General features: G+C 61.6%; 67 protein-coding genes and 1 tRNA gene (1 of these 68 cut by a window edge). 32 read left to right on the top strand and 36 right to left on the bottom strand.

All coding sequences use genetic code 11. The annotated features are described in order from the left end of the window. The 4 genes from ACGYLY_RS05170 to aspS form a co-directional block, all read left to right on the top strand. Positions 1-91 carry the 3' portion of a competence/damage-inducible protein A gene (locus ACGYLY_RS05170; RefSeq protein ID WP_395282672.1) on the top strand. The gene continues 608 nt to the left of window position 1, outside the view, so the window shows 91 of its 699 coding nt (coding positions 609-699); the start codon falls outside the window, past its left edge; the stop codon is at positions 89-91. A 228-nt stretch (positions 92-319) separates the two neighbouring features. After that, positions 320-1,384 carry an ATP-NAD kinase family protein gene (locus ACGYLY_RS05165; RefSeq protein ID WP_395282673.1) on the top strand — a complete coding sequence of 355 codons (1,065 nt, stop codon included), beginning with the start codon at positions 320-322 and terminating at the stop codon, positions 1,382-1,384. Positions 1,385-1,437: 53 nt separating this feature from the next. Then, the gene (locus ACGYLY_RS05160) at positions 1,438-2,466 is read left to right on the top strand and encodes a PhoU domain-containing protein (RefSeq protein WP_395282674.1); all 1,029 of its coding nucleotides are present in this window, start codon (positions 1,438-1,440) and stop codon (positions 2,464-2,466) included. A gap of 107 nt (positions 2,467-2,573) precedes the next feature. Further along, positions 2,574-3,884, top strand: a complete 1,311-nt coding sequence (aspS, locus tag ACGYLY_RS05155) for an aspartate--tRNA(Asn) ligase (protein WP_395282675.1) — start codon at positions 2,574-2,576, stop codon at positions 3,882-3,884. Between the two features lie 69 nt (positions 3,885-3,953). Here the strand turns inward: aspS and ACGYLY_RS05150 are convergent, their stop codons facing one another. Beyond that, a complete protein-coding gene (locus tag ACGYLY_RS05150) occupies positions 3,954-4,364 on the bottom strand; it encodes a hypothetical protein (protein ID WP_395282677.1) in 411 nt (136 codons plus the stop codon). 143 nt (positions 4,365-4,507) lie between these two features. Next, on the bottom strand, positions 4,508-5,710 hold the full coding sequence (locus tag ACGYLY_RS05145; protein WP_395282678.1) for an LEA type 2 family protein: 1,203 nt from the start codon (positions 5,708-5,710) through the stop codon (positions 4,508-4,510). A gap of 109 nt (positions 5,711-5,819) precedes the next feature. Here ACGYLY_RS05145 and ACGYLY_RS05140 point away from each other — a divergent pair, with 109 nt between their 5' ends. The 4 genes from ACGYLY_RS05140 to ACGYLY_RS05125 all read left to right on the top strand — a co-directional run bounded on the left by ACGYLY_RS05140 (position 5,820) and on the right by ACGYLY_RS05125 (position 7,567). After that, positions 5,820-6,008 (top strand): hypothetical protein, encoded by a 189-nt coding sequence (locus ACGYLY_RS05140; protein WP_231183131.1) that lies wholly within the window; start codon positions 5,820-5,822, stop codon positions 6,006-6,008. 67 nt (positions 6,009-6,075) lie between these two features. After that, positions 6,076-6,300: a hypothetical protein gene (locus ACGYLY_RS05135; RefSeq protein WP_007977383.1), complete on the top strand. Its 225-nt coding sequence runs from the start codon at positions 6,076-6,078 to the stop codon at positions 6,298-6,300. A gap of 38 nt (positions 6,301-6,338) precedes the next feature. Then, positions 6,339-6,770, top strand: a complete 432-nt coding sequence (locus ACGYLY_RS05130) for an SRPBCC family protein (RefSeq protein ID WP_231183130.1) — start codon at positions 6,339-6,341, stop codon at positions 6,768-6,770. Further along, positions 6,767-7,567: a carbon-nitrogen family hydrolase gene (locus ACGYLY_RS05125; protein ID WP_395282679.1), complete on the top strand. Its 801-nt coding sequence runs from the start codon at positions 6,767-6,769 to the stop codon at positions 7,565-7,567. The genes ACGYLY_RS05130 and ACGYLY_RS05125 overlap by 4 nt, the downstream gene beginning before the upstream one ends. 29 nt (positions 7,568-7,596) lie before the next feature. Here the strand turns inward: ACGYLY_RS05125 and ACGYLY_RS05120 are convergent, their stop codons facing one another. From ACGYLY_RS05120 to ACGYLY_RS05105, 4 genes are all read right to left on the bottom strand, one after another. Further along, on the bottom strand, positions 7,597-8,196 hold the full coding sequence (locus ACGYLY_RS05120) for an archaellin/type IV pilin N-terminal domain-containing protein (protein ID WP_395282681.1): 600 nt from the start codon (positions 8,194-8,196) through the stop codon (positions 7,597-7,599). Positions 8,197-8,402: 206 nt separating this feature from the next. Then, positions 8,403-8,639 carry a UPF0058 family protein gene (locus ACGYLY_RS05115; protein ID WP_231183127.1) on the bottom strand — a complete coding sequence of 79 codons (237 nt, stop codon included), beginning with the start codon at positions 8,637-8,639 and terminating at the stop codon, positions 8,403-8,405. A 217-nt stretch (positions 8,640-8,856) separates the two neighbouring features. Next, the gene (locus ACGYLY_RS05110) at positions 8,857-9,036 is read right to left on the bottom strand and encodes a hypothetical protein (RefSeq protein ID WP_395282682.1); all 180 of its coding nucleotides are present in this window, start codon (positions 9,034-9,036) and stop codon (positions 8,857-8,859) included. A gap of 90 nt (positions 9,037-9,126) precedes the next feature. After that, a complete protein-coding gene (locus tag ACGYLY_RS05105) occupies positions 9,127-9,321 on the bottom strand; it encodes a cold-shock protein (RefSeq protein ID WP_066145339.1) in 195 nt (64 codons plus the stop codon). A gap of 180 nt (positions 9,322-9,501) precedes the next feature. On the opposite strand from ACGYLY_RS05105, the gene ACGYLY_RS05100 reads away from it, so the two are divergent. The 3 genes from ACGYLY_RS05100 (at position 9,502) to ACGYLY_RS05090 (ending at position 12,428) form a co-directional block, all read left to right on the top strand. After that, positions 9,502-10,704 carry a putative manganese transporter gene (locus ACGYLY_RS05100; RefSeq protein WP_395282683.1) on the top strand — a complete coding sequence of 401 codons (1,203 nt, stop codon included), beginning with the start codon at positions 9,502-9,504 and terminating at the stop codon, positions 10,702-10,704. Positions 10,705-10,782: 78 nt separating this feature from the next. Next, complete coding sequence (locus ACGYLY_RS05095; RefSeq protein ID WP_395282684.1) at positions 10,783-12,297, top strand: sodium:proline symporter; 1,515 nt, start codon at positions 10,783-10,785, stop codon at positions 12,295-12,297. Further along, positions 12,294-12,428, top strand: a complete 135-nt coding sequence (locus ACGYLY_RS05090) for a hypothetical protein (protein WP_395282685.1) — start codon at positions 12,294-12,296, stop codon at positions 12,426-12,428. Before ACGYLY_RS05095 ends, ACGYLY_RS05090 begins: the two co-directional genes overlap by 4 nt. Before the next feature lie 27 nt (positions 12,429-12,455). On the opposite strand, the gene ACGYLY_RS05085 is transcribed toward ACGYLY_RS05090, so the two are convergent. The 5 genes from ACGYLY_RS05085 to ACGYLY_RS05065 all read right to left on the bottom strand — a co-directional run bounded on the left by ACGYLY_RS05085 (position 12,456) and on the right by ACGYLY_RS05065 (position 14,760). Continuing rightward, on the bottom strand, positions 12,456-13,184 hold the full coding sequence (locus ACGYLY_RS05085) for a ferritin-like domain-containing protein (protein ID WP_395282686.1): 729 nt from the start codon (positions 13,182-13,184) through the stop codon (positions 12,456-12,458). A gap of 164 nt (positions 13,185-13,348) precedes the next feature. Next, the gene (locus ACGYLY_RS05080; protein ID WP_395282687.1) at positions 13,349-13,630 is read right to left on the bottom strand and encodes an ArsR/SmtB family transcription factor; all 282 of its coding nucleotides are present in this window, start codon (positions 13,628-13,630) and stop codon (positions 13,349-13,351) included. Positions 13,631-13,774: 144 nt separating this feature from the next. Then, complete coding sequence (locus ACGYLY_RS05075; protein WP_395282688.1) at positions 13,775-14,080, bottom strand: hypothetical protein; 306 nt, start codon at positions 14,078-14,080, stop codon at positions 13,775-13,777. Between the two features lie 58 nt (positions 14,081-14,138). Then, positions 14,139-14,414, bottom strand: a complete 276-nt coding sequence (locus ACGYLY_RS05070) for a winged helix-turn-helix domain-containing protein (RefSeq protein ID WP_395284148.1) — start codon at positions 14,412-14,414, stop codon at positions 14,139-14,141. A gap of 61 nt (positions 14,415-14,475) precedes the next feature. Further along, positions 14,476-14,760, bottom strand: a complete 285-nt coding sequence (locus ACGYLY_RS05065; protein WP_231183120.1) for a DUF357 domain-containing protein — start codon at positions 14,758-14,760, stop codon at positions 14,476-14,478. A gap of 113 nt (positions 14,761-14,873) precedes the next feature. Between ACGYLY_RS05065 and trxB the strand changes: the two genes are divergently transcribed. Beyond that, entirely contained in the window at positions 14,874-16,202 is a 1,329-nt protein-coding gene (gene trxB / locus ACGYLY_RS05060) for a thioredoxin-disulfide reductase (RefSeq protein ID WP_395282689.1), read from the top strand. 71 nt (positions 16,203-16,273) lie between these two features. Continuing rightward, positions 16,274-16,603, top strand: a complete 330-nt coding sequence (locus ACGYLY_RS05055) for a hypothetical protein (protein ID WP_395282690.1) — start codon at positions 16,274-16,276, stop codon at positions 16,601-16,603. A 10-nt stretch (positions 16,604-16,613) separates the two neighbouring features. Here ACGYLY_RS05055 and ACGYLY_RS05050 read toward each other — a convergent pair whose 3' ends face one another. Further along, positions 16,614-17,834, bottom strand: coding sequence for an anion permease (locus ACGYLY_RS05050; protein ID WP_395282691.1), 1,221 nt, complete (start codon positions 17,832-17,834; stop codon positions 16,614-16,616). A 243-nt stretch (positions 17,835-18,077) separates the two neighbouring features. Between ACGYLY_RS05050 and ACGYLY_RS05045 the strand changes: the two genes are divergently transcribed. Continuing rightward, positions 18,078-18,377: a hypothetical protein gene (locus tag ACGYLY_RS05045; RefSeq protein WP_395282692.1), complete on the top strand. Its 300-nt coding sequence runs from the start codon at positions 18,078-18,080 to the stop codon at positions 18,375-18,377. A gap of 90 nt (positions 18,378-18,467) precedes the next feature. Here the strand turns inward: ACGYLY_RS05045 and ACGYLY_RS05040 are convergent, their stop codons facing one another. Together ACGYLY_RS05040 and ACGYLY_RS05035 are read right to left on the bottom strand one after the other, a co-directional pair. After that, positions 18,468-19,307: an MBL fold metallo-hydrolase gene (locus tag ACGYLY_RS05040; protein ID WP_395282693.1), complete on the bottom strand. Its 840-nt coding sequence runs from the start codon at positions 19,305-19,307 to the stop codon at positions 18,468-18,470. Positions 19,308-19,540: 233 nt separating this feature from the next. Beyond that, a complete protein-coding gene (locus tag ACGYLY_RS05035) occupies positions 19,541-19,891 on the bottom strand; it encodes a hypothetical protein (protein ID WP_395282694.1) in 351 nt (116 codons plus the stop codon). Between the two features lie 232 nt (positions 19,892-20,123). On the opposite strand from ACGYLY_RS05035, the gene ACGYLY_RS05030 reads away from it, so the two are divergent. Next, positions 20,124-20,912, top strand: a complete 789-nt coding sequence (locus tag ACGYLY_RS05030; protein ID WP_395282695.1) for a helix-turn-helix transcriptional regulator — start codon at positions 20,124-20,126, stop codon at positions 20,910-20,912. Here the strand turns inward: ACGYLY_RS05030 and ACGYLY_RS05025 are convergent. From ACGYLY_RS05025 to ACGYLY_RS05010, 4 genes are all read right to left on the bottom strand, one after another. Continuing rightward, a complete protein-coding gene (locus ACGYLY_RS05025) occupies positions 20,909-21,730 on the bottom strand; it encodes an enoyl-CoA hydratase/isomerase family protein (RefSeq protein ID WP_395282696.1) in 822 nt (273 codons plus the stop codon). The genes ACGYLY_RS05030 and ACGYLY_RS05025 overlap by 4 nt on opposite strands. Continuing rightward, positions 21,727-22,662: a 3-hydroxyacyl-CoA dehydrogenase family protein gene (locus ACGYLY_RS05020; protein ID WP_395282697.1), complete on the bottom strand. Its 936-nt coding sequence runs from the start codon at positions 22,660-22,662 to the stop codon at positions 21,727-21,729. Before ACGYLY_RS05020 ends, ACGYLY_RS05025 begins: the two co-directional genes overlap by 4 nt. A 512-nt stretch (positions 22,663-23,174) precedes the next feature. Next, complete coding sequence (locus ACGYLY_RS05015) at positions 23,175-24,638, bottom strand: zinc ribbon domain-containing protein (RefSeq protein ID WP_395282698.1); 1,464 nt, start codon at positions 24,636-24,638, stop codon at positions 23,175-23,177. Continuing rightward, positions 24,635-25,813 (bottom strand): thiolase domain-containing protein, encoded by a 1,179-nt coding sequence (locus tag ACGYLY_RS05010; protein ID WP_395282699.1) that lies wholly within the window; start codon positions 25,811-25,813, stop codon positions 24,635-24,637. The genes ACGYLY_RS05015 and ACGYLY_RS05010 overlap by 4 nt, the downstream gene beginning before the upstream one ends. Positions 25,814-25,999: 186 nt before the next feature. On the opposite strand from ACGYLY_RS05010, the gene ACGYLY_RS05005 reads away from it, so the two are divergent. Then, entirely contained in the window at positions 26,000-26,356 is a 357-nt protein-coding gene (locus tag ACGYLY_RS05005; RefSeq protein ID WP_395284149.1) for a DUF2209 family protein, read from the top strand. Further along, complete coding sequence (gene hflX / locus ACGYLY_RS05000; RefSeq protein WP_395282700.1) at positions 26,353-27,648, top strand: GTPase HflX; 1,296 nt, start codon at positions 26,353-26,355, stop codon at positions 27,646-27,648. Before ACGYLY_RS05005 ends, hflX begins: the two co-directional genes overlap by 4 nt. Here hflX and ACGYLY_RS04995 read toward each other — a convergent pair. Further along, positions 27,645-27,809 (bottom strand): hypothetical protein, encoded by a 165-nt coding sequence (locus ACGYLY_RS04995; RefSeq protein WP_395282701.1) that lies wholly within the window; start codon positions 27,807-27,809, stop codon positions 27,645-27,647. The genes hflX and ACGYLY_RS04995 overlap by 4 nt on opposite strands. 287 nt (positions 27,810-28,096) lie before the next feature. Here ACGYLY_RS04995 and ACGYLY_RS04990 point away from each other — a divergent pair, with 287 nt between their 5' ends. After that, positions 28,097-28,471 (top strand): helix-turn-helix domain-containing protein, encoded by a 375-nt coding sequence (locus ACGYLY_RS04990; RefSeq protein ID WP_231183105.1) that lies wholly within the window; start codon positions 28,097-28,099, stop codon positions 28,469-28,471. Here ACGYLY_RS04990 and moaC read toward each other — a convergent pair. From moaC to ACGYLY_RS04970, 4 genes are all read right to left on the bottom strand, one after another. After that, complete coding sequence (moaC, locus tag ACGYLY_RS04985; RefSeq protein WP_395284150.1) at positions 28,461-28,946, bottom strand: cyclic pyranopterin monophosphate synthase MoaC; 486 nt, start codon at positions 28,944-28,946, stop codon at positions 28,461-28,463. The two genes, ACGYLY_RS04990 and moaC, sit on opposite strands and share 11 nt — an antisense overlap. A 73-nt stretch (positions 28,947-29,019) precedes the next feature. After that, positions 29,020-30,459 (bottom strand): NAD(P)H-hydrate dehydratase, encoded by a 1,440-nt coding sequence (locus ACGYLY_RS04980; RefSeq protein ID WP_395282702.1) that lies wholly within the window; start codon positions 30,457-30,459, stop codon positions 29,020-29,022. Positions 30,460-30,560: 101 nt separating this feature from the next. Then, a complete protein-coding gene (locus ACGYLY_RS04975; protein ID WP_395282703.1) occupies positions 30,561-30,788 on the bottom strand; it encodes a hypothetical protein in 228 nt (75 codons plus the stop codon). Positions 30,789-30,791: 3 nt separating this feature from the next. Beyond that, the gene (locus ACGYLY_RS04970) at positions 30,792-31,511 is read right to left on the bottom strand and encodes a class I SAM-dependent methyltransferase (protein ID WP_395282704.1); all 720 of its coding nucleotides are present in this window, start codon (positions 31,509-31,511) and stop codon (positions 30,792-30,794) included. Positions 31,512-31,761: 250 nt separating this feature from the next. On the opposite strand from ACGYLY_RS04970, the gene ACGYLY_RS04965 reads away from it, so the two are divergent. Then, on the top strand, positions 31,762-32,403 hold the full coding sequence (locus ACGYLY_RS04965) for a helix-turn-helix domain-containing protein (RefSeq protein ID WP_395282705.1): 642 nt from the start codon (positions 31,762-31,764) through the stop codon (positions 32,401-32,403). 348 nt (positions 32,404-32,751) lie between these two features. Continuing rightward, positions 32,752-33,720, top strand: coding sequence for an oxidoreductase (locus ACGYLY_RS04960; RefSeq protein ID WP_395282706.1), 969 nt, complete (start codon positions 32,752-32,754; stop codon positions 33,718-33,720). Here the strand turns inward: ACGYLY_RS04960 and ACGYLY_RS04955 are convergent, their stop codons facing one another. Continuing rightward, a complete protein-coding gene (locus ACGYLY_RS04955; protein ID WP_395282707.1) occupies positions 33,721-34,398 on the bottom strand; it encodes a helix-turn-helix domain-containing protein in 678 nt (225 codons plus the stop codon). A gap of 334 nt (positions 34,399-34,732) precedes the next feature. Between ACGYLY_RS04955 and ACGYLY_RS04950 the strand changes: the two genes are divergently transcribed. Then, positions 34,733-35,536 (top strand): alpha/beta fold hydrolase, encoded by an 804-nt coding sequence (locus ACGYLY_RS04950; protein WP_395282708.1) that lies wholly within the window; start codon positions 34,733-34,735, stop codon positions 35,534-35,536. 282 nt (positions 35,537-35,818) lie between these two features. Here the strand turns inward: ACGYLY_RS04950 and ACGYLY_RS04945 are convergent, their stop codons facing one another. Further along, entirely contained in the window at positions 35,819-36,076 is a 258-nt protein-coding gene (locus ACGYLY_RS04945) for a type II toxin-antitoxin system RelE/ParE family toxin (RefSeq protein WP_395282709.1), read from the bottom strand. 6 nt (positions 36,077-36,082) lie between these two features. Next, positions 36,083-36,310, bottom strand: coding sequence for a ribbon-helix-helix domain-containing protein (locus ACGYLY_RS04940; protein WP_395282710.1), 228 nt, complete (start codon positions 36,308-36,310; stop codon positions 36,083-36,085). Between the two features lie 262 nt (positions 36,311-36,572). Between ACGYLY_RS04940 and ACGYLY_RS04935 the strand changes: the two genes are divergently transcribed. Together ACGYLY_RS04935 and ACGYLY_RS04930 are read left to right on the top strand one after the other, a co-directional pair. Beyond that, on the top strand, positions 36,573-36,794 hold the full coding sequence (locus ACGYLY_RS04935; RefSeq protein WP_395282711.1) for an antitoxin VapB family protein: 222 nt from the start codon (positions 36,573-36,575) through the stop codon (positions 36,792-36,794). Next, positions 36,791-37,183 carry a type II toxin-antitoxin system VapC family toxin gene (locus tag ACGYLY_RS04930; protein ID WP_395282712.1) on the top strand — a complete coding sequence of 131 codons (393 nt, stop codon included), beginning with the start codon at positions 36,791-36,793 and terminating at the stop codon, positions 37,181-37,183. Before ACGYLY_RS04935 ends, ACGYLY_RS04930 begins: the two co-directional genes overlap by 4 nt. Before the next feature lie 88 nt (positions 37,184-37,271). Here ACGYLY_RS04930 and ACGYLY_RS04925 read toward each other — a convergent pair. Then, positions 37,272-37,346: transfer RNA gene (locus ACGYLY_RS04925), tRNA-Val, on the bottom strand. Between the two features lie 96 nt (positions 37,347-37,442). Here ACGYLY_RS04925 and ACGYLY_RS04920 point away from each other — a divergent pair. Then, positions 37,443-38,744: a hypothetical protein gene (locus tag ACGYLY_RS04920; protein ID WP_395282713.1), complete on the top strand. Its 1,302-nt coding sequence runs from the start codon at positions 37,443-37,445 to the stop codon at positions 38,742-38,744. Here the strand turns inward: ACGYLY_RS04920 and ACGYLY_RS04915 are convergent. Then, on the bottom strand, positions 38,741-38,986 hold the full coding sequence (locus tag ACGYLY_RS04915) for a hypothetical protein (RefSeq protein WP_395282714.1): 246 nt from the start codon (positions 38,984-38,986) through the stop codon (positions 38,741-38,743). The genes ACGYLY_RS04920 and ACGYLY_RS04915 overlap by 4 nt on opposite strands. A 112-nt stretch (positions 38,987-39,098) precedes the next feature. Here ACGYLY_RS04915 and ACGYLY_RS04910 point away from each other — a divergent pair, with 112 nt between their 5' ends. Both ACGYLY_RS04910 and ACGYLY_RS04905 read left to right on the top strand, forming a co-directional pair. Beyond that, entirely contained in the window at positions 39,099-40,052 is a 954-nt protein-coding gene (locus tag ACGYLY_RS04910) for an MBL fold metallo-hydrolase (protein ID WP_395282715.1), read from the top strand. Next, on the top strand, positions 40,049-41,767 hold the full coding sequence (locus ACGYLY_RS04905) for an adenine deaminase C-terminal domain-containing protein (protein WP_395282716.1): 1,719 nt from the start codon (positions 40,049-40,051) through the stop codon (positions 41,765-41,767). Before ACGYLY_RS04910 ends, ACGYLY_RS04905 begins: the two co-directional genes overlap by 4 nt. Before the next feature lie 7 nt (positions 41,768-41,774). Here ACGYLY_RS04905 and ACGYLY_RS04900 read toward each other — a convergent pair whose 3' ends face one another. The 3 genes from ACGYLY_RS04900 to ACGYLY_RS04890 all read right to left on the bottom strand — a co-directional run bounded on the left by ACGYLY_RS04900 (position 41,775) and on the right by ACGYLY_RS04890 (position 43,144). Further along, positions 41,775-41,990: a hypothetical protein gene (locus ACGYLY_RS04900; protein WP_395282717.1), complete on the bottom strand. Its 216-nt coding sequence runs from the start codon at positions 41,988-41,990 to the stop codon at positions 41,775-41,777. A 59-nt stretch (positions 41,991-42,049) separates the two neighbouring features. Beyond that, positions 42,050-42,328: a HalOD1 output domain-containing protein gene (locus tag ACGYLY_RS04895; protein WP_395282718.1), complete on the bottom strand. Its 279-nt coding sequence runs from the start codon at positions 42,326-42,328 to the stop codon at positions 42,050-42,052. Between the two features lie 105 nt (positions 42,329-42,433). After that, complete coding sequence (locus ACGYLY_RS04890; RefSeq protein WP_395282719.1) at positions 42,434-43,144, bottom strand: helix-turn-helix domain-containing protein; 711 nt, start codon at positions 43,142-43,144, stop codon at positions 42,434-42,436. A 239-nt stretch (positions 43,145-43,383) separates the two neighbouring features. Here ACGYLY_RS04890 and ACGYLY_RS04885 point away from each other — a divergent pair, with 239 nt between their 5' ends. Continuing rightward, positions 43,384-43,557 (top strand): hypothetical protein, encoded by a 174-nt coding sequence (locus ACGYLY_RS04885; RefSeq protein ID WP_395282720.1) that lies wholly within the window; start codon positions 43,384-43,386, stop codon positions 43,555-43,557. A gap of 124 nt (positions 43,558-43,681) precedes the next feature. Further along, on the top strand, positions 43,682-44,416 hold the full coding sequence (psmB, locus tag ACGYLY_RS04880; RefSeq protein ID WP_395282721.1) for an archaeal proteasome endopeptidase complex subunit beta: 735 nt from the start codon (positions 43,682-43,684) through the stop codon (positions 44,414-44,416). Here the strand turns inward: psmB and ACGYLY_RS04875 are convergent. The 4 genes from ACGYLY_RS04875 to ACGYLY_RS04860 all read right to left on the bottom strand — a co-directional run bounded on the left by ACGYLY_RS04875 (position 44,413) and on the right by ACGYLY_RS04860 (position 47,378). Further along, positions 44,413-45,915: a hypothetical protein gene (locus tag ACGYLY_RS04875; protein WP_395282722.1), complete on the bottom strand. Its 1,503-nt coding sequence runs from the start codon at positions 45,913-45,915 to the stop codon at positions 44,413-44,415. The genes psmB and ACGYLY_RS04875 overlap by 4 nt on opposite strands. A gap of 88 nt (positions 45,916-46,003) precedes the next feature. Next, positions 46,004-46,963 (bottom strand): alpha/beta hydrolase family protein, encoded by a 960-nt coding sequence (locus ACGYLY_RS04870; RefSeq protein WP_395282723.1) that lies wholly within the window; start codon positions 46,961-46,963, stop codon positions 46,004-46,006. A gap of 104 nt (positions 46,964-47,067) precedes the next feature. Further along, positions 47,068-47,208, bottom strand: coding sequence for a hypothetical protein (locus ACGYLY_RS04865; RefSeq protein ID WP_395282724.1), 141 nt, complete (start codon positions 47,206-47,208; stop codon positions 47,068-47,070). 5 nt (positions 47,209-47,213) lie between these two features. Continuing rightward, positions 47,214-47,378, bottom strand: coding sequence for an HEWD family protein (locus ACGYLY_RS04860; protein WP_395282725.1), 165 nt, complete (start codon positions 47,376-47,378; stop codon positions 47,214-47,216). A gap of 78 nt (positions 47,379-47,456) precedes the next feature. On the opposite strand from ACGYLY_RS04860, the gene ACGYLY_RS04855 reads away from it, so the two are divergent. From ACGYLY_RS04855 to ACGYLY_RS04845, 3 genes are read left to right on the top strand one after another with little or no spacing between them, the layout of a single operon-like run. Beyond that, positions 47,457-48,065 (top strand): YbhB/YbcL family Raf kinase inhibitor-like protein, encoded by a 609-nt coding sequence (locus ACGYLY_RS04855; RefSeq protein ID WP_395282726.1) that lies wholly within the window; start codon positions 47,457-47,459, stop codon positions 48,063-48,065. Positions 48,066-48,125: 60 nt separating this feature from the next. After that, a complete protein-coding gene (locus ACGYLY_RS04850) occupies positions 48,126-48,449 on the top strand; it encodes an EthD family reductase (RefSeq protein WP_395284151.1) in 324 nt (107 codons plus the stop codon). 55 nt (positions 48,450-48,504) lie between these two features. Beyond that, positions 48,505-48,993, top strand: coding sequence for a TspO/MBR family protein (locus ACGYLY_RS04845; RefSeq protein WP_395282727.1), 489 nt, complete (start codon positions 48,505-48,507; stop codon positions 48,991-48,993). Positions 48,994-49,055: 62 nt separating this feature from the next. Here the strand turns inward: ACGYLY_RS04845 and ACGYLY_RS04840 are convergent, their stop codons facing one another. Next, entirely contained in the window at positions 49,056-49,454 is a 399-nt protein-coding gene (locus ACGYLY_RS04840; protein ID WP_395282728.1) for a YlbF family regulator, read from the bottom strand. Between the two features lie 111 nt (positions 49,455-49,565). Here ACGYLY_RS04840 and dph2 point away from each other — a divergent pair, with 111 nt between their 5' ends. Further along, on the top strand, positions 49,566-50,603 hold the full coding sequence (gene dph2, locus ACGYLY_RS04835) for a diphthamide biosynthesis enzyme Dph2 (RefSeq protein WP_395282729.1): 1,038 nt from the start codon (positions 49,566-49,568) through the stop codon (positions 50,601-50,603). The last annotated feature ends 193 nt before the right edge of the window (positions 50,604-50,796 follow it).

Genomic DNA, 50,796 nt, shown 5'->3' with positions numbered 1-50,796 from the left:
CGTCAAAATCGAGGGGACGGACGAGGAAACCGTCCGAGAGGCGGTCGAATGGCTAGGCGAGCGGGTCGAAGCGCCGGACGAGGACGCCTAACGGTAGAAGTAGGCGAGCCACGCCACGGTGAACGCGAGTCCGACGACGAGAACGACGATACCTGCCGCGTTTGCTGGAACGGTTTCGAGTGGGGTCATACCCGGCGGTTGTCTGCGCTCTCTCTTAAGGTTTGAGAACTTCACTCGGTGGACCAGTGTCCGATGAGATAACGTCACCTATCCTGTCGATACCCACACGCCTTTCCTCCGCGCACGCCAAGACCCGGTCATGCGAATCGGCGTGGTCGTCAACCCAATCGCGGGGATGGGCGGGCGAGTCGGCCTGAAGGGTACCGACGGAAAAGTAGCGGAAGCCCGGGACCGCGGGGCGGAGCAACGCGCACCCGAGCGGGCCGTGGACGCCCTGTCGGCCCTGTACGACCGGTCGCCGGACGTCGAACTGTTGACCTACGGCGGTGAGATGGGAGCGGAGGAGGCACGCGCCGCGGGGTTCGACCCAGAAATCGTCGGCGAACCCGGAAAAGGGGACACGAGCGCGGCGGACACCCGCGAGGCCGTTCGCAAACTGGTCGCAGGAGAGGTCGACCTGATTTTGTTCGTCGGCGGGGACGGAACCGCCGTGGACGTGGCAGAGACGATTGCCGAGTCCGAGGAGGACGTCCCGATGCTCGGCGTCCCCGGCGGGGTGAAGATCTACTCCTCTGTGTTCGCGGTGACGCCGAAGGCGGCGGGACGGGTCGCGGCGTCGTTCGACCGCGTGGAGGAGCGCGAGGTGAACGACATCGACGAGGAGGCCTACCGTGCGGGCGAGGTGCGGGCCGAACTGAAGGCCATCGCCCGCGTTCCGGTAGCCGAGTCGCTCCAGTCTGGAAAGCAACTCGGCGGCGGAACCGTCGAAAGCCTCGCGGCCGGCGTCGCGGACGACGTGAAACCGGGCGTCACCTACGTTCTCGGGCCGGGAAGCACCGTCGAAGCCATCAAGTCCGAGTTGGGATTCGACGGGTCGCCGCTCGGGGTGGACGTGTGGCGCGACGGGGAGGTGGTCGCCCGCGACGCGAACGAGGAGGAACTCCTCGCCGCGCTCGGCGACGAAAACGTCATCGTCGTCTCGCCCATCGGCGGACAGGGGTTCGTCTTCGGGCGCGGAAACCACCAGATTTCGCCGGACGTGATTCGTCGTTCGGACGTGGAAATCGTCGCCTCGAAGACGAAACTGGACGGAATCGGCGTGCTTCGAACTGACACCGGGGACGAGGACGTGGACGAGTCCCTCCGCGGATGGCGGAAAGTACGCGTCGGACGGTTCGAACGAAGAATGTTGAAACTATCGTGAGGCATTTAGTGGCATACGGTGAAGTTTAAGGCTTCTGACGCGGATGAAAGGATATGGAAACACGGAAGGTACAACGATTAGGGCCGTCGACGTTGGCGATGACCCTCCCGGCGGAGTGGGCACAACAACACGGGGTGGAGAAGGGTGACGAGGTGTCGCTTCGCATCAGCGGCAAGGGAACGCTCACCGTCCTCCCCGAGTCGGCCCACGACGAGGAGTCGGAGGCGACGATTCACACCGAGCAGTTGGACGCGGATGCGGTCGAACGCGCCATCGTCGCCCAGTACGTTTTGGGACGGCGCGTCATTCATGTCGTGAGCGACGAAACGCTCGAAAGCAGCCACATCAACGCCGTCTACAACGCGGAGACGCAGTTGATGGGTCTCGGCGTCATCGAGGAGACGCCGGAAAGCATCGCCATTCGATGTTCCGTCGACCCCGAGGATTTCGACTTGGACAACCTGCTCGAACGGTTGGAGAACACGGGCAGCACCATGCGCGGCGAGGCCGTGAAGGCGCTCGCCCACGGAAACCCGGACCTCGCACAGCGGGCGCTCAACCGGGAGCGACAGGCAAACAAAATCTTCGTCCTCCTCCTCCGCCTCATCTTCACGGCACACGAAAACCCCGCCATCGCACGCGCCATCGGATTGGACAGCGGTTTCCCGCTCATCGGCTACCGTTCCATCGCGAAGAACCTCGAACTCACGGCGGACAACGCGGAAGACATCGCAGATATCGTCCTCGAAGCGGAAGGACACTCCCTCGAAGTCGATAGCTCGACCATGCGTCGAATCCGTGAGTTCACGGATCAAGTGGACGAGATGACCGCGCTGGCGGTGCAGGCCGGCGTCGAACGCGACTACGACCTGACGCTCGAAGTCAGACACAAGTTCCACGACCTCGGCGACCGGGAGTCGGATATCCTGTCCGACCTGCCCGAGATGTCGAACGACGACCTCCTCGAAGTCCGTGACGTGCTCGTCAGTCTCCAACACACCGCCCAGTACGCGATGCGAAACGCTGAAATCGCCGCGAATCTGGCGCTCAACGAGGAGAGCGAGCACACGACCATCAACTGAGGCCCTCCCCGACTATCCCGATTATTTCTCCCATTTTCGACCCGTAGTCGGAAGAATCAATATCCGCGACAGACTCGGTGGGAACACGATAGAGCGTAGTCGAGATAATGATAGAGCGAACGTATTCTGACGACATCACGGAAGAACAGGACGGCGAGACGGTATCGATTGCGGGACACGTCCACGACATTCGGGACCTCGGTGGACTCTCCTTCGTCATCGTCCGCGACCGGGAAGGACAGACGCAGGTCGTGTTCAAGGAGGGGGACGACGAGGACCTCTTCGAGGCGTCGAACGACCTCGGCAAGGAGGACGTCGTGCGCATTACCGGGTCGGTGAAGGCGAGCGACCAAGCGCCCGGCGGCGTCGAACTCATGCCGTCCGCGCTGGAGGTCATCAGCGAGGCCGACTCCCCGCTTCCGATGGAAGTGGCGAAGGACATCGAATCGGACCTCTCGACGCGACTCGACAACCGGAGCATCGACCTCCGAACGTCCGAAACGTACGCGGTGTTCTCGCTCCGCTCGAAACTCGTCAACGCGATGGAGGAGTGGTTCGACGGCGAGGGATTCCGCAACGTCGATACGCCCCTCCTCTCGCAGGAAGGTGCGGAAGGCGGCGCGGAACTGTTCCCCGTCGTCTACTACGGCGAGGAAGTGTTCCTCTCCCAGAGCCCCCAACTGTACAAGCAGATGCTCATGGCGGCCGGGTTCGACAAAATCTACGAGACGGGTACCGCGTTTCGCGCGGAAGCGTTCGCCACCTCCCGTCACGTCTCCGAAATCTCGATGTTCGACGTCGAGTTGGCGTACATCGACGACCACCACGACGTGATGGACATTCAGGAGGAGTCGCTTCGCCACACGCTCGAACGGGTCAGCGAGAACGCGGCGGACGAACTGGAGACGCTGAGCGTCGAACTCACCGTCCCGACCGACCCGTTCCCGCGCGTCACGTTCGAGGAGGCCCGCGACATCCTCGCCGCCGAGTTCGACCATGTCCCGGAGGACGAAACCGACCTCGACACGAAGGGCGAGAAACTGCTCGGCGAGTACTTCGAGGAGCGGGGCCATCCCGCCTTCTTCGTCGTCGGCTACCCGGACGAGAAGTTCTACTACAAACAGGACGTTCCGGCGGACGACATCGCTTCCCGGAAGTTCGACCTCATCTACAAGGGTCAGGAACTCTCCTCGGGCGGGCAGCGTGAACACGACATCGAGACGATGAGCGAGTACATGGAAGACCAAGGGGCCGACCCGGAGAACTTCCACTTCTATCTGGAAGCGTTCCGGTTCGGCATCCCGCCGCACGGGGGCTACGGTCTCGGCATCGACCGACTCGTCCAGAAGGTCGGCGAACTGGACAACATCAAGGAGGCCATCCTCTTCCCGCGCGACCCCGACCGCGTGACGCCGTAGACGGGACTCGCGTCGTTTCCGTTTCTCGTGCGCTTTTTACACCGTTCGAGACGTACCGCGCCGTCGCCGTCAGTCGGCACCGACCTCCGTTTTGTCCATGGAGACGGCCGTTTCCTCCTCTTTCTCCGCGGTCAGCGGGTTCCGCGAGGAGATTCGGCACGGGAAGTCGGGGTGTTCGCCGAAGTGTCTGACGAGCAGGTGACGACGCGACCCGGTGATTCCGGTCCGACCCACGTCCTCCGCGGTGAACGTCTCCGGGAGGCGAGCGAAAAGGCGGGCCATCGCGTCGAACGTTCGGAACACCTTGGCGTTACCGGCGGAGTCGGCACTCCGTCGGGAAACCTCGTAGCTGCCGTCCTCGCGGAACGTTCCCGCGGTGCGGAAGAACTCGCGGCGCTCGGTCAGCGCGTCGCCGACCGCGTCCTGCAGGTCAGTGGCGGTTTCGCGCGATAGCTCGAAGGTTTCGCCATCGATGTCCACTCGAATCGATTCACCGTCCCGCGTTGCGGTTACGGTATTCTCATCACGGGAGAAGAACTCGACCAGGAGAGTGAGTACTCCGTGTCATACACCCATCTGCTCGCGCTGGAATAAAAACTCTATCGGTGGTGGTGATTTCTACGTCAGTCGAAGCGGTTCCCGATGGCGAGGACGTCGCCGAGTATACCGCCGTCGTCCGTGGTCGTGCCGGTCGCGGTCGAATCGGTCGTCGTCGCGGATTCCGTGTCGGTACTCGTCGCGGCCGCCCCAGTCGTATCGTCGTCCGCCGCAGACGTCCCGGTCTTCCCTGCGGTGGTCGTCATCGGCGTCGACGTTTCGTCGCCGACGGGACCCGCCGACGCGTTTCCGGTCGCTTCGAGCGCTCCTTCGGCCGAGTCGTTCTCGAAGATGTGGGTCTCGATCCGTTTTTCGTAGGTGAGTTGCCGAAGCGGGACGCGAATCGTATCGCCGTTTGGGAGTTCGATGTTCGCGTAAAACGAGATTTTCAGGTCCGTCTTCTGCCCGTTTTCCAGGTGACTGACCCACCAGTCGTCGAGACGGTCGTTCCGGATGATCGTCCGCATCCGGAGCGTCTTCTCCGATTTTCCGGGAATCGTGTACGGTCGGTCGGTCGTTCCGTTGCCGACGGCGATGCCGTTCATCGTCATGTCGTATCCGATTTCGCTCACCGTGTACGCCACCGATTTCGGGTTGTACACTCGCATCCGCATCCGAATCGGCGTCTCCTCGCTCGTTACGGCTCCCCAGTTCGCGCTCGTCTCGTTCACGTAGAGAACGGGGTCGGAAACGAGCGGTACGCTCGCGTTCACGGGACGCGTCTCCGTGGAGTTGAACTCGCCGATGATGTCCGTCTCTATCGGCTGACTGTACGGGACGCGAACCGACCTGCCCACCAGCGAGGAGTGAACCGTCGATTGAAGCCGAAGTGTGGTCTGCTCGCCGTTACGGATGTGTGTTACCCACCACTCGGGTATCTTGTCGTTTCGCATCCGCGTCGAGAACCGAAGCGTCGTGTTGCCCTTGCCGAGGGCGAGGTTCCCCCTGCTCCCGTTCGCCATCGTCACGTCGTTCATCCGGACCGTGTATTCCACCGACGTATTGCCCGCGCTGATGCCGACGGGGTTCGGGTTGTCGACCACGAGCGCGGTTTCGATGCCAGTCATTTGATCTGTTACGCTGGCAAACCCGTTGTCGACACCCGCGACGCTTGGAACGCCCAGAACGCCGTACAGGACGCCTGCACCGACGAGCGCGACGACGAGTACGATGACGAGAAATCCTCGCTTTCCGAGACGTAAGAGTACCTTACTGTTTCCCAGACCCATACGCCGTTCCTAGAGAGCGGGGTCAAAAAGCTCCCGAATCGACGGCGTAACGGTGTGGCCATCGTAGTGAGTAGAATGAACTAAGTCATCGCTCTAGAAAATGGAACGTATGGCAGGAACACAGACGGTGACGACGGATATGGGAATGGGACTTTCCGTGCTGTTCGTCCTCCTCGCATTCGTCGGCGCAGCGGTAATGTTTGTTACACCGGGAACGGAAACGGCCGCGTGGGGCTTTGCAACAGCGATAGTTTCGGGTGTCCTCGCAGTGGCGGCGAGTCACCTCTATCAGAACTGATCCGCAATCGACACTTGTTCGGCGGAGGATAATGGTTAAGGCCGTCAGGCGCGTAGTGGGGCTGAGGATGACAGAGTTCAGCAACGAGGAGCAGCGTATCCTCGAGTTCCTGCGCGAGAGCGTGGCAGGTGGTGAGCGCTACTTCCGCGCAAAGAACATCGCCAAGCACCTCGGACTCTCATCGAAGCAGGTCGGGTCTCGGCTCCCTCGATTGGCGGAAAAGTCCGAAGACGTGGATATCGAGAAGTGGGGTCGCGCCCGTTCGACGACGTGGAAAGTAAGTCCGAGTTAAGTGGCTGGCTTTTTACCGCTACAGCCTAATCTAGTCGTATGACTGTCCGGGTAGAGCGGACCTTCGACCTTCCGGTTCCGCCGGAAGAAGTGTGGGAGTTCATCGCCGACCCAAAACGCCGAGCGGAGGCTATCAGCGTGGTTGCGGACTACGATGCCGAGGCCGGCGGGAGAAAGGCGACGTGGCACATCGAGCTTCCGATTCCGTTCGTGAACAGAACGATTCCGGTCGAGACCGAGGACGTGACCCGCGAGGAACCGCGATACGTGAAGTTCGTCGGTCGCTCCTCGGCGATGCGCGTCACGGGGGAACACAAGATAGAGGAGACGGAAGCCGGGTGCAAACTTCACAACCGGTTCGTCGTCGAGGGAAGCGTACCGGGCATCGAACGCTACTTCAAAAAGCATCTCGACGAGGAGCTGACGAACTTGGAGTCCGCGCTGCGCGAAGAGGTCGGTGTCGTCTCGTGAAACTCGCGCTCGCACAGATCGCCATCGAAGGGGGTGATGTGGCGGAGAACGTTCGTCACGCGACCGAGGCCATCGAATCGGCGGCGGAACGCGGTGCGGACCTCGTCGCACTCCCCGAGATATTCAACGTCGGCTACTTCGCCTTCGAGACGTATCAGCGAAACGCGGAACCGCTCCACGGTCCGACGCTCACGCGCATCTCCGACCTCGCGGACGAACACGATATCGGCGTCCTCGCGGGAAGCATCGTGGAGGATCTCTCCGAGACTACGGACGAGACGCCCGCCGAGGAGGGCCTCGCCAACACCTCCGTCTTTTTCGACCGTGATGGAAACCGAGCGGCCGTGTATCGAAAACATCACTTGTTCGGCTACGAGTCGGCCGAAGCGGAGATGCTCGTCCCCGGCGAATCGCTCGGCATCGCCGAGTTCGAAGACGTGACCGTCGGGATGACGACCTGCTACGACCTTCGATTCCCCGAACTCTATCGTTCCATCGCTGAGGCCGGCGCGACGCTGGTACTCGTCCCGAGCGCGTGGCCGTATCCGCGCGTCGATCACTGGCGGATACTCACACAAGCGCGTGCGATCGAGAACCAGTGTTTCGTCGCGGCGATCAACGGGTCCGGGTCGTACGAGGATGCGACCCTCCTCGGGCGATCGTCGGTGTACGATCCGTGGGGGACGTTGCTCGCTGGAACGGGCGACGAGCCGGAAATCGTGATCCGGGATATCGATCCGGAGCGGGTAACGCGGGTCCGCGAGGAGTTCCCCGCGTGGCACGATAGGCGACGCTAGCCGGGTGAAAAAATGACAAAGGGGTGTGGTTATAGCGCGATTGCGTGACTATCCGACAGCGTTTCGGGAATGCTGTGGTGGTACGTCACCGCGCCGGCGTTCGTGACGATCTTGAGGGTGAACTCCTGGCGTTCCTGGAGGCCGTTGGTCATCTTTCCAGTGTTGAGGACGATTCGGAATCGGTCGGCCTGATTGACGAGGACGGGAAGCGTGTCGTCGTTGTCGCGAATCGCTTCGATGGTGAAATTCTTCTTGTCCGGCGTGCTTCCGTTCACCAAAATCAGTCCGTCGTCCGGTCCGAGCCATTCGATCGTCGCCGTTGAGAGGTTGATGTCGCCCGAACCGGACCCTTTCATCACCGTGAGATTGACGTAATCAACTACGTGTTGATTTATCGAGGAGTTATACGTCACGTTCCCGGTCGTGCTGATCACGTGGACACGATTTGTGACCTGTGCTGTACTCTGCGTTCCTGTTCGCTCGGATTTCGACTGAAGGAAGCCTGCTGTGTTGATGAGGACACCGGCCGCGATAGCCGCGACCAGCACCATCGCGATGAACACGATGAGCGTCCCGATGCCGACTTGACCTCGTTCCGAACGAAAGATATCTATCTTTTTACTAGTCATGTTTGTTGTCTTTCGGTTTTTGTTTGATATTTGTCAGTCCACTACTGGACGAGTACGGTCAGGAAGATATTATAACCCACAGGCTGTTATCATGTTTGATAACCCTACAAAGTTGGGAATTTTTCACTTTTCGTCCGGAACGTCGGAAGGGAAGAAAGCGTCGCCACTAGAAGTTCAATTATCGTCGAGAATCGGCACTTCGTCGCTTAGTCTGCTTGGGGTGCGACCGCTTCGCGTTCGGTCGCACGCATGCCGGACGTGATAGCCTCGGACAGCGCAAAAACAGCCGCTTTGTGGTCTGTTTTTGATTTATGAATGGACGTCGGTCGTACACCGAGAGAGTCGTAATCGTCCAGCGAAATCTGTTTTCCGTCCTGTACTTCGAAATGATTGCCAACTTCCGCAAGCAGGCCGTGAAGGTGGATGAGCTCCTGCTTCTTCATAAGCACACGAACGTAACGGTTGCAGGGTTATATTATTATCTTGAGTCCCGTTAGCACGGCGTATAGTCAGTGATTCGGTGGTTTCCGAACGGTATCGAAGTCATTTTCGATACCGTCCACTCCCCGAACGGCGTACCCTCGACTACGGGGAAAGTGGGAGGCTGAGTAAAAGCGGCTTGTCGGTCGAAATCGGCCTTTGACCGAGTATAATCGCAGCTTACTGGAGCTGTTTGAGCGTCTGGAGGTCGCGCTCGGTCCGGGTGAACTCCGATGTTCGTCGGGTCGCATGACAGTTCGGGCAGTGGAACTGTCGCTGAGGTTCCGGCAACTCGTCAGGGCTTGATTCCCAGTGTTTTCCGCATTCTGGACAGAGCAACCGAACATAGGTTTCCACCATACTCCTATATCGGTCGGATAGGAGAAAAATCTTGTTGGTCCCCCCGTGAATAGAGCATCCGCTATGCGTGGTTCGTCGAGCGAAACCCGTTCAGAGCCGTTCGAGATTCGTCGCTCGTGGTCCTTTGTCCGCCTGTTCGATGTCGAATTCGACTTCCTGTCCCTCCTCTAAGTCCGGGCCGCCGACATCTTCCATGTGGAAGAACACGTCGTCGTCCGCGTCGTCAGTTTCGATGAAACCGTAGCCGCCGGTGTCGTTAAAGAAGGTTACCGTACCTTTCGCCATTGCAGGTAGACAGAACGGGGTGACGGGCATAAAAATTACGGCTATTGCTATCGTGTACCACGCGTTACCGTCCCAACCCCCAACAATTAGCTAGGGCAAAGATATATAGGGTTATAGGCTAAACCTTGTTTTAGAGATGTCTAAAACGTCTGTATTGCCGGTTGTGAAAGCGTAGTAACCATGAACGAGATAATAGAGATACTCCTCGCATCCGTGCGGGACGGCTACGTGCAGGTGAGCGCGTTCGTCGCGGTTACGGTTCTTCTCTTCAGCCTCGTCCAGTACCGGACGAACGGCGCGCTCGTCGAACGGCTCTCCGAAAACGAGCGTCTCCAACCGCTGTTCGGCGCGCTCATGGGACTCACTCCGGGCTGTGGCGGTGCGATCGTGATGATGCCGTTGTACGTCCGCGGCACGGTCAGCTTCGGCACCGTCGTCGCGACGCTCATCGCAACCGCCGGTGATTCGGCGTTCGTCATCCTCGCCCTCGCCCCGAAAGCGGGACTGTACGCCTACGCCGTCGCGTTCGTCACGGCTATCCTATCCGGCTACGCCATCGACCGCTTCGGAATGGGTGTGGGCCGAATCGACCGTGCCGTTGCGTCCTTCGGACGAACCGCGACCGACGGCGGGTTCGCCGCGGACGGCCCAGGAAACCCAGGCGGCAACCCGTCACACGATTACGAGGCCGGGTGTGAAACCGGAACCGCACGAACCTCGTCCGTTTTGACCCCGTTCAGCCACGCGGTCCACGCCGTATGGTGGGTTTCCGCTGCCGCCGCGCTCGTCTTGGGAGTCATGTACCTCCTCGCGAGTGCACCGGACGTCCCGCTCGCGCTGAGTCCCACCTACGCCGGGGCGTTCACCGTCGTCGGCGTGACGGGAACGATACTCTCGTTCTACCTCTACTTCGTCGGGCGACACTACCTCGGCAACGGACACGTCGGACGCGCCCCCGAATCGTTCGCCGACGGCTACGCGACGCTCACGCACGCCGCGATGGAGACCAGTTTCGTCACCGTCTGGGTGCTCGCCGCGTACCTCCTCTACGAGTACGGTATCCTCGTCTTCGGCATCGACGTCGGTGCGCTCGCCACGGCGGCGGGCCTCCTCGCACCGATTGCAGGGGCCGTCGTCGGACTGATTCCCGGTTGTGGCCCACAAATCGTGCTTGCCAGCGTGTACGCCGAAGGTGCGATTCCGTTCTCCGCGCTCACCGCGAACGCCATCAGCCAGGACGGCGACGCGCTCTTTCCCCTCATCGCCATCGACAAGAAGGCCGCAATCGTCGCGTCCATCTACACGACGGTACCCGCACTCATCGTCGGCGTCCTGCTCCACATCCTCTTCGGACCGATGACCGGGTTCGGCGTCCTCGGGTGAAGCGCTCGGCGATTCAGAATCTTTTTATGAGTTTGTGGTACCACTAGGTAATAGAATGGGTTCGAATCGGAGGCAGAGATGACGGTTTCCACGACGCAAGCGCTCGCGGTCACGGCGGGAACGCTCGCGCTGTCGGCGGTTCTCGGTGGGTGGTACAGTCGCGGAAAAATCCCGTCCGCCGAGGCGTTCGTCACCGCACGGAACACGACCAGCCACGGAGCGACGACGGCCACGCTCATCGCGTCGAGCATGGGCGCGTGGATACTGTTCAGTCCGGCGGAGGCGGGCGCGGCCTTCGGTGGCATCACGGCCGTCGCCGGGTACGCGCTCGGTAGCGCCGTCCCGACGGTCGTTTTCGTCCGTCTCGGACCGCGCATCCGCCGTCTCATCCCGGAGGGACACACACTCACCGAGTACGCCTACGCCCGATACGGGACTCCGATGTACGCCTACGTCCTGCTGGTCAGCGTGTCGTACATGTTCGTCTTCCTCGCCGCCGAGATGACCGGAATCGCGGGAGCGTTGTCGTTCCTCGCCGCCGTCCCCGAGTGGCAAACCGCCGGACTCGTCGGGGTGGGCGTCCTCGCATACGCCGGATACGGCGGCTTGCGCGCCAGCATCTTCACCGACACGATACAGACGTTGCTCGTTCTGCCGCTGCTGGCGGTCTGTTTCGGCGGCGCGGTCCTCTCGCTCGGCGGAACGGGCGCGCTCTATCAATCCATCACGGCGACGAATCCGACGCTCCTCCACCCCGGATTCCTCCCCGGCCTCCGGTTCGGGGCGTACATCGTCGTCGCGGTACTCGGCGCGGAGATGCTGAATCAGACCTGGTGGCAGCGAATCTACGCCGCTCGGGACGAGGCGACGGTTCGCCGGTCGTTCGCGGTGGCGGCCGTCGCCGTCCTTCCCGTGCTCACGCTGGCAGGCGTCTTCGGCATCGCGGCCTCGGGCATGAACCTCGTCGTCGCGGATTCGACCGCCGCCGGATACAACGCCGACGTGGCCCTGTTCGTCCTCGTCTCGAACGCGCTCCCCGACTGGGTCGCGCTCGTGGTCGTCCTCCTCGCCGTGCTGCTCGTCGCCAGCACGGTCGATACCCTGTTCAACGCGCTGTCGAGCGTCGTCACCGCCGACCTGCCGCTGGTCCTGAACGACCCCGAGGAGCGGACGTTGACTCGGGCCGCGCGGCTCAGTACCGTCGTCGTCGCGCTCGCCGCGACCGCCATCGGCGCGCAGGGATACAGCGTCCTCCAACTGTTCCTCACCGCCGACCTCCTCGCGGCGGCGACCTTCGTTCCGCTCCTCGCCGGGTTGTACTCCCCCGGACTCACGGGGCGCGGCGCGCTCGCGGCGAGCCTCTCCGGTCTGACGCTCGGCGCGGCGTTCATGCCGACGATTCGTGGACCCCTTCGGCTCTCGTTCCTCCCTGAACCGTCGTTCCTCGCCGCCTTCGGCACCGCGGCGCTCGTCTCGACGGGCATGACGCTCTGCGCCGCCGAACTCTCCGAGGAGTCGTACGACCTACGCGACCTCTCGACGCGTATCAGCCGACTGGACGACCGCGTGAGTGACGGCGGTGAACGACGATGACGCCCGCGACACCCCCCGTCGTCCCGTTGACCGTCGAATCGACGGCGTTCGCCGTCCTCGTCTGGGGGTCGATACTGCTCGTGCTGATGACAGCACTCTACGTCTCGGTCGTGACGCTCGCCGAAAAATAGAGGGGTAAACCGAACGCGTCGTGCCGATTACTGAACGATGAACTGACCGGCGATCTCCTTCACTTCCTCCATCGACTTCGCCTCGTCGAAGGCGTTCGGGTACGGCGAAACGCCGTTGAGCGCGTTGAACGACGCCGCGTGGCGCGCTTCGACGCTGTGAATCGAGAGCGCCGCCGACAGGAGGTCGCCGTTTTGAATGGACGGGGCCGCACCCGCGTAAGCGGCGACGCCCGTGTTTTCGAGTGCCTTCGCGACGCCGAGGAACTCTGCGGGCGTCTCGTAGCCGAAGTCGTATTCGGCCGCTTCGACGGGGTCGCCGCCGAGTTGCTCGATGACTTTCGTAAGCTGGTCGACGTGTGCCGCTTCGTGTTCGCCGACGACCTTCACCTGGTCGGGAATCATCATACGGATGTCGTCACAGACGCCACATCCGAGGTCCGCGTTCACGAAGTCGTCGTCCGAGAAGTCCTCAAGCCCCTTCGCGTAAAACGTCGCTTCGAGGTGTTCGAGGGTGAGCGCATAGTTCAGGATGTCTACGTCGGTGGTTTCGTCCTTCATGGTGTCTCCGTTGCTCATAGAATCATCATCTCCCTTGTCGCTGTCACCGTCTTCCGCGCCGACAACGCTGATACCTGCCCCGGTCAGCCCCACCGCCCCGACCGCCGCCGACCCCGCGAGGAACCCACGCCGTGACGTGAGTTGTTCCCGCGCCGTTTCACCGATATTTCCGACCGCATCTCGACTATCATCTGGCATGGTTGGAACGTGCGCTTCGACGCACGCTTTCACCGAGGACGAGTCGTTAAAAGAAAATTTTCCGGACTGTCACCCAAATTCATCTGAAATCCGTTTTCGAGCCCCGTTCCGTGGATACGCGTATTGGCCAGCGGGCATTTTCGTGCTCGATGGACTCTCCCTCGTCACGACACCGTTCGAATGATTCGTTCAACTTCTTCCCAGTTCCGTTCCGTCTCCGCTGATGGGGCGTACCTCGACCCGTACTCCTCCGTCTCGATTTCGATCAGTTCGTGTTTGACGAGGACGTCGAGGTGGTGTCTGACGGTGCTGTAGTCGATGTCGAGGTCGGTCGCCAACTGGTTCGGGTTGCGCGGTTTCTCGGCGAGTTCAGCCAACAGGGACGCCCGCCGAGCACCACCACGACTACCCGAGAGGACGTACCACAGCTTTCCGCTCTCGGTCATTGCGGATACTCCGCTTCACGTGGGAACTGACGCGTTCGAGCTGTCACGGACGTTCGATACGGACGCCACGACCCTTGCTATGGAGTGGCTAAACGCGCATAAACGGTCAGTTCGTCCGAGAGGAAACGGTCGAAATCGGGAAAATCAGTCCCACGTCACCCACGTGAGAAACACCAGCGCGAGGAGTTCGAGGACGTGAAGCGCGAGCATCGCTTTCCACGCGGGGGCGGGAACCTTGGTTGCGAACCAAACGGACAGCACGTTATCCCACGAGTAGATGTAGAACGCCAGCGCGTTCTGTGCGAGGAGCAGGACGGAGAACACCGACAGGCCGAGCGTGTGCTTGGACTGGAACTGGCGGTAGTTGTCGAGCCAGACGTAGCTCAAGCCGAGGAGTAATACCACGTTGAGCGCCGTGGAAACCCGCGCGACGTCTATCCAGATTCCCATCCGTCGTACCTCCCTTGTAATCGCTCTCGCATATATGCTTTCCCAGATTCGACCATACTCATTCCACCTGTTCGATGATTTCTTCGACCGTTTCCCAGTGTCGCCGCGTTCGGTCGGTCAACAAGTACACCGCACCGTAATCGTCACCGCTGCTTTCGACGATACCGTTGTCCATGAGAACGTCGAGGTGATGACGGACCGTCTTGTAATCGAGGTCCAACCCCTCGGCGAGTTGGTTGGCGTTCCGTGGTCGCTCGTCGATGGCTCGAACCAACCGAACGCGGTTGGCTCCGCCACGGGTGCCGGTGAGCACGTACCAGAGGACGCCCTCCATCACCCCCAACCGAAACACCCCGCCCACGTAAGCGCATCGCCCTACTAATTCAACGAACGGGCTATACCGTGAACAGGTGTCCCTCGCGGGGAACGTCGAACACGCCGATGCGCGCCCCGGCGTCGAGCCACGCGTGACCGTAGGAAAACGAGGCGAGCGCGTTGACGAAGTCGTCTTCCTCCTTGAAGTGCCGCCCGTCGTCCAAGTACGACTGGGCCATCTCCCGACAGTCCACCGCCGCCTCGCCCATCGGCGTGTCGGTCGGCGCGGCGATTTCGGCGGCGTCGAGGGCCTCGGACAACAGGCGTTCGTAACGGTTCGTCTTCTCGATCAAATCTGCGGGCATACGGTCGAATCGTGGCGGAGCGGAGGTAAGCGCTTCGAGCCATCCCGTCCGCGAAACCGGAAAGCACGGGAGACAGCGCAAGGTAAATACACGACGACGAGTGATATTGCACCATGAGCGAAGAGCCTCGCGTCGAGATGTATACAAAGGAGAACTGTTCGTATTGCGAGAAGGCAAAAGACCTCCTCGACGAGAAGGGAGTAGAGTACGAGACGTACAACGTAACGGGCGACGAGGAACTGTTCGACGAGATGGTCGAGCGCGCCGACGGGCGCAAGACGGCACCGGAAGTGTTCGTCGACGACGAACTCGTCGGCGGGTGGGACGAAACCAGCGCGCTCGAACGGGACGGAAAACTTGACGAGAAGTTGGGATTGGCCGTCGCCGACGGCGGGGAAACAAACGTGGAACACCGCAAACTCATCGTCTCGGGGAGCGGAATCGCGGGACTGACCGCCGCCATCTACTCCGCGCGGTCGAACAACGACCCGCTCGTCCTCCAGGGCGACGAACCCGGCGGACAGTTGACGCTGACGACCGACGTGGAGAACTACCCCGGGTTCCCCGACGGCATCAGCGGGCCGGAACTCATCAACAACATGCAGGAACAGGCCGAGCGATTCGGTGCCGAAGTGAAGACGGGAATCATCGAGGACGTCGACGACACCTCGCGTCCGTTCCGCGTCGAACTCACGAACGGCGACGTGTACACGACCGACGCGCTCATCGCGGCCAGCGGCGCGAGCGCTCGAACGCTGTCGATTCCGGGCGAGGACGAACTGATGGGCTACGGCGTCTCGACCTGTGCGACCTGCGACGGCGCGTTCTTCCGCGACGAGGAGATGATCGTTATCGGCGGCGGCGACGCCGCCTTCGAGGAGGCCACCTTCCTGACGAAGTTCGCGAAGAAGGTGTACCTCGTCCACCGCCGCGAGGAGTTCCGCGCGGAGGACTACTGGCAGGACCGCCTACAGGAGAAGGTCGATGACGGCGAGATCGAGATCATGAAAAACACCGAGGTGACCGAGATTCGCGGTTCGCCGGAGGAGGGCGTGGACCACGTCACGTTAGTGTCGAACCCGAAAGGGAAACCGTCCCAGAAACTCGACGACCCCGAAACCGAGGAGTCCCACTTCGACGTGGGTGCGGTGTTCCTCGCCATCGGCCACACGCCGAACACGGGCTACCTCGAAGACACGGCCGTCGAACTGGACGAGGAAGGATATATCCGGACGGAAGGCGGCAAGGGGGGCGGCCAGACGAAGACGGACGTGCCCGGCATCTTCGGTGCGGGCGACGTGGTGGATTTCCACTACCAGCAGGCCGTGACCGCCGCCGGGATGGGTTGTAAGGCCGCCCTCGACGCGGACGACTATCTGGAGACGGCCGAACTCGGCGAAACGAGCGCCGTCCAAGAGGGCGCGGCGGCCTCCGACGACTGACGAGGGCATTCCGTTTTTCGAGCGGCAGTGCAGCCACAGCGCTTAGTGTATCGACGCGAGTAGTGACCCGCATGGACTTCGACCTTCGCGTTTCAGAATTGGACCCGTTTCGGGGACGACTCGAAAAAGCGCAGGAACGGGTGTTCGAACTACAGGCGGGAACGAGGGTCGACTCGGACGAGTTCTTTTCGGAGGAGTTCATGCGGGGTCACACGCAGTTCGATTCGTTTCACGCCTTCCACCGGGAGAGTCCGTGGAACATCGACGAGGCGAGTTCCATGGACGAACTCCCGGAGGAACGTCTCGACGGCTACGTCGCGGAGACGACGGCGTTCGAGACGTGGGAGGAGATGAAAACGATGGCCGCACAGGAAGAGATACTCGACCAACTGCGTTCCTGATCGAAACCGGTCACGTGAATCCGGGGATCATCGTCAGCACGCGATACAGGCCGAAACTGATGAATCCGGCACCGACCATCGAGAACACCCACGCGCCGAGCGTGTAGCCCGCTTTCGACGCCGAAACGCCGCCGCCGGACCCCGAGGAACGGACCACTAACCCGGCACCGACGATGCTCGAGATCATCACCTTGTTGAACGAGATGGGAATTCCGAGAACGATGGCGAGTTGGGCGATGAGGAACGCGGGGATGAGCGCAGCGATGGACCGGCGCGGTCCGAGGGACGCGTACTCCTGCGAGACGGCCTGAATCAGGCGCGGTGCGCGGGTCCACGCGCCGACGAGGATTCCGAGGCCGCCGAGCGCGAGGAGGTACACCGCCGACAGGTGGAGGTCGGTTTCGAAGATCGCTTCGAGCGGTCCGGTCGCCAGTCCGACCTGCGTCCCGCCGCTCGTGAACACGACCATGAGGCCGAGAACGACCAGAAATCGGTTGATTCCCTTCTCCTCGTTGTCCACGAGAGCCCATCGGGTGACGAGAACCGAGAGCAATCCGACCACGACGCTGATGACGACCATCCCGAGGGTGTAGCTCCCGAAGACGTGGTCGGGAAGCAGGTGCCAATCGGTCGAGAGCGCGCGGGCGATGGACCCCGGCGCGCCGTTCGCTTTCGGCGTCACCGTCAGTTGGATGTTGGCGACGGCGTAGCCGACCAACCCGGCCAACAGGGGAATGCCGATGGATTCCGGCATCGACTCGCTTCTGAGCGTCCGAGCGACGCTGTAAGCGATGATGGCGTTCGCGACCGGAATCGTGAACCAGAAGGCGAGGATTCTGACGTACTCGTCCGTCGCGAATCCGCCGCCGAGGGAGATTCCAGCGCCGACCATCGCGCCGGTGACGGCGAACGCCGAGGGAATCGGATAGCCGCGCGTGTTCCCGATGGTGATGAGCGTCGCGGCCGTCAACAGGGCCGCCGCCGCGGCGACTGGCGTTATCGTCACGCCGGTCACGAGATCCTTGCCGATGGTTTCGGAGATGCTTCCCCCTTGGACGATGGCACCGAGTCCGGCGACGAGGCCCACCAAAAGCGCGGCGCGGAGAACCGACAGCGCGTTCGCTCCAACCGCCGGTGCGACGGGGGCCGAGTTGCTGTTCGCGCCGACCGTCCACGACATGAACAGCGACGCCGTCAGTGCGACGGCGACCACGAGAATGAGTGACGCCATTATGACTGTTGGGTGGATTCAGCGACCAGTATTTTCACTAACCTGATACAGTGATTTCTCTCGCTCGAATTCATCGCTACTGCCTACCGATTACAGCGTTAAGTGGCCTTTGGTACGAATTCCCGCGAATTGGTTCGACAAAAGTTACGGATGGCTTGTACCGATACGGACACAAATTTGAACCCGAGGTCGCCCGCAATCGGCATCCACAGACCCTTAACGCTTCACGTCAAAACGAGGGGTATGGTAGATACCGACTCGGTCGAAACGGAAACGTACACCATCGAAGGACCGGACGGAAACAGCGACGAAATCGAACTTCCGCCGGGACTCATCGACCTCCTCCGCGAAGAGGACGAGTCCCGAGAGACCGTCGTCGGCGACATGGCGATCGTCTCGTTCGTCCAGCAGGCCCACGCGGCGGTTCACCACACGCAGGGCGAACCCAGCGATGACGTCGCCGCCATCGAGGAGAAGGCACGGGAACTGTTCGAGGAGCGAATCGGCATCACGTTCGAGCAGGCGACCGGACACTCGCACTGACCCACCGAAGACTCGACGGTTCGCCGTTTTTATCGCATGTTGTCGGGAAGAGCGATAGCTTCGAAAACGATACGTCGAAACGAAGGCGGCTTACGGCAGGTCGACCCGGTCGCCGATCTCCACGATTTCGATCGAGTCGGGGTAGTCGTAACTCCGCGTGTGGTCGAAGAGCGCGGTCGGGTCCGCCGTCAGCCCCTTCCACATGTCCCAGTGGGTCGGCAGTAGGCAGTCCAGTTGCAGGGAGTCCGCCGCGTCGACAATTTCGTTCTCGTCGCTGTACCACTTCGTGTACTTCGGCTCGCCGGTCTCCTTCTCGGGAATCCACCCGTCCGACCCGAAGGCCAACGCGCCGAGGTCGATGTCGTACTTTTCTCCGATGGTGTCGAGTTCGTCGCCGGGTTTGGTGTCGCCACCGTGGAAGAACGTGGCCGACCCGTGTTCGATGACGTACGAGACGGGGTGTGTCGCATCGGCGTCGTGGGCGGGTTCGACATGAATCGTGAACTCGCCGACATCGAAGGTGTCCCCCTCTTCTATCTCCACGAGTTGGTCGTCCGACACGTCCCACCCGTCCAACCATCGCTGGTCGTCGTACGCGACGGCGAGGCTGTCGTCGGGTGCGTAAAACGACGCGCCCGTCGATTCGAGAATCGGCGCCTGACTCTCCCCGTCGACGTGGTCGGAGTGTTCGTGGGTCGCCAACACCGCATCTGCTTGCGTCACGTCGTCCGGGTCGAACGGAACGGGAACCATGCGGACGGTTCGCGGCGGGTCGCCGGTTCCGAGGTAGGGGTCGATGAACAGCGTCGTCCCGTCGCTCCCTTTCAACGCGAACCCGTTACAGCCGAGATACCAGAGCGAGATGCCTTCCGGCGTCGCGTCTTCGATCGCACGTGGAAGCCAGTCTCCCCAGTCGCTGTGAGTCGCCATACGAACACTGTTCGGCAAGCGCGCGTAAACCTTGCGTTCGTTTCCGCCGTGAGAGCGATGATATGTTCAAATCGAAACAAGATTAATCGACGACACTGAATTATTAACCAAAGACATATGTCCAACCAGTCACATTCCGAGAACGCCTGCGGACGGTGTTTCACTGTCACAGCAGGCAGTCGGTACTGCAATGTGTCTCTGACGGGTGCGGCCTCTACCGCCGCACCTCACATTCACGCGTTCGAATCGGTGGCAAGTTCGAAGAGGCTTCGTAACGCGCCGTCGTCGAACACCTGCTCTACGGTGTTCGTTTCGACGTCGTACCTGAGACACCCGTAGTCGGCGAGGCGCGGCAGGTGGTTGTGATGGAGTTCGACGGACAACCGACGTCGGTCGTTCGCCGAGACGGATTCGTGTTCGATGAGATACATGACGATCGCGTCCAACGAAACCGGACAGTTGTGGTCGAGGAGGTACTGGAGGGCGAGACGTCGATGCTGCTGTTCGAGGAGCGAAAACAGTTTGGAAGGCGACGGTACGCACGTATCGTCGGCGTCGTCGATAGGGGATGAATTGGAAACCATAGTTCTCCTCTGATAGTTGGTCGGCGCAGGGCGGAAAGTGTCGGGCCTCTGCGTAGCGGGACGTTCGAACGAAGTCCGAACACGAGTACCGTCGAACCATGGCATTATTACTTTAGTTAACCGAACGCCGTTCGAAACGGGAACGCCGTCTCGAAGACAAAACAATATACATAACTGTTGCTGTTTTTTAAAACACCTTTATAAGGGGCGAGGAGAGATTGACAGCTAGCGTATGACTGACGCCGGAGACCATCCGGACGCCCTGATTTCCACGGTCGTCAAGCGTTCCGGATTACTGGCCGCCCTCTCGTCGGGGCCGATACCCAAACGTCGTCTCGGCGACGAGCTCGGCGTGTCCCGTTCGACGGTTTATAAGTCGGTTCGGGAACTCCAGGAGTATGAGCTCGTCGAACGGACCGAGGACGGTCTCGCACTCACCCTCGCCGGTCGGATACTCGAATCCGAGTACCGCTCGTTTCGAACCGTCGCCAAGGACGTTCGTCAGACCAGTACCCTCCTCTCGATTCTCCCCGCCGAGTCCGAGCTATCCACCGCGCTCATCGAGGACGCCACAGTCGTCTTCGCCGAGCGACACGCGCCGAACCACCCCCTCCAGTATTTCGAGGAGTTGGTCGAAAACGCGGACCGGGTTCACGGCATATCACCCGTCGCACTCCCACAATACGTCGAACTGTTTCACGACCGCGCAACCGTCGATGGGATGACGGCGGAACTGGTGCTCGAACGACCCGTCGTCGAATATCTCGTCACCGACTACGGCCAGCAGTTGGACGAGGCGTTGGCATCGGACCGCGTTTCGATCCGGGAATCCGACGACACGCTCCCGTTCGGACTCATCGTCGCCGAAGGAGGCAGCGATAGCGTCGGCGTCGTCGTCTACGACGACCGCGGCGAACTCCGCGGTCTCATCACGAACGATACCCCCGCCGCGGTGGCGTGGGGGAAAGACGTGTTCGACGCGTACCACGAGCGCTCAACCCTCGTCGGCAAGCGTCCTTAGCGATCCTGCCATTCGGGGTCGCGGTCTTCGAGGAACGCATCGATCCCCTCGTTTTTGTCCGCCGATGCGAACAGCAGGGCGAACAGTTCGGCCTCGTACTCGATTCCGGATTCGAGGTCCGTCCGACTGCTCGCTTTGACGGCCTTCTTCGCCAGTTCGAGAGCCGTCGGGCTTTTGTCCGCCATGCGCCCCGCGAGTTCGTACACGCGGTCCTCGAACTCGTCGTCCGAACACACTTGGTCCACGAGGCCGATGTCGCGAGCCTCCTCGGCGTCGATGATTTCACCCGAGAGAATCAACCGCATGGCCTGCCCTTCGCCGACCAATCGGGTCAGGCGTTGCGTGCCGCCGCCGCCGGGCATGATACCGAGGTTGATTTCGGGTTGCCCGAGTTTCGCGCGTTCGTGTGCGATGCGCACGTCACACCCCTGTGCGAGTTCACAGCCCCCGCCGAGCGCGTGGCCGTTGATGGCCGCGATGACGGGTTTTCCGAGGTCGTCCACGTACTCGTACACGCGCGGTCGCTTGCTCGCTTCGCGCTGTTCGAGCGCGTCGCGTTCCCGGAGTTCCTTCACGTCGGCTCCGGCGACGAACGCCTTCGCCTCCGGCGCACCCGTGAGGACGACGACGCGCACGTCCGAGGACGCCTCGACGGCGTCGAGAACGTCCTTCAGCTCGGCGCGCAGTTGCGCGTTCAGCGCGTTGCGGGCGTCGGGGCGATTCAGCATAATCGTCCCGACGTACTCCTCAACGTCGAAATCGACCGTCTCGCACTCTCGGGCGACCTGTTCGGGGCTGCCGGGCACCTCGTCGCTCATCGGGGGACCTCGCTGTTCTCGTTCGAAACGTCGTCGCTGGAAGACCCACGAGCCGTTCGGCCTTCACCGGACACGCCTACGATTTCGCCGTCCTCCCACACGTAGAACCCTTCGCCGGTCTTCTTGCCCAGCTTTCCGGCGCGTACCTTCTGGCGGAGAATCTGCGGCGGACGGAACCGTTCGCCCAACTCCTCGCGGAGGTGTTCGAGGATGCCGAGACGGACGTCCAGCCCGACCACGTCGCCGAGTTCGATGGGACCCATCGGGTGGTTGTAGCCGAGTTCCATCGCCGTATCGATGTCCCTCGGACTCGCCACGCCCTCCTGTAGCATGCGGATGGCTTCGACGCCGAGCGCGACGCCGAGGCGCGAGGAGGCGAAGCCGGGCGAGTCGTTGACCTCGACACCCACTTTGTCGATTCCCTCCACGAACTCCGCCGCGAAATCGACCGTCTCGCGGCTGGCTTGCTCGGGAATCACGATTTCGACCAGTTTCATGATGTGGACCGGATTGAAGAAGTGCAGTCCGATCGCCCGCGTGGGGTCCTCCAGCGCGCTGGCGATTTCGGTGAGCGAGAGCGAGGAGGTGTTGGACGCGATGATTGCGTCGTCCGAAACGAACTCCTCCACGTCCTCGAACGTGCTGCGCTTGATTTCCATCTTCTCGGGAACCGCCTCGACCACCACGTCGGCGTCGCCGACGGCGGTTTCGAGGTCGGTCGTGCCGGAAATCCGGTCGAGCGTCTCCGTCTTTTCGGCCTCCGAAACCTTGTCGCGTTCGACGCCGCCTTGGAGGTTTGCCTCGATGCTCTCGATACCGTTCTCCACGAACTCCCGTTCGATGTCGCGCAAGGTCACGTCGTGGCCGGCCATCGCCGTCACCTGTGCGATTCCGTGCCCCATCGTCCCTGCTCCGAGTACGCCTACCTTCATCTCGTGAGAAACCGCGTGCGGACGCACGAAAAGCGTTTTTCTCCGTCCTCGAATCGGAACGTCGCAGCGGTGGGCCGATTTGGTTCGATGCCGGACAGATCCGAAAACATATCCTCGTTCCGACCGTTTACAGAAAGCTTTTATCGTGCCCGCGAAATCGATTAATTGTCTCGGGTAGGGGTACACGAGACAGCATTTCTTTCGAAGCAACGGACGAGCAGAACGAGCGCTTGGAATGCAGAAACGGGATTCCGCAGTCAGTAGTGTGACAAACGTATCGCTAGCCACACATCAGTATGAATCACACTAAACCAGGAGGAGACGTGTTTCCCCGTTAGAATTTCATTCTATCGGCCAAGTCCGACTCTCCGTAGATAGCGGAGCGTTTCACACCGTCACAATCCCGGAATCGGCGGATTTCGAACTACCGTCGGAACGTAGTTCCGACGTTCTTCAAAATTCAGCCGACGACTGAATTTTGAACCGCTTCCAGAGCGTTGCTCTGGCTTACTTCAAAATTGGCCCGCGTGCGGGCCAATTTTGAACCCATACCTCGTCACGCCTTCCTGCGTGTAGATGCGGCGCATCGTCGTCGCCACCGGGTCGCCGATTTCGAGGGTTCCGGGTTCGGTACCCGCCACCTGTGCGGGAACGCTCGCCTCGCCGCCGTCCGGCCCGGTGAGGGAGACGACCGCCACGTCGAAGTCGCCCGACTCGGCCTGTTGTTCCGCGAACTCCGGCGGCGCACCGCCCTGCGAGATGGTCGTCACGGCTTCGACGGTTCCCTCGCCGGTGAGTTTCACCGACTCGTACTCGACCAGCGAGTTACAGTCGTTGCACGCGCCCTCCGGGGGGAAGTTCAGCGCGCCGCAGTCGGGGCACTTTCCGGCGATGAGTCGGTGCCGTTGGTCGAGCGTGCGTTGCCACGACGGCACGCTGACGTAGGCCCCGCCGCCGCTCGGCGGCCCGGACGTGAGGTCGCCGCGCAGTCGGAGATACTCGGCGTAGGAAACCGGTTCGTCGCCGTCGATTTCCAGCGAGACGGGAACGTCGTCGTTTCGGGAGACGAGAAGGGCGTCCGCGCCCGCCCCGCTTCCGAACGAGGCGGCGAGGATTCGCTCGTGGCCGTCCGCGAGGGCTTTCGCGAGGCTCAACGGGACGCTCGCCGCGCCCGTATCGCCGAGTTCGTGGACGAGCGCACCCGCCCGAATCTCGTCGATGCCGACGCCGAGCGCGCCCGCGGCCCGGTAAGGCAGTTTTCCGTTGGGTGCTTGTACCGCCGCGGCATCGACCGCCTCGACGTCCGCTTCGAGTCCCCCGACCGCTCCGGCGAGCGTCTCGGAGAACGCTTCCCTATCGTAGCTCGTGACGCCCAATCCCTCGACGTTCGCATCGCCCGTTTCCCGGAATCGCGTGCCGGGGAATTCGGTCGTGTACTCGGCCTGCCCGTCGATACTCACTGGGCCGTCGTCGGAGAGGACGAACGCCGCCGCGCCAGCACCCGCCGCGTGATCCTCGGCGGAGTCGGGTTCACCGCGCGGGCAGTCGGCGGCGACGACTACTCCGACGCCGTCGTCCCACGGCCCCGCCGCGAGTCCGGCGATGAGCGCCCGCGTTCCGGCGCGGGTGCTTCCGGTGAAGACGTGTCGCGTCGCGTCGTCCGGGACGTCGAGCATCCCGCCGAGTCGGGCGGTCACGTCCTCTTCTGCCATCGGCGGGGTGGTCGAAGCGAACGCGAGGAAGGAAACGTCGGGAGTTCCGGCGGCGTCGAGCGCCCGCGTTGCGGCCTCGTAGGCCATCGTCAGTGCGTCCTCGTCGGCGTCGGGAACCGCCTTTTCGTTCACTCCGGCGGCGTGGAACTGCCCCCACGCCTCGGTGAACTCCTCGGCCGAAATTCGGAATCGCGGGGCGTAGGCACCGACGGCGGCAATGTTCGGCGTGCGTTCGTCCCTCGTCGTCCGTCCGTCTCCCGTCATGTCTCCACCTCCGATTCCCTCTCCAGCACGTGGACGACCGCGGCACCGCCGCTTCCGCCAACGTTGTGGGTCAGCCCGCGGACCGCGCCTTCGACCTGTCGCTCGCCCGCGGCTCCGGAGAGTTGTTTGTACGCTTCGACCATCTGTCCAGCCCCGGTCGCGCCGATGGGATGGCCCTTCGACTTGAGGCCGCCGGAGGTGTTGACGGGGCGCTCGCCGCCGAGTTCCGTCGCGCCGGACGCGATGAATTCGCCCGCTTCACCGGGTTCACAGAAGCCGAGGTCCTCGTAGGCAAGCAGTTCCGCGATGGCGAAACAATCGTGCACCTCGGCGAAGTCGATATCCTCGGCCGTCACACCGGCCATCTCGTAGGCGGATTGGGCGGCCTCGCGCGACGCCGGAACGGAGGTGTAAGTGTCGCGCTGGAAGAGTCCCACCCGGTCGCTCGCCGCGCCGACACCCGCGATGCGGATGGGGTCGTCGGTGTACTCGTCCACCACGTCTTCGCTCACGACGACGGCGCACGCCGCGCCGTCGGTCGTCGGACAGCAGTGATAGAGCGTGAGGGGGTTCGCGACGACTTGGGCGTTGGTCGCGTCCTCCAAGGTGCATTCGAACCCGAGGTGTGCGTGCGGGTTTTTCGCGCCGTTGGCGTGGTTTTTCACGGCCACGCGGGAGAGGTCCTCGACCGTCGTCCCGTACCGCTCCATGTGCGCGTCGGCCATCTGGGCGTAGACGCCCGCGAAGGTGGTTCCCGACAGTCGTTCCCACTCGGTTTCCCCGGAGACGCCGAGCCAGTACTTCGTCGCGTCGCTCGACGTGTCGGTCATGACTTCGACGCCGCCCGCGAGCACGACGTCCGCCATGCCGCTTTTCACGGCTTGCACGGCCTGCCGCACAGCGTAACCGCTCGCTGCGCAGGCGTTCTCGACGCGGGTACACGGGATTCCGTCGAGTCCGACGTGTTCCGTCACCGCCGGACCGGACAGACCGAGTTGACGACCGCCGACGCCGAGCGTGCCGACGACCGCCTCGTCCACGTCGTCCGGATCGATGCCCGCCGGTACGCTGTCGCAGGCCGCCTCGAAAGCGGTGCGGAACAGCGATCGGTAGCTTTCGTCGGGGAACGACCCGAAATCAGTTTGGGCCGCGCCGACCAGATACGCATCTCGCATGTCTCGAACTGTCGTTCGCGGGAAGAAATAACTGCCGTCCTCCCACGCGATGGACGGGAATTTTCGCCGCCGAATCGACGGTGAATCTCGGCGGGAGATTCAAGAACCTCGGCGGCTTACGGGCGGACGTGCACGGAAACGCGGCACGAATCAAGGTGAAGGGCCGGCGTGGCTGACGTGGTGGGTATCGACATCAGCGGTCGCCACGAGGAGGAGGGCGAGTACCTGATGGTCGCCGCCGCCATCCACGCGATGGTCGGGACGACACGGCTTCACAGCGTCGAGGGGATAGGGTTCGCGATCAGTCGCGACGAACCGACGCTTTCGGCGACGACCGCCGTCGTCGCCGACGCGGTGTGTGATCTCCCGGATCCGTCCGCGAAACCGATAGTCGCCGAGCGGGGAGAATTCTACGAGGAACCGGTGTGGATGGTAGAACAGTATCTCGAACCTGATTTTAAGTACGTCGAGAGCATAGCTGAACGTGAAACCGTGCAGGCCGCACACCACGCCGCGTACGCCGCCCGAAAACTACTCCTATGAAAGCGATACTTGCAAAACGGGTAGACGACGGAACAGCCTCGATGGACGAACTGACCGAGTTGGCTCGCGCCGCTGGTTACGACGTCGCCGCGACGGTCACACAATCCAGAGAGGAAGACGCCGCGTTCCAGTTCGGCGAGGGGAAAGTCACCGAGTTGACGGCCGCCGTCACGGAACGGGACGCCGGGGTGGTCGTCTTCGACAACCAACTCGGCCCGTATCAGACGTACAATCTGGGCCAGCGACTGCCCGACGGGACGAAGGTCATCGACCGGTTCAGGTTGATCCTCGAAATCTTTGGCCAGCGCGCCCAAACCCGGAAAGCACAGTTACAGGTCGAACTGGCGGAACTGCGCTACGAACTGCCGCGCGTCGAGGCGAAGACGAGTCTCGCGAAGCGCGACGAGCGGCCGGGGTTCATGGGTCTCGGCGAGTACGACGAGAGCCACGAACAGGACATCAAAGACCAGATAAGCCGCATCAAGGACGAACTCGACGCCATCGCCGACAAGGAGGCGGACCGGCGACAGAAGCGGCGCGAGTCGGGGTTCGACCTCGTGGCGCTCGCGGGGTACACGAACGCGGGGAAGTCGACGCTCCTCCAGCGACTCGCGGAGGAGTTGGAAATCGGCGCGAACGACGAGTTGCATCCCGATCTGGACCCGACGGCGGAGGCCGAAGACCGCCTGTTCACGACGCTCGGCACCACGACGCGGAAGGCCGACATCGAGCGGCGAGACGTGCTGTTGACCGACACGGTCGGGTTCATCAGCGACCTGCCGCACTGGCTCGTGGAATCGTTCAAATCGACGCTGGACGCGGTGTACTACGCCGACCTCGTCCTGTTGGTCGTTGACGTGAGCGAACCGATAGACGACATCCGAGAGAAACTCGTCACGTGCCACGACACGCTGTACGAACGCAATCAAGCGCCCATCGTCACGGTACTGAACAAAATCGACGCCGTTAGCGACGAGGAACTCGAGGAAAAGCGAACGGCATTATCGGCGCTCGCGCCGAACCCGGTCGCTATCAGCGGCAAGGAGGATCTGAACGTCGAGGAACTGAAACGGCGTATCGATATCGAACTGCCGGAGTGGGAGTTCGAACGGTTGGTGATGCCGATGACGGACGAAACGATGAGCGTGGTTTCGTGGGTACACGACCACGCCCGCGTGGAGGACGTGACCTACACCGACGACGAGGTGGTCGTCGAGTTCGAAGCACGCCCCGCCATCGTCCAGCAGTCTCGGTCGAAAGCGAGCGACTTGACTGCCGTACCATCGGCTTAAAGCATCGAATATAACGATACTGCCCCGTTAGAACGAATCCACGCGGTGTGGTTCTTCAAGTCGTAAATGAGGACTGCGTCGTCCTGCACTTCGAGTTCGGCGTATCGGTCGTCGTCCCGAGTTCGTCGGGAATCGTCTGCTTCGTGCGTGCTCGTAGTCATGCGATTCGGTTGGTTGTCGTTGTCGACTTTCTCTCCACTATCGGGTAGCAACCGCCGAGTGATAAGTGTTACCCAATACCATGATTCCTCACTGTTCGATAGGCGACGTGCGAACGAGAACCTTTCGGTTATTCGTACATTCTATCTGTGAAACCGTTGTGTGAGAGGAATCTACCCCCGATGCTCACACAAGCGCGTTTCCCCTGCGAAAAAGCCGTCAAACGGTTACTATCGGTAAGTTGATTTCGTGACGTAACTTTTTATCGTCGGCTCCCCTACTCCGTTCCATGACAGAGAAACCGGAGCGGCTGACCATGTGGTGTTCAGGCGAGGAGTGGTGTCCCATCACCGCCACAGCGACGCTCGTCGGGAAGAAGTGGCATCCCGTCATCGTGCATCGACTGCTCGTGAGCGGTCCGCTCGGCTTCAACGCGCTCAAGGAAGAAGTGGACGGCATTTCGAGCAAGGTTCTGTCGGACAGTTTGGACGACTTGGGCGAAAAGCAACTGGTGAACCGCGAAATCGTGAGCGACAAACCGGTTCGAGTGGAGTATTCGCTGACATCGACCGGCGAGTCGCTCGAACCCGTCATCCTCTCGATGCGCGATTGGGGCATCGAGTACATCTCCCCCGCCGAGGACCCGGACTCGGCTACCGTGTGAGTTCCCTCTTTTCCTTTTCGACCACTCGAACGTTTCGAATCGCGGTGTCGGGATACCCGCCGTCATCGTCCTTTTCGACCGCTTTCACCATGTCCCAAACGACGTTCAAGCCCGTCGTGACGCCCTCCAAGGCCTCCATCTCACACCCGGTCTTGCCCGTCGTCTCGACGGCGACGAACAGGAGTACCCGGTCGTCACGAACGTCGAAGTCGGTATCGACGTTCGTGATGGGTATCTGGTGGCACATCGGAATCGTCTCCCACGTGTGTTTCACCGCCTGAACCGCCCCGATTCGAGCGGTCGCCAGCACGTCGCCCTTCTTCAGGTCGTTCGCCCGAATCGCCTCGATGGTGGAGGATTGCAACCGAATTTCACCGCCGGCAACCGCGCGGCGGGCCGTGTCCGGCTTTTCGCCGACGTTTACCATCTGCACCTCGCCGGACTCGTCCGTGTGGGTCAATCCTTCGTCGTCCATCGTGTCGCCCTTCTTCGTTCCATCCCTCTTCGTTCCGTCCGTCGTCTGCGCTCCGTCGTCGTTCGCTCCCTTCTCAGTCATCGTCGTCACCCCATATCGCGGTCGGAATGGCTTCGAGCATGTCGGATGCGAGGAGGCCCTCGTATCGCTCGTCGTACACCAAGTCGCCCGCGCGTCCGTTGACGAACGACCCGACGCACGCGGCGTCGAAGGCGTCCATCGTGCCGAACAGCCCCGCCACGATTCCGGCCAGCAGGTCCCCCGTACCGCCCACTTTCATTCCCGTGTTGCCCGTCCGAACGACGCGCGTCCGTTCGCCGTCCGAAATCACGTCGGTCACCCCCTTCGCCAACACGACGTGGCCGATGTCGCTCGCGAGGGCCTCGATTTCGTCCGTCACCTCGCGGAGGTCGTCCACGTCCGGGCCGCCCATCTCGGCCAACTCCTTGCGGTTCGGCGTACAGACCAGCGTCGCATCCGTGTCGAGGTCGGGAATCGCCGGGAGCGCGTCGGCGTCGACGACCGCCCGCCCGTCGAACGATTCGAGGAAGTCCGTCGCCGCGTCGATGGTCTCGTCGGCGTTGCCGAGCCCCGGCCCGATGACGACCGTGTCGTCGTACGACTCGGCCGTCTCGACCAATCCGTCCACCTGTTCGGGCGTCAACCGGTCGCCGTCGTAGGGTTGGACGATGAGATCCTCCGCGTAGCCCTGAATCTCCCCCGAGACGGCCTTCGGCGCGGCGACGAACGAGAGTTCGGCACCCGCCCGCAGTGCCGACTGCGCGGCGAGCGCGGGCGCGCCGGTGAACGGCCCTCCACCGATGACGAACACTCGTCCCCCGACGCTCCCGCGAACGCTGCGAAGGTCGCCCGGCCCGACGAATCGCTCCGCGGCGACGGGGATGCCGATGTCGGCGACGGTCACGTCCCCGTCGTAGTTGGCGAGGCCGGGTTTTATGTCGTGGAACGTGACGACCGAATCGGCTTCGACGGCCACCGTTTCTTCCCCGTCTCCTCCGACTTCCCCCGTGTCAGCGTTCACCCCCGAGGGAACGTCCACGGCGAGGACGGCGGCATCGGCGTCGTTTATCGCCCGCGCCGCCGTCGCGGCGGGTTCCCGAAGCGCCCCCGTCACGCCGGTTCCGAGCATGGCGTCGATCACGAGGTCACAGTCCGGCAGTTCGAACGCGCGCGAGTCCTTCACCTCCGCCGTGTCGTACTCGGCGCGTCGAAGCGCGTCCCAGTTCTCCCGCGCGATGTCGGTCCCGATGGTTTCGGCCCGCCCGAGCAAACGAACCGAGACGTCGTATTCGTCCAGAAACCGCGCGGCGACGAAGGCGTCGCCGCCGTTGTTCCCCCGTCCGGCGACGATGCAGATTCGCGCGCCCGGCGGGACCATTTCACGGACCTGTCTGGCGATGGCGTTCCCGCTCGATTCCATCAACTGCTTGCGTGGAACGCCGAGATACTCCGCGTTCTCGTCCACGGCGGCCATCCGCTCTGCGGTTATCATACACGGGCGTTCGGTCGGATTCCGGGTTAACGTTGTGGGCTAGGGCGTGGAGGGAGTTCGGCGAGCGTGTTGGGGATCGTTCGAGTGGTGGGCGATAGGAATCATCGGTTTCCGCGTCTCAGTCCCGCCCAGACGATGACGAGTCCTACGAACAGGGAAATCACGCCCGTAACCGCCCATTGTGTTGATTTCCCGGTGATCGGTTCGCAGTTTGCGACGCACAAGACGGGACCGATATGAACGAGTCCGAGACCTTGGACGAGCCATAACGTCCCAAGAAGCGCGACGACGACACCGAAGATCGTCGATGCGGCCGCTTTCGCGTTCACGATTCACCTCGACTCCTGCAACCTGTCCTCGTTTGCGGATTTCGGTGTGGTCGAAACGCCGGACTCACTCCTACCGCTTCGGCCGTCGGTCTCCGTTCGGCCGTTCGGCGTGGCAGTTCCGCGCACGAAGGGTCTGGACGGGTTAACGCCGAGACGTAGCGTTTCGATATCGTCGAGAGCGAACGGACCGGCCGCGATCCACTCGTCCGTTCGACGGTCGAGATGGCAACCGTCGTCGATACGTTTCCAGAGCGGTGTCACGGCGTCTTGGAGGTAGCCACGGGGACCGTCGGACCGAACGCGTTCGAGAAATCGGAATTCCCCATCCGGCTTCAGAACGCGGTGGACCTCTCCGAGGGCCAAAGACGGGTCTTGTACCGTACAGAACACCGCGGAGGCGATGACCACGTCGAACGTATCGTCCGCGTAGGGCAGGGATTCGGCCCGTCCTGCTCGTACGTTGATATCCAGATCGTGTGCGCTGGCCGTACGCTTTGCTTGCCTCCGCCTGTCGGGATTCGGTTCGATCGCATGCAGGTCGAGAGACGGCTCACGCCGGACTGCCGTTTGCAGGTACGGAACCATCGCACCGCTCCCCGCGCCGAGATCGAGTACTGTTCCTTCGAGATTCCGTGCGAGATACCGCCGATGCTCGGTGGGGTCGAAGCGCTCGGAGAGTGCAGCGATGATCGACTGACCGAAAGTGGCTCGTTTCCGTTCCATTCGGTTCGTGGTGCCTCCGTTCGTGGTGCCCGTTTCAGTTTTTCTGGTCGGCATGCGTCGATGATATGGACGGCTCACCGATGCATGCGAATACCGCCGCACATCTGAGGTGGGTTTATATCCGTTTGCGGCATATTCACCCGCTGATGCGTTACGGCCAGCGACGGAGACAGTCCGAGCGATTCGTTACTAAACGGAGTCCGGATTCGTTCGCTTTGGGCGCTCTGGACGCGAAACGCTGGTCGATAGTATGAGATATATCACGTTCGTCATTCCCCAGGTCGAGGATGAACGCTGTCCTAACGGCGAGTGCGACGGCGATTCGGCAGTGGAAGGTGAAGCGATTCACTACATCAACCTCCTGGACGACGGAACCGGCGTCGGGCTGTATCAACTCCGCGGTGACTTCGAACGAGCCACGGAAGTGCTGGAGGCGAACCCGGACGTGCTGACGTGCGAACAGTCCGCGGCGTCGGACGGCCTCGTCTATCTTCATTTTCGAGCGAACTCCCTCATGACCGACCTCCTCGGTATCTTCCGACGGTACGAAACCGTCGTGGACTGGCCGATGGAGTACACCGACCGGGGTGATCTTCGAGTGACCATGCTCGGAGAGGATGAAGGGATCAGAGAGGCGATAGCGGAACTCCCCGACGGAATTCGGATTACGCTCGAAGGCATGGGCGAGTATCGCCCGGATATGCGCCAACTCGCGTCGCTGTTGACCGACCGCCAGCGAGAACTGTTGGAACTGGCGATCGACGAGGGCTATTACGAGATACCGCGGCGTGCGACCCTCCGCGACCTCGCAGAGCGAGCGGATATCTCCGTGGGAACGGTCGGTGAGCACCTTCGGAAAATCGAGATCAAAGTCATCATGGAACTGGTTTGAATTCGATACTGTTCAATGGGACGGATGATCGCGACCGTCTCAAAGGCGAAGAGATCGAACGCGAAACCCGTCGGAGACGGGAGGGATGGATTGCGCGAGAAGCCTATTGTTCTCGGTCGTACGTGTCTGCGGGACTCACCATCTGTCTCGAACAAGTGTTCACCGCTCTCCGAGCGACGCGTCGCCATCACGTTCAGATACGTGAAGTACAGGAAATAGAACATCCCCAATCCACAAATGATAATGGCCAAGCCATCCGAATCCGCACGGATGCTCTACGATAGGCTACTTAAACCAGCTTGCATATTAGCATAGGACTCAGGCCAACAGACGAACTTCGATCAGAGTATGGAAGCGTCAACACAATCGAACTGGACTGCGAGGAACATGCCCGACCAATCCGGCCGTACGGTCATCGTCACGGGGGCGAACAGCGGGCTCGGGTTCGAAGCGACCAAAGCATTCGCGCGGAAGGGCGCGCACGTCGTCATGGCGTGCCGAAGCCTCGACAGGGCAACCCGTGCACGGCGAGAAATCGAATCGATGGTCACCGACGCATCGTTGACAGTTCTCGAGCTCGACCTCGGAAGCCACGCATCCATCCGACAGTTCGTAACCGAGTTCGAGTCCGAATTCGACCGCCTCGATGTACTCCTCAACAATGCTGGAATTATGATGACGCCGTATTCGACGACGGAAGATGGATTCGAACGACAGCTCGGCGTCAACCATCTCGGACACTTTGCACTCACTGGACTCCTCCTCGATCGCCTCATTGAGACCGACGGAGAAACCCGTGTCGTCACGCAGAGTAGTATCGCCCACAAGTCCGGGTCTGGCGAGATCCACTTCGACGACCTCAATGGAAAACAGTCCTACGGCCGGTTCGAGGCGTACGCACAGAGCAAACTCGCAAATCTGTTGTTCACCTACGAACTGGACCGCCGACTTCGCTCTATTGGGGCCGACACGATTGCTGTCGCCGCTCATCCGGGCTCGTCAGCGACCGAACTTACAAGCGGCGACACGGAGATGGATACGTCCATCGTTCAACAAATCGTTAGGAAATTCGTGAACACCTTCCTCACACAATCTGCAGGCGCTGGTGTGCTTCCAGTGCTCTACGCGGCGACAGCGGCGAACGTTGACGGCGGTCACTACATAGGCCCCGATGGGCTCTTTGAAATGCGAGGGAACCCGACCCACGTCATCTCGAACGCGACGTCGTACGACCACGCTACTGCACGCCGACTGTGGGAGGTTTCTGAAGAGATGACCGGAGTCACGTTCGAGGTCGAGGAACCTCAGCCCGCATAGCTACTGGGTGTGTAGGCTTACTGATTGCTCCGGTCCGAGCGTCTGGCTGATGAGTTGATTCTCGGCCCGGCGGAGAAGGTCAGACGCGGACGGGCCAGAGATCCCGAGCTCGTCAGCGAGTTCCTTCGTCGAAAGTGTGCGCGGAGAGTCGTAATATCCACGGGCGAACGCGAGTGAGATTGCCCGATGCTGTTTCTCCGTGAGTCCAAACTGGTCTCGTTCTCCGGGATTTTCGGGATCGGCTGCGATGTTCAACAATTTGAACGGGATGTCTTGAGCCGCACACAGATCTCGGTGGGTTTTGAACGCTTCGTAGTCAGAGAACACCTTCTGATGTCGCAATCCTTCGGGGGTAACCGCCGCGTTCATCAGTACGCCCTTGAACGCCTCGTGATCGTGTGACGCAGCGAGGCCGGATTCGTCGTCGATGGTCAATCGATAGAACCACCCTTCTGCTGTCCGCCCGATCTCCACCACGTCAACGACCTCTGGCTGTACGTCTACTTCCCGCTCAAACGCTTCTCGCGAGTCGTCGGTCATGGTCACCGCGACGAGAAGCCGCTCATTTTCGAGCGGGACGATATTGGAAATCGATATTTCATTACTTGAAATTGAACTCGCGAGATCAACTAACGGGAGCGCTCGATCCGCGAGGAGAATCTCCGCGACGATTGCCATAGTGAGTAGTCGGAGTCGGACCGCTTTATCTACATTGCTCGCTACACACAGAGCGCCTGCTTAACTGAACGCACTACGAAAGAGGCAGCCTATGCCTTCTGTAGCCGCTTAGACAGATAATATACCACACGTCTTTCATAGCATCCGATGTTTCAGTAACCGGAGAATACGAGGAAATTCAAGTCGTGTTCACGAGTATGGCTCAGCAACGGAGCAAACTCGAAGCTCGAGAAATTACCCTAACATACAATTTAGGAAGAAATAAGGTAGCCAATTAGTCTGAAACACTTCCAAATCGCATATATACACGTCGGTCGACCAACCATTGGTCAGTATGACCCGAATCGAAGTTGAGGAAGGGGTGGAATTGTTCGTTCAGGACTGGGGATCGGGTACTCCAATCGTGTTCGTTCACGGGTGGCCGCTGAGCCACCGGATGTTCGAATATCAGTACATTCAGCTTCCCAGAGAAGATATCCGATGTATCGGTATTGACCTTCGTGGCTACGGACAGTCAAGTAAACCGTGGAGCGAGTATGACTTCGACATGTTTGCTGACGATCTGAAGGCGGTTCTCGACGAACTCGACGTCGATGATGTGACACTCGCAGGGTTTTCGATGGGCGGTGGAGTCGTCACCCGATATATGAGCCGCCATAACGAAGAGTATGTAGCAAAATTGGCGCTACTTGGTGCTGCGAGCCCCGTTTTAGCCGAAAAACCTGACTTCCCGGAAGGCGTCGATGGAGCCGCATTTACGGGACTCGCCGAAGGATGCTATGAGGATCGGGCGAAGGTCAGTAGTGACTTCGGCGACTCGATGTTTCACTCCGCACCGAGTCCCGAATTGAAAGATTGGCTCCAGAATATGAGCATGGAATCGTCGCCACAGGCCATGGCCGATTCGATCGAAGCGGTCGGCGAGATGGATCTTCGGTCCGACCTCGCGGACATCTCCGTTCCGACACTCATCTGTCACGGTGTGCACGACGAAGCCTGTCCGTTTGAACTGACGGCAGAGAAGCTCCAGGATGGGATCGAAAACACAGAGCTCGTTCGCTTCGAGGAGAGTGGTCACGCGCTCTTCTACGAGGAAAAAGAGAAGCTCAACCGAGAATTGGCGGAATTTAGCAAATAGACAGGATCTGTGTCGAAATCAGCCCTCTCGTATTTTATCACCGAGGCCGATATTTCTGCACACATCTCTTGGAAACCTACTCTCACCAGGTAACTGAAGCAGTGATCATATATAGAACGCCGAGAACCGTTCGATCAGTCCCATCGAACCAGTGCCAAGTCACTCGTAACCGGCTCGATTTGTACATGACGGCCGCGATGGATATGTGCAATTTCGCGGGGTCGCTTCTCACGCTCTACAACCCCCAGATGAACCACGAAAACACTCTCGCATGGGGTCAGCCTACAAACTTCGGTCGTACACATTTCGCCGATGGCCGACCGCCAACACGTATAACACATCGTTGTCTTTGTCCCAGTCGATGATGGCCCGGTAGTCCCCGGCACGAAGTTTATAGTACGGGTAGTTTGTCAGTGGGTCAACGCGGTGTTCCGTCCATTCGGTCGCTTCTCGGAGTTTCTTCTTGATTCGGTCTTGGACATCTGTTTCGAGACTCGTTAGCTGCTCTGCGGCGTGTGCCGACAGTTCGACGTCAGTCACCTGTGGTCACTCCAAATCGTCAAGTGAGATGGTTTCGCCTTCCTTGATCTGTCGTTCGCTAATTTCGATATCTCGGAGCGTCTGTTCCGAGAGTTTGATGGGATGTTCACGGAAGAGAGTCCGAATCGCATCACGAACCACTTCACTCTTATTCATGTATTGGCCGGTTTCTTCGACGTATTCGTCGAGGTCATCGTCCATGCCGTCTGGGATTTTGATGTTGAGTGTGGACATCGTACTACCTGTGTATTACTCTTGTAGCGCAGTGGTATTATAGATGATGGTGTGGAGCAGCGCCGGGTCCGCACGGTGGAGTGCGTCAGTGCCGTCCGAGTCGGCGAAGGACTTGTGCGAGAAGCCGGTTGTTCTCGGTTGTATGTATCTGCGAGACTCGCCATCGGTCTCGAACCAGTGTGTCAGACATCGAATAATTTCCAGATACCGGGACTGCGTTCATGGCCGAAGATTCATACTCTCGTATACGCTTGTATACACTATGAGCAAGTCCATCCGAGTGAGCGACGAGGTTCACTCGATGATAGAAGCCCACAAGCACGACGACGAGACGTTTTCCGAAGCTATCGAACGTCTCATCGGTGGTCCGTCGCTTCGCGGGCTCGCGGGAATCCTCTCCGACGACGAGGCCGACACATTCCGTGAGGCCATCGAGCAGAGCCACGCCGATCACGACCAGGAGATCAGTCGTAGGGTCGAATGATTCTGGATACCTCGTTTCTCATCGACGTGATGAACAGCGATGCGGACGCCCTCGAGAAAGTGGACGAACTCGAAACCGACGGTCACACCCAGAAAATCCCGGCCATGACGCTACAGGAACTCTTCATCGGCGTCGGCGCGAGCAACCTCCCGAAGTCCGAACGGCAAAAGATCGAGACCATCGTCGAATCCCGACCCGTCCTCGAAACCACCGAAGCCATCGCACGGCAGGCCGGACTGATCGACGGTGAGTTACGCCGAGACGGAAATCGGATCGACATCGGCGACGCGACGATCGGCGCAACCGCGCTCCGAGAGGACGAACCGGTCGTTACGGGTAACAGCGAGCATTTCGAGCGTATCGACGGCATCGACGTGGAATCCTACTGAGAGCATCTCGTTTTTACCGTTCGACGGATAGCCGACCGAGCAACAGCGATGTCCTTTGTTTCTCTTGTCTATTTCGAATTGTCAGAAATGGGTCGGGGCAGATTCGAACTGCCGATCTGCTCCGTGTGAAGGAGCTGTCATAACCGGACTAGACTACCGACCCGTACGCAGTTCATCGTTTTCCTGCACCGGACTTAAGACTTGCTTTCGAGGGCGGTCGGCCACTACGACCAAGTTCGACCGATGCCGACCCCCAACCATGACCGACTGGACCGTGGTGAACGTCGCCGAGACGAATCCGGACGTTCTGGACGGCGAAATCCCGCTGAACGAGGCTCTATCGGCTCACACGGGCGCGAGAGTGAAGTTCGTGTTACCCGAGGGACGCTACCACCTCGACGGGCGGTTCGAACGCAACGACTGCGAGGCGATTGCGGTGGTCGGCGACCCGCACGCAACGCTGGTCGTGACCGACCCCGACCAGCAGTACGGCCTCGATGTCGGCGGTGGATGGGGCGCGTCGCCGGACTCCTCGGCGACGAGGGTCGAGATTCGGAACCTCACGTTCGACATGACGGCGAACGGCGTGGGCGCGCAGGCCGTCTCGGCGCGGGCGAGTCACGATTTACGAATCGAGGACGTGAGCGTCGAAGGCGAATGTGCCTCCGCGGGGAAGAAGGCCCTCGGTGCGATCTACGCGGCGGTCACGCACCCCGAGGGGTCGGGCGTAGTGACCGTTTCGCTCCCGGACGGGTGCGCTTTCGAACCCGAGAGCTATCCCGACCAATCGTCCACGGAATCCCAGACCAGCCATCCCATCGGGGTCAGCGTAACCGACGACCATCGCGGCGAGTTGACGTTTCGGGATTGTCACGTCGAGGGCTGGGTGAACAACGGCGGCTACCTCGCCGGAGGGGATGGTCCGTGTCTCGTGACGGGGGGCCTGTGGAAGGACAACGGGAACGCGAACCTCCGGTTGGGCGACGGCGACGAGGCCCGAGACGTGCGGATCGAGATGGACGAGACGACATACACCGGGTGCGGACTGTGGTTACAGGAGGGCGACTGCCGCGTCTTCGGCGGCGAACTCCGCTTGCCGAACTGCGACAACGACGGCCTCCGCGTTTCCAGTCGCTCCGCACGCGTGCGCGACCTGAAAATTGAATGTACTTCGTCCGCACGACCCGTCAAGATCAACGATGGCGACGGACCGGTCGTACTGGAGAACGTCGAACTCGCGGATTTGGGCGACGGGTCGAAACACAACTACGCCGTCGAGCTGTGGCGCGACGGGACCGAACTTCGAAACTGCCGGTTCGCGTTCCGAAACGGAGACGAGAACCGCAACGGCATCAACGTCCTCGGAGCGCGAGTCGCCTTCGACGGGGTGACGGCGACCCACGATGCCGACGGGACGACGGTACTCATCAAGGCCGATGACGCGGCGTTTCGGAACTCGACGTTCCGTGGCCGTGTGGACGTGGACAGAAAGAATGCGTCGGTACCGCGCGTCGAGGACTGCGATTTCGCAGATTGCGAGCGTATCGGCTTCGACGGCTAACTCATTCGCATCCGCTTTTTCGCGTCCCGCATCGCGGTCCGTGACCGTTTCTTCGCTCTGTGTTCGACGTCTCGAAGGTTATCACGCATCTTCTCCCGTCGTGACGGCTCGGGCGTTCGCTCCCTCCCGGTCATCTCGCGGGCTTTTCGCTCGGCGGGTCGGAGTTCCTCGCGGACACCACGTCCGAGATGACTCCCGGCATGTCGGAGGTGGTACCACGCGTCTTTGAAGTGGGTGTTCATCGTTCTCCCAATTATGTCCTTACGCACGGGTCAGATATAATCGTTCCGTCGGTATTCGACGTGAACGTCGGTTCAAAAACGGTTTTACGGCGGGCAAAGAAAGGGAAACTGTATGTTTACGCGGCTTTCGATTCCGACGCCGTTCCAAATCGGTCCGGTGAACGCCTACCTTTCGGGGCGAACGCTGGTCGACCCGGGTCCGGGAAGCGAAGAGGCATGGACTGTCCTGTTCGAAGAGTTGGACGAACGGGACCTCGCCCCGTCGGACATCGAACAAGTTCTCATCACGCACCCTCATCCCGACCACTTCGGATTGGCAAAACGGCTCCGAGAATCGGGTGCCAGCGTCGTCGCCAGTGCGGAAGCGGCCGACATCGTTCGTGACTTCGGCGACCGACTGGCGTACGAACAGGAGTACTTCGCCGATTTCTTCGACCGCTGTGGGATGGCGGAGACCACCGCCCAAACCGTCACCAACCTGCCGGAAGCCTACCTCTCGGTCGCCCCCGACGTCGAAACCGATATCGAACTCGACGACGGCGAATCGGTCACCGTCGAAGGGGTCGAACTGACGGCGGAGACGGTGCTGGGCCACTCCTCGGGTGAGACCCTGTTCACGTTCGAAGACGACGGAAAATCGAAAGCCATCGTCGGGGACCACGTTCTCGGCGACATCACGCCGAACCCGTTCCTCCAACCGCCGACCGAGGAGGGCGGCCCTCGCCCGCGCGTCCTCCCCTCGTTCAACCGCTCGCTCGCCGAACTGCGGGACCGCGACTTCGATCTCCTCCTCCCGGGCCACCGTGAGGAGATAACGGACCCGTCGGCCCGAATCGACGAAATCCTCGCCGCCCACGAGGAGCGTACCGAAAACGTGCGTGCGCTCGTGGACCGGCCGACGACGGCGTTCGACGTGATGTGCGAACTGTTCGAGGATCTGCCCGCGACCGAGTACTTCCCCGGGATGAGCGAGGCCGTCGGCCACCTCGACGTCCTCGAAGCGCGCGAGGAAGTGAACCGACACGAACAAGGTGGCGTCGTCGTGTACGAAGGAGTAACTCAATGAACGAACTGCAACCCGTCACGCTCGGCGACGAACCCGCCGACCTCGTGATTCGAAACGGTCGCGTCCTCATGCCGGAGCCCTGCGAGTTTCAGGCGCGCGACGTCGTGGTCAAAAACAATCGCGTCGCGGCGCTGCCGGAGGACGGTAGCGATTCCATTGGCGACGAGACGAACGTCATCAACGCCAGCGACCGGGTCGTCACGCCCGGGTTCATCGACGCCCACACCCACATCGACCTCCACCAAACGTTCGAGAACGCCTATCACTACGCCCTCGAAGGGGGCACGACGACCGTCGTGACCGAGGTTTCCGGGTTCGGCCCGGCCTTCGGCGCGGAGGGCGTCGAGCAGTTGCTCGCCGCGACCTCCTACCTCCCGATTCGGGTGTTCGCCACGGTCCCGCCCCAACCGCTCGTCGATACGTTCGAACCGGCGCGTGGGGACGCCGAATCGCTCACGAACCTCCTCGGCGACGCCCGAGTCATCGGGGTCGGCGAAACCGACTGGATTCACGCCGTCGGCCGCGACTCGTCGACGGAGGAACTGTACGAACGCGCCCACCTCGAAGGGAAGACGGTCACGGGCCACGGCGCTGGCTGTTCCGGCGAGAAACTCCAAGCGTTCGCCACCATCGTCGACGACGACCACGAGTCGATAACCGGCGAGGACATCATCGAGCGCGTCGAAAACGGCATCCACGCCGTCGGCCGCTGCGGATCGATTCGCGACGACATGGCCGCGGTCGGCGAGGCGTACGAGGCGATCGGCGCGGCCGAAATCTCCCTCTCGACCGACGGCATGTGGCCCCGGGAACTCATCGGGGAGGGGTACATGGACGTGGTGGTCCGCCGGGCCATCGAGGAGGGCGTCGCGCCCGCCGATGCGATTCGCATGGCGACGCTCAACCCCGCCCGTCACTTCGGCCTGCCGAATCTCGGATCGCTCGCGCCGGGCAACGTCGCGGACATCCTCCTCATCGACGACTTGGAAACCGTCAACGTCACCACGGTCATCAACGGCGGTGAAGTCGTCTACAACAACCACGAGACGACCGTCGCGCCGCGTTCCTACGAGTATCCGAGCCACTTCTACGACAGCGTGAACGTCAGCACCGACCCGGCCGAGTTCAGCGTCCCGGCCGACGTCGCGACCGACGGAACGGTGCGCGCCATCGAGTACCGCGAGGGCCTCATCTCGGGCGAAACGCGAGTTCGTCCGCCGGTCGAAGGCGGCGAACTCGTCGCCGCGCCGGAAGAGGGCCTGCTGAAAGCCACCCTCCTCGACCGACACCCTGACGGCGACGGAACCGGATTCACCGGGTTCGTCACCGGGTTTGGTCCGTTGGAGGGCGCGGTTGCGACCAGCCTCGTCTGGGAGACGCCCGGCGTGTTGGCGCTCGGAAGCGGCGAGGACCTCAGGGAGGCCGTCGCCCACGTCAACGAGATGGGCGGCGGATGGGCCGTCGTCAGGGACGGCGACGTGGTCGCGGAACTCCCGACGCGAGTCGCCGGCGTCTGTTCGGACCTCGAAGTCGAGGAGACGGCGAAACTGTACACCGCCATCGAGAGCGCGTTCCGAAGCCTCGGAACGGACGTCGAGCGACCGATGATCGGAATCCAGACGCTGACCTTCCCCGGCGTCCCCTCGCTAAAACTGTCGTTCTCGGGCTACGCCGACATCTTCTCGCGCGAAATCGTCGGGTTGACGCCCGAATAACGGGCGTCTAATCGCCCGCAGACTCGCTCTCTACGTCGTCTCCGTGCTCTCGAATCGTCCGAATCTGCTCGTACGGGAAGAAGTTTCTCCCGCCTTTCCGTCGCAGCCAAACCCCCGTTTCGTAGAACTCCAGGTCGTCGCCTTCGACCGGGGACACGATGTTCTGTTCTCCACCCCGTTTGCCAGTCGGCACGAGGTACACGTCGTACTCGTTATCAGGCATGGGGCTAGTACGCCGAACACGGCGAAAAGCGTACTGGCCCGTCGTTTTCGAGACGGCGACTATCCCGCCTCGTAAATCACGACCCGTCCGGTTCGGAAGACGACGACTGCGAACCCCTTGTGGACGAATTCGACCCGCCTCGGGACCCGCTGTTCGGACTGACGGCCGAACAGGTCTTCGAGTGCATCGGGGTCGATACTCTCGTAGAGCGGCTCTATCTCCGTCGAACTGCTGTCGGTAACTTCGGCGATGGCCTCGATAACCGTCTCGGCTAACGGTCCTCCCTCGTGACTCGTTTCGTGAAGAATTGTCTGATTATCGCTCGACTCTCGAACCACGTTATATCCCTCCCGAGGGTCGAACGAAAAGCGCTGTGGCCGGCATTGCTTCGTCAGAGGCGTACCATGGATGGAATGTTTGGGGTTTAGTGGTTCATGCGTTTATTACCCCTCGGATGATTCGGTCGATTCGTTCCGGGGGAACAGGGTGGTCTCGAGCATCCGTTCCAATCCTCGTCGAAGGCGGCCGGACGCGGCCTGTGGCGAGATGTCGAGGGTTTCGGCGAGTTCGGAGAGCGACGTTTTGCGAGGGACGTGAAAATACCCGGAGGCGAACGCGGTCGAAAGGGCTTCCCGTTGTTCGGCGGTCAGCCCGTACTCTTTCGAGGGGAATTCGTCCACGGAATAGATGCGCCGGACCTCGTACGAGATGGATCGCTCGTCACACGCCTCCCGGAACCGAGTGGTCGAATCGTGGTCCGGGAATCGAATTCGGAACTGCCATCCGTCGCTGTTTCCGATGGCGTCGAGAAGCGTCACGTCCTGTTCCGTTAGTATGCCTTGGATTCCATCGGCGGCGCTGGACCAGCGGATCTCACACAGCGCACCGGTTGTAGTTTCGCTCAGGACCGCGATGGAATCGACCGAAGCGGATTCGAGCGAGACGTCGGCGAGAAACGACGGGTCGGCCGTGGCGACCCAGATAAACGGCATCGAACACTCCCGCGTCGGGACGAGACGCTCCAACTCGATTCGGATATCGGAGCGATAGGGAAACAACTCCCCGAGGGCGAACTCGTCAGGTGGGAGCCGAAGTTCGACGACGACGTTCACGACGGTCCATAGGGCGTGCCGTGCGTCAATCCTTTCGGCCATTCCGGGAATTCGTCGCGCACGAGACGATGATGATGCGCATAACTTACGCATATTGACGGCGTTGGAATGCCGTGACCATGGGGATCCTCGCTGCCGAACCCATCTCGAATTGTACAGTATACAACCTCGGTTGAATCGCAAGAGGGCGACGGTCTGATTCCGATGATATAGATTGTTATGAAATCGAACTAGCAACAAACGATATATAGGGTGGTGTCACAGGCTCGGGTGAAGTTGCAATGTTCGCACCGATACGACGCGCGACACTGTTTGCCCTGTACCAGCTCAGCGTTCTGGCCGGAATCTGCCTGCTTCCGGTCGCCCTCGTCGCCCGGCGGGCCGGAGTACCGTTTCCCGTACACCGCATCGTGGAATCCCTGGGGGCGTCCTACGAGAAGACGAAGAAAGACTAACCCCGACCGACGCTCGTTTTGCGTGATCTCACGGTGAATACCCCGAGGTTCGGCTCCGAGGGCTTCACCTCGTCACACCCCGGAAGGGTTGGTTTTATCAGTGCTGATGGACTACGTCCGGGTAATGCGTAGCCCAATGCACGGTTCCGACTTCTCGCGTAACAAGGAGCGCCTGAGCGGTAACGACGCCAACCCGTACGAGCCGGAGATCGGCTCGCTCCCCGACAACGAGTTCTCACAGGAGGACATGAAAAACGTCAACAAAACCGGAACGACGACCATCGGCATGACGACCGCGGACGGCGTCGTCATGGCGACGGACATGCGTGCCAGCCTCGCCGGCCGCTTCGTCTCCAACAAGAACGTCCAGAAGGTCGAACAGATTCACCCGACGGCCGCCCTGACGATGGCCGGGTCCGTCGGCGGCGCACAGTCGTTCATCCGAACGATGCGCATCGAATCCAACCTCTATGAATCCCGACGCGGCGAACAGATGAGCATGCAGGCGCTCTCGACGCTCGCGGGCAACATGCTTCGCGGCGGCCCGTTCTTCATGGTCTCTCCCATCCTCGGCGGTATCGACGAGGAGGGCTCGCACATCTACAGCCTCGACCCCGCCGGTGGCGTCATGGCCGACGACTACACCGTCACGGGTAGCGGGATGCAACTCGCCTACGGTGTCCTCGAACAGGATTACGAGGAAGGCCTCTCGAACGAGGAAGCGAAGGCCGTCGCCGCCCGCGGTATCAAGAGCGCCGTCGAGCGCGACACGGGCAGCGGTAACGGCGTGTTCCTCGCCGAAATCACCGAGGAAGGCGTCGATATCACCGGTCACAAGGACTTCGACGACGTACTCTAATTCCAGTCGGTGAAACTGCCGTCGAGCAACGTCTCCTTTTGCTGGTCGATGTAGGCGTGTTGCATGCCCGTAATCGCATCAGCCAGCGTCTCGCCTGCTTCCAGTCGGTCGCGCACCTCACGCTTCTTCCAGTCGGCGGGCGTCACGCCGTGGCGTGCGCGTTGCCGCAGCGGGTAGAGATACTTCGCGGCCTGTTCGTCGGACAGTCCGCGCGCTTGGAGGCCGTCCTTCGCGTGTGCGAAGAGGTCGGCGAACAGTTCGTCCGCTTCGGTCGTCTCCTTGCCGTCGTTCGTGATCCAGTACAGTTCCGCGTCGAGTCCGTCGTGCATGGCGGCGTAGAAGTTGTCGCGCGCGACCACCCAATCGAGATGGTGAACCGGATGCTCCCGGCGGAAGGTGCTCTCCAGCAACCCCGCGAACGCGGCCTGAAACGCGATGGAGTCCCGAACCGTCGGTTGGGCGGCTATGGGCCGGAACTCGATGCGGGCGTTCGCGTCGGCGCGCGTCGCGCCGCCGAACACCGGGCGCACCCACCGCCAGTAGGTGCCGTGTTTCAACCGGAAGTGGGCGAACTCGTCGTCGAAGCGATCCGACCGCGAGACGGGCATCGGGACGATGGTTCGGTCCGCCACGACGTCGTCGATGGCCGCTTCCGCGGATTCGATGTCCTCGGGGAAGCGCACCTTTCCGGGGTCGACGGCGTTCAACACGGACTCGAAGACGTGGATGCGGTTTTCCATCCACGCGTCGTCCACTATCTCCGCCGCCGGTGCGTCGTCGTACAGGTCCGGCGGGAAGAACGGCGAGTTGACGCCGAGCGCCAACAGCGGGGCCGCGATTCGAACTGCGTACTGGAAGTACGTCGGCAGGTCGCGGGCGTGTGGCACCTGGTAGTGCGGTTGAATGGACGTTATCAGGCTCTCCGGCATCACGGTATTCGCGGACAAGGTGACGTTGGGTGCGTCGAGTTCCATCCCGATGGACTCCCCCGTGTTCGCCATCGCGTGATAGCGTACCGAGTTGCTCATGTTCGACGCGATTTGAACCCCGTCGTCATCGACGCCGTCGGTGAGGTATCGGGTGGCCGTTTCCCCCGTCGGTGGAATCGTCCACAGGCCGTCGCTGACGAGGCGCATTCCCTCCGCCCCCGTCCGCTCCTCCGCCGCCGAAAGTCTGGCTTTCACTTCCTCCTCCTGTGCGGCCAACCCGTGTTCGTTCAGCGGTTGCGGACTCGTTGACATCTCGGCGTTGTGGAGGCCGAGTTCCTTCTCGAAGCCGATGAGCGAAAGGAGTCGTCGCGGAACCCGCGAGAGCGCTTTGGTCTCCGCGTCCACCGCGTAGAACTCGTACTCGAATCCGACGATGGATTGGGGATTGTCGAACGTACCGTCCGCGAGTTCCCGCTTGATGACCTCTGCGTCCTCCTCGACATGGCTCTGAAACTCCTCCCGGTCGACCGTCAACACGTCCCGTACCTGCGACGCAAGGTCGGAAGTCATGCGAGGGGGTGAGCGTGCCAGATGCTTCAATCCACGGGCTTCACGGTCAGCAATGGCGTGTTTTCGTCGGGTATCGCCGGTTTCCACCTCACCGCTCGGACCGCGGCGGCGACAGATGGTTCGCCAAGAAGTCGTACACGGTTTCCCGTGACTCGCGGGCGAACCGGGACTCGGTGAGTTCGAAGCGATGACCGCCGGGGGCGTCGTCGTAGAGTTCGTACTCGAAGTCGGCACCCGCATCGCGTAAGGATTCCACGAGCGATTCGATTTCGCGGCGGTGAACGTCTCCGTCGTTTGTCGCCGCGTGGATTCGAAGCGGAACGTCGGTGGCGACGGCTTGGTGGGCGGGCGAGCGCTCGCGGTACAGTTCGGGGTCGGCGACCGGCGACGTACCGAGGTGGTAACTCGCGGTGTAGAGCCGTCGATACCCCTCCCCCTTGTACTTCCAGCGCTCCAACAGGTCCGAGACGGGTGCGCCAGCGTAGGCGGTGGCAAAGGAGTCGGGATACCGAAAGATGGAGAGCAGAGCGTGTAAGCCGCCGTGGCTCCATCCGACGACGCCGATTCGCTCCTCGTCCACGTCGCTTCTGTCCGCGACCCAGTTCCGGGCGGCGAGCGTGTCTGCGATCTCGTCGCCGCCGTAGTCGATGGCCTCGTAGTGTTCACGGCCGTAGCCGGTGCTTCCTCGATATTCGGGAGCCACGACGACGTACCCCCGTTCGATGAGTTCCCGGACGACGCTCACGTAGTCCGTGGAGAAGTTGTCGTGGATGCCGCCGTGGGCGAGGACGATTGCGGGGCGGGGACGGTCGCTTTCAGTGGTGGGAAAAAACGCGTACGTCGGAATTTCGAGTTCGACATCGAAATCTGAAGCCGGCGGTCCGAGCAGGCTGAACTGACGGACGTGCGCGTTCCGCAACTCGTGACGCCAGCGGTTGTCGTCCGACCGCCGTTCGAGGATGTCGAGGCGGTGGTCCAAGCGGTTGTCGAATTCGTTTTCCTCGGTACCGGCGAACCATCGACGCAGGTCGTCGGCATTTGTGTGCATTAATGATATATCATTCTCTGTATGGATAAGTCCTGTGCGAACGCTGCCGCAGCAATGTCCATGTCCAAACCACGACCTCGTCTATCTCGCCCGTCGGACACGTCTCACGCGTCCGTTTCCGACGCCGTTCCCCGTTCGCGCCGTCGTTTCCGGACTTCGTTCGCCAACGCGCCGACGCCGATGGCCAATACGCCGAGGGCGAGCACCCACGGCCCCGTTTGTCGGTCGTTCGTCCGTCGATCCATCTCGTTCACTTCCGAATCGGATTGTGCGTGCCGTTGATGTCCCACTCGTGGATGCAAAAGGGTCTGCCCTTCTCGCCGGCGATTCGCCAGTTGTGGGTCTCCTCGTCCCACGTGTCTTCTCGTCCGCAGGCGACACACTGCCGCCGGTCGGGTAGGTTGAGTTGCGTCATCGAACCGAGGGAAGGACGTGCAGGCACTTAAACCGACGGCAACAGGGCATTTTACCGCACGTCACGAACCCCCGTGTGATGCTCCGAAGACGAACCTTCCTCGTGGCACTGGGTGGGGGAGGAATCGCACTGTCGGGGTGTACGGGCGTTCGCCGCGACGGGAGCGACCGAACGACGGGAGCGAAATCAACGACGACCACGGAACGGGCAAACACCGCGACGGGGTTCGCGACGAACGCGTTCGGGGAGGGCAGAAGCGTTCCGGCCCGGTTCACCTGTAGCGGGACGGACGTTTCGCCGCCGCTCGAAATCGCGTCGGTGCCGGACGATGCGAACTCGCTCGCGATCGTCGTGGACGACCCGGACGCGCCGAGCGGGACGTTCACCCACTGGTTGCTGTGGAACCTCCCGCCGGGGACGACGACGGTGCCGAAAGCCGTCCCGCAGGAGAGGACGGTCGGGTCCCTCGACGGTGCGCTGCAAGGAACCAATGACTTCGGCGAAATCGGCTATCGCGGCCCTTGTCCGCCGACGGACGACGGACCGCACACCTACCGATTCACGCTGCACGTCCTCGAACGCGACCTCGAACTCGACGCCGGGGCGAAGCGAAGCGCGCTGTTCGGCGCGATGGACGGCGTTCGACTCGGACGGGCGCGGTTCACGGCGGAGTTCGGGCGGAACTGACCTCCGACAGCGACCGACAGTCGATACACCGAAGTCGTCGGGCCACCGATGTCGGGTACCATGATGAAGATGGTCGATCTGCTGGTGCGCAAGGACGGCACGACCCACGAGGAGTTCGAGGAGTACTGGCTCGAAGAACACTCCTCGCTCGCGAAGGAACTGCCCGGCCTGAAGAAGTACGTCACCTCCGTCTCGAAGGACCCCGAGAAGGCGGGCTACGACGGCGTCCTCGAACTGTACTTCGACTCGACCGCGGACATGAAGGCCGCATTCGACTCCGAGAAGGGAAAAGAGGTCATGGCGGACGCCGCCGAGTTCATCGACATGGAGCAGGGACCGACGCTGATCCTCGACGAGACGGTGCAGATGGACGACCTCGACTAGCCGAGCCAACATAGTTCGGCAAAAGGAACTCGCTTTTCGGTGTGGTAGCAACCCCATGGAGACAGCACAGCGTCCGTCGTTCTCGCTCCGCGACGTGCCCGCACTCCTCGTCAGCATCGTCGTCTGCGAGTTGGCGGGCATCGTCCCGTCGTTCCTGACTGCGAACGACGTCGCGACGTGGTACACCACGCTCCAGAAGCCCGGATTCACGCCGCCGAGTTGGGTGTTCGGTCCCGTCTGGACCACGCTCTACCTGCTGATGGGCGTCGCGCTCTATCTCGTCTGGCGACGCGGGGACAACCGATTCGCACTGGCGATTTTCGCGGTCCAACTCGTCCTGAACGCGGGATGGACCCTCGTCTTCTTCGGCATGCGCTGGCCCGCGGGCGGCCTCGCGGTCATCCTCGCCCTCCTCGTCGCTATCGTCGCCACGATGGTCGCCTTCGCGCGAATCGACCGACGGGCCGCACTCCTCCTTGTCCCGTACCTCTGTTGGGTCGGGTTCGCCACCCTGTTGAACTACGAACTCTGGCGGCTGAACTGAGTCGTCACTCGCCGCCGTCGATGTAAAAGAGCGAAGAAATCGAGGCTGAGTACGGATTCGGATTACTCGTCCTGACAGCAACCGCCGGCCTGCTGGCCGAAGTCGACGGCGAGCGGGTCGGAGACGGCACGGTTCAGTTCCTCCAGTCGCGCCGTGAGTTCGTCCTGCACGTCGAGGTACTCCTTCATGACCGGGAGCGTGTGGAGGTCTTGTTGGGCCTTCTGGACCTTCGCCACGTCGTCTTGTGTCGCCTCGCCGGTCTGCCGCGCAAGCATGAACTCCTGTCGGAGCTGTTCGAACTCCTTGATCTGCTCTTGGGCCTCCTCGTCCGCCTCGACGGCCGCTTTCGCCTCCTCGAATCGTTGGTACAGCGGCGTCTCGGCGATAGCCTCGCCGAGTTCGGTCGCCAGCCGGTCGATGTCTTCGTGCTCCGTGGTCTCCGTGGTCGTATCGACGCTCATGTATCTCGATTCGGGTTGAAGGACTTTAGGCCTGCCGACTCCCGAGACCGACGTGCGTCGCGAAAACCGAGAACGCCGGGGTTAAAAGTTCTCGCCCGCAATGAGGGAGTAATGAGCAACGAAAGCGAGTACAGCGAGGGAGACCTCCGAAACACCGGAATGGCTCTCAAACACGACCGGGAGTGGGACTACGAACTCGACCGCATCATCGAAGCGGTCGAGGAGCGCGACGCCGAAAAAGTCGGACTGCAGTTCCCCGAAGGTCTCAAACGCCGCGGCCCGCAGGTGGCCGACGACTTACGCGAACTTCTCCCCGACGACGTGACGATTCTCCTCTCCGGTCAACCTTGCTACGGCGCCTGCGACTTGGACACCTACCTGATGAAGCGAACGGACGTGTTCGTCCACTTCGGCCACTCGCCGATGAAGAACACGGACAAGGTCATCTACGTCCCGCTGTTCTCCAACGTCGACGTCTTCCCCATCATGGAACAGTCCCTGGAGGAACTCGACGTCGGCGATGTCGGCCTCGTCACCACGGCTCAGCACATGAACCACTTCGACAAGATGCGCGAGTGGTTGGAAGAGCGCGGCTTCGACGTTCACACCCGGCGCGGCGACGACCGACTGACCCACGAAGGCCAAGTGCTCGGCTGTAACTACGCCTCGGCGGACATCGACGCAGACCAAGTGCTCTACGTCGGCGGCGGGAAGTTCCACCCGCTCGGCTTGGCGATGGAACACCCCGACAAGACCGTCGTCATCGCCGACCCCGTCAACAACGTCGTCACCGTGGCGGACACCGAAAAGTTCCTCAAACAGCGCTACGGCGCGGTCCACCGCGCGATGGACGCCGAGAAGTGGGGCGTCATCTTCTGCACCAAAATCGGCCAGGGGCGCTGGGACGTCGCACAGGACATCCTCGACGGCAACGACGACGCCTACCTCATCACGATGGACGAGGTAACGCCCGACCGACTGCGAAACTTCGACATGGACGCCTTCGTCAACACGGGGTGCCCGCGCATCACCACCGACGACGGCCCGCGGTTCCACAAACCCATGCTCACCCCCGGCGAGTACGAAATCGCCGTCGGCAACGAGCCCCTCGACTCGCTCGAATTCGACACCTTCCACGGCACGTGGTGAGGTTCTCTCGCTGGTTTTCTGCGGTTTCTCTTCTCTCCAACTCCCACTCGTTTCGCTCGTCAAAGCTACATCAGAGCAAAGCTCTGACTTGCTTCAGTTCGCTCGGGAAGACAAACTGCGTCTTCCCTGCCCTCGTTCACTCCGTTCACAAGGACTACGCTCACTGGAACCGCGTCGGAACGGGTTCCGACTA

It is taken from the genome of Haladaptatus sp. CMAA 1909 (assembly GCF_043952005.1).
Lineage (GTDB): Archaea > Halobacteriota > Halobacteria > Halobacteriales > Haladaptataceae > Haladaptatus.
The sequence above is the reverse complement of the archived record's forward strand: the minus strand, read 5'-3'. Positions and strand labels throughout refer to the sequence as shown.

Coding starts and splice junctions, on each gene's coding strand:
- ACGYLY_RS05165 (WP_395282673.1), top strand. CDS start 320: ATGCGAATCGGCGTGGTCGTCAACCCAATCGCGGGGATGGGCGGGCGA.
- ACGYLY_RS05160 (WP_395282674.1), top strand. CDS start 1,438: ATGGAAACACGGAAGGTACAACGATTAGGGCCGTCGACGTTGGCGATG.
- aspS (WP_395282675.1), top strand. CDS start 2,574: ATGATAGAGCGAACGTATTCTGACGACATCACGGAAGAACAGGACGGC.
- ACGYLY_RS05145 (WP_395282678.1), bottom strand. CDS start 5,710: ATGGGTCTGGGAAACAGTAAGGTACTCTTACGTCTCGGAAAGCGAGGA.
- ACGYLY_RS05140 (WP_231183131.1), top strand. CDS start 5,820: ATGGCAGGAACACAGACGGTGACGACGGATATGGGAATGGGACTTTCC.
- ACGYLY_RS05135 (WP_007977383.1), top strand. CDS start 6,076: ATGACAGAGTTCAGCAACGAGGAGCAGCGTATCCTCGAGTTCCTGCGC.
- ACGYLY_RS05130 (WP_231183130.1), top strand. CDS start 6,339: ATGACTGTCCGGGTAGAGCGGACCTTCGACCTTCCGGTTCCGCCGGAA.
- ACGYLY_RS05120 (WP_395282681.1), bottom strand. CDS start 8,196: ATGACTAGTAAAAAGATAGATATCTTTCGTTCGGAACGAGGTCAAGTC.
- ACGYLY_RS05115 (WP_231183127.1), bottom strand. CDS start 8,639: ATGAAGAAGCAGGAGCTCATCCACCTTCACGGCCTGCTTGCGGAAGTT.
- ACGYLY_RS05110 (WP_395282682.1), bottom strand. CDS start 9,036: ATGGTGGAAACCTATGTTCGGTTGCTCTGTCCAGAATGCGGAAAACAC.
- ACGYLY_RS05105 (WP_066145339.1), bottom strand. CDS start 9,321: ATGGCGAAAGGTACGGTAACCTTCTTTAACGACACCGGCGGCTACGGT.
- ACGYLY_RS05100 (WP_395282683.1), top strand. CDS start 9,502: ATGAACGAGATAATAGAGATACTCCTCGCATCCGTGCGGGACGGCTAC.
- ACGYLY_RS05095 (WP_395282684.1), top strand. CDS start 10,783: ATGACGGTTTCCACGACGCAAGCGCTCGCGGTCACGGCGGGAACGCTC.
- ACGYLY_RS05090 (WP_395282685.1), top strand. CDS start 12,294: ATGACGCCCGCGACACCCCCCGTCGTCCCGTTGACCGTCGAATCGACG.
- ACGYLY_RS05085 (WP_395282686.1), bottom strand. CDS start 13,184: ATGCCAGATGATAGTCGAGATGCGGTCGGAAATATCGGTGAAACGGCG.
- ACGYLY_RS05080 (WP_395282687.1), bottom strand. CDS start 13,630: ATGACCGAGAGCGGAAAGCTGTGGTACGTCCTCTCGGGTAGTCGTGGT.
- ACGYLY_RS05075 (WP_395282688.1), bottom strand. CDS start 14,080: ATGGGAATCTGGATAGACGTCGCGCGGGTTTCCACGGCGCTCAACGTG.
- ACGYLY_RS05070 (WP_395284148.1), bottom strand. CDS start 14,414: ATGGAGGGCGTCCTCTGGTACGTGCTCACCGGCACCCGTGGCGGAGCC.
- ACGYLY_RS05065 (WP_231183120.1), bottom strand. CDS start 14,760: ATGCCCGCAGATTTGATCGAGAAGACGAACCGTTACGAACGCCTGTTG.
- trxB (WP_395282689.1), top strand. CDS start 14,874: ATGAGCGAAGAGCCTCGCGTCGAGATGTATACAAAGGAGAACTGTTCG.
- ACGYLY_RS05055 (WP_395282690.1), top strand. CDS start 16,274: ATGGACTTCGACCTTCGCGTTTCAGAATTGGACCCGTTTCGGGGACGA.
- ACGYLY_RS05050 (WP_395282691.1), bottom strand. CDS start 17,834: ATGGCGTCACTCATTCTCGTGGTCGCCGTCGCACTGACGGCGTCGCTG.
- ACGYLY_RS05045 (WP_395282692.1), top strand. CDS start 18,078: ATGGTAGATACCGACTCGGTCGAAACGGAAACGTACACCATCGAAGGA.
- ACGYLY_RS05040 (WP_395282693.1), bottom strand. CDS start 19,307: ATGGCGACTCACAGCGACTGGGGAGACTGGCTTCCACGTGCGATCGAA.
- ACGYLY_RS05035 (WP_395282694.1), bottom strand. CDS start 19,891: ATGGTTTCCAATTCATCCCCTATCGACGACGCCGACGATACGTGCGTA.
- ACGYLY_RS05030 (WP_395282695.1), top strand. CDS start 20,124: ATGACTGACGCCGGAGACCATCCGGACGCCCTGATTTCCACGGTCGTC.
- ACGYLY_RS05025 (WP_395282696.1), bottom strand. CDS start 21,730: ATGAGCGACGAGGTGCCCGGCAGCCCCGAACAGGTCGCCCGAGAGTGC.
- ACGYLY_RS05020 (WP_395282697.1), bottom strand. CDS start 22,662: ATGAAGGTAGGCGTACTCGGAGCAGGGACGATGGGGCACGGAATCGCA.
- ACGYLY_RS05015 (WP_395282698.1), bottom strand. CDS start 24,638: ATGACGGGAGACGGACGGACGACGAGGGACGAACGCACGCCGAACATT.
- ACGYLY_RS05010 (WP_395282699.1), bottom strand. CDS start 25,813: ATGCGAGATGCGTATCTGGTCGGCGCGGCCCAAACTGATTTCGGGTCG.
- hflX (WP_395282700.1), top strand. CDS start 26,353: ATGAAAGCGATACTTGCAAAACGGGTAGACGACGGAACAGCCTCGATG.
- ACGYLY_RS04995 (WP_395282701.1), bottom strand. CDS start 27,809: ATGACTACGAGCACGCACGAAGCAGACGATTCCCGACGAACTCGGGAC.
- ACGYLY_RS04990 (WP_231183105.1), top strand. CDS start 28,097: ATGACAGAGAAACCGGAGCGGCTGACCATGTGGTGTTCAGGCGAGGAG.
- moaC (WP_395284150.1), bottom strand. CDS start 28,946: ATGGACGACGAAGGATTGACCCACACGGACGAGTCCGGCGAGGTGCAG.
- ACGYLY_RS04980 (WP_395282702.1), bottom strand. CDS start 30,459: ATGATAACCGCAGAGCGGATGGCCGCCGTGGACGAGAACGCGGAGTAT.
- ACGYLY_RS04970 (WP_395282704.1), bottom strand. CDS start 31,511: ATGGAACGGAAACGAGCCACTTTCGGTCAGTCGATCATCGCTGCACTC.
- ACGYLY_RS04965 (WP_395282705.1), top strand. CDS start 31,762: ATGAGATATATCACGTTCGTCATTCCCCAGGTCGAGGATGAACGCTGT.
- ACGYLY_RS04960 (WP_395282706.1), top strand. CDS start 32,752: ATGGAAGCGTCAACACAATCGAACTGGACTGCGAGGAACATGCCCGAC.
- ACGYLY_RS04955 (WP_395282707.1), bottom strand. CDS start 34,398: ATGGCAATCGTCGCGGAGATTCTCCTCGCGGATCGAGCGCTCCCGTTA.
- ACGYLY_RS04950 (WP_395282708.1), top strand. CDS start 34,733: ATGACCCGAATCGAAGTTGAGGAAGGGGTGGAATTGTTCGTTCAGGAC.
- ACGYLY_RS04940 (WP_395282710.1), bottom strand. CDS start 36,310: ATGTCCACACTCAACATCAAAATCCCAGACGGCATGGACGATGACCTC.
- ACGYLY_RS04935 (WP_395282711.1), top strand. CDS start 36,573: ATGAGCAAGTCCATCCGAGTGAGCGACGAGGTTCACTCGATGATAGAA.
- ACGYLY_RS04930 (WP_395282712.1), top strand. CDS start 36,791: ATGATTCTGGATACCTCGTTTCTCATCGACGTGATGAACAGCGATGCG.
- ACGYLY_RS04920 (WP_395282713.1), top strand. CDS start 37,443: ATGACCGACTGGACCGTGGTGAACGTCGCCGAGACGAATCCGGACGTT.
- ACGYLY_RS04915 (WP_395282714.1), bottom strand. CDS start 38,986: ATGAACACCCACTTCAAAGACGCGTGGTACCACCTCCGACATGCCGGG.
- ACGYLY_RS04910 (WP_395282715.1), top strand. CDS start 39,099: ATGTTTACGCGGCTTTCGATTCCGACGCCGTTCCAAATCGGTCCGGTG.
- ACGYLY_RS04905 (WP_395282716.1), top strand. CDS start 40,049: ATGAACGAACTGCAACCCGTCACGCTCGGCGACGAACCCGCCGACCTC.
- ACGYLY_RS04900 (WP_395282717.1), bottom strand. CDS start 41,990: ATGCCTGATAACGAGTACGACGTGTACCTCGTGCCGACTGGCAAACGG.
- ACGYLY_RS04890 (WP_395282719.1), bottom strand. CDS start 43,144: ATGGCCGAAAGGATTGACGCACGGCACGCCCTATGGACCGTCGTGAAC.
- ACGYLY_RS04885 (WP_395282720.1), top strand. CDS start 43,384: ATGTTCGCACCGATACGACGCGCGACACTGTTTGCCCTGTACCAGCTC.
- psmB (WP_395282721.1), top strand. CDS start 43,682: ATGCGTAGCCCAATGCACGGTTCCGACTTCTCGCGTAACAAGGAGCGC.
- ACGYLY_RS04875 (WP_395282722.1), bottom strand. CDS start 45,915: ATGACTTCCGACCTTGCGTCGCAGGTACGGGACGTGTTGACGGTCGAC.
- ACGYLY_RS04870 (WP_395282723.1), bottom strand. CDS start 46,963: ATGCACACAAATGCCGACGACCTGCGTCGATGGTTCGCCGGTACCGAG.
- ACGYLY_RS04865 (WP_395282724.1), bottom strand. CDS start 47,208: ATGGATCGACGGACGAACGACCGACAAACGGGGCCGTGGGTGCTCGCC.
- ACGYLY_RS04860 (WP_395282725.1), bottom strand. CDS start 47,378: ATGACGCAACTCAACCTACCCGACCGGCGGCAGTGTGTCGCCTGCGGA.
- ACGYLY_RS04855 (WP_395282726.1), top strand. CDS start 47,457: ATGCTCCGAAGACGAACCTTCCTCGTGGCACTGGGTGGGGGAGGAATC.
- ACGYLY_RS04850 (WP_395284151.1), top strand. CDS start 48,126: ATGATGAAGATGGTCGATCTGCTGGTGCGCAAGGACGGCACGACCCAC.
- ACGYLY_RS04845 (WP_395282727.1), top strand. CDS start 48,505: ATGGAGACAGCACAGCGTCCGTCGTTCTCGCTCCGCGACGTGCCCGCA.
- ACGYLY_RS04840 (WP_395282728.1), bottom strand. CDS start 49,454: ATGAGCGTCGATACGACCACGGAGACCACGGAGCACGAAGACATCGAC.
- dph2 (WP_395282729.1), top strand. CDS start 49,566: ATGAGCAACGAAAGCGAGTACAGCGAGGGAGACCTCCGAAACACCGGA.